We start from the raw sequence: 48,745 nt of genomic DNA on the forward strand, positions 1-48,745 counted from the left end.
AACCGAACCAGCCCAACCAACCGAACCAACCGAACCAGCCCAACCAACCGAACCAACCCAACCAACCCAATCAGCCGAACCAGCCGCGGCGGCCGGTTCGGGATGATGAGGGCGGGGTGGATGCTTGGCGGCGGCGTGAGGCTGAGTTGTACAGCAACCACCCGGACACGATCGACGGCACCGACCCGGTTCCGAGCAAGCCGACGACCAGTCAGAGCCAAACCCCCGATGCCCACAACATCGGCACGAACAGGCCCAACTGGAAGGACATGCACGACCCGAGCAACGTGTCATGGGACGTACCGCAGGAGCGTGGTCGCCCGCCGCGGCTGCGGATCCGGCAGGGCGACGACCTGTTCGACCGATTCGGGCCGAAGGAGCACCATGCGGAGCGAGAGCTCGACCTCACCCCACCACCGGCGTACGGCGAACCCGGCGTACCCAGAGGCGACCGCGACGCCCGCTACAACCCGGGCGACCCCGGCGGCGGCAAGCAACGTGCGTTGGAGCAAGCGGCCGGTCGGCACCCGCTGCTGACCGTGAAGCGCTGGCTGCGCCTGCTCAACCCGAACTACCACCAGCTCGATGCCAAGGGCAACGTGATGGTGGAGTACCAGTTCAACTGCTCCGCGGTGATGCGGGCGACCGTCGACCTGATCCAGGGCCGGCGGGTCCGCCTGGCCGACGGCGACTTCCAGAAGGACCACGCGAACACGCCCACGCCCGGCGACTACGACGACTCGTACGAGTGGATGGGCGTGCGCGCCCCCGGCTACCGGCTGGACCGGCACCTACCGCCCGGGCACCCGGACCCGGCCGCGCACCTGCAGGCCTTCACCGACAAGGCGTACGCCGAGGTCGAGGCCGGACTACGCGGACGTCCACCGGGTACGGTCGCCGCGATCTGCGTCCGATGGTCGCCCGCCGGCGGGCACTGGTTCAGTGCGTACGTCGACCCGCAGGGGAAGGTCCGTGCACTCGACCCGCAGGACTGCCGCAATCCCATCGACGTGCCGTGGCCGCACAGGTACCCGTCCAAGCTCGAGCGACTCGAGTACACGATCCGCGAACCCAACGGCGACTGGGAAGGCTCACCCGCCGAACCGGAGTCCACGTGGTGACCGTCAGCAAAGGAAGTGCCTGATGCCGAACAACACCGAAGCCGCGGCCCGCGAGCTGCTGGCCGGCTGGCTGGCCCAGCACTCGGTCGCGCCGGACTCCTGGTCGCCCGAAACCATCGCGGACTGGCGTACGACGCCGGTCGAGGAGTGGCTGGCCTTCGTCCCGCCGGGCATCGCGAACCGGGTCTTCCTGGTTGCCGATGGCACCGTTTTCTCGTTCGCGCCCAGCCGGCTGGGAATGGACGAGGCACTCACAGCCGCCCGGGCCGAGCGATCGCGCGGATCCGAGGAGCTGGAGCGATGACCGACATGCTCGACTTCGTCGCCGGAGCGGATCGGATCACCGAGAAGGCGATCGTGATGATGCAGGACCGCGAGGTCGTCGGCCTGTCGAGCTGGCTACTCGACGCCGCGATCACGGCCGAGCGGTCCCAACGCGTGCTCCAACTCGTCACGCCGAGGACAACCCGCGTGACGCACGCGGTCCGCACCCAACTGCTTGCCCCGGGCACCGGCGGCTGCTGGGTTGTCAACGGCAACGATTCTGGTCCGTCGTACGACGGCTTGAGCGGCGAGCCGTTGGTATGGGACGGAAACCTGTTCGTGCCGACCGGAGACGAGGAGAACCCCAAGCCCACCCCGGACTATCTCCAAGAGCAGGACGGCATTCACGCGTCCCTGCAACTCGTGGCGCGAGTGCGGTACCCGGCCGCGGAGGGGACCATCGTCGGCGGTGCGGCCGAGTTCCTGCTCCGGGAACTCGCCGGCGGTCCGCCGGCCGGCTGGGGTACCGAAGAACCGGTCTCCCAGCCATGGGACACCGCCGAGCTGACCCACTTCTGCCGTCGCTGGGTGCCGCGATCGACCATGCTCACCCTGACCGGCCCGGACGGTCGGCACGGAACCCGCCCGGCCAACGGCGTGATCGAGATTGTCAACCGCCCAGCTGGGCTGGAAGAGTCCGTGACGCTGGCGATCGGTTGCCCCGGCCTGGAAGCGCCGTTGCCGCAGGCAATCTTCCCCGTGGTCCGCCAGTTGGCCGACGAGTTCGACCTGGTGTCGATGTTCGTCCTCGGCGCCGGTACGGCCGCGGACACCTGCACGCTGCCTCGTTTCACCGGCATCCAGGATCCGATTGCGCTCGTGATCGGCGCCGACGGCCGGGCGGCGATGGGGCCTGAGGCGGACAAGGCGATCGCGGCCGGCGCCGCCACGTCGATCGGGCACGACGCCGGCCTGTGGTTCCCGATCGGCACCGGCTACAGCGAGCCCGACTGGCAGACGTTCGCCCTGACCATGCGCCGCATCACGATCGCCACCGCCCACCACTCGGCCAACCCCGCCCCACCCCCCAAGACCTTCACGATGCCGACCTGAGGGCCGACCTGAGGGCCGACCTGAGAGCCAAACCTGAGGGCCAACCTGAGCGCCACCCGAAGGCCAACCCGAAAAGCGTCGAGGAGTGAACGGTTCGGCGCTGGGGATCGTTAGAACTGAGTGAAGATTCGATCAGGGGGCCGGTCCGGGTTTAGACGGTAGCCGCTAGCTGCGTTAGATTTGATCAAATCTTACCGGGCTACCAGGGAGTGTGAGCGCTATATGCAGGATCTGACCAGGCAGGTGTGGTCGGTCCTAGCGGCTGGCGTCCCGAGGTCTTGTCCGGTGTTCGAGCCGACAGCCCCTGCCTCTCTCCAGGTTGGGCAGTGCTGAGCAAGGTACTCGGCGCGGTAGGTGTGGTCCTGCTGATCGCCGGGGTGGTGCTCGCCGTTCGGCCGGTGCACGTCGACAGCCAGGCGTGCGGATCGGTCTTCCAGCCCGAGAAGGGCATCACGCCGATGCAGTGTGACGCCCGCCTGGACACCCGCAGCGACGTCGTCACCGGCCTCGGCGCCGGCGGTGTCGTCATCCTGCTGGCCGGCGTCGCCACCAAGGCGATCCGCGACCGCCGCAGCCACGTCAGCTCCTGACCACCAGCCGCGTCAGCTCCCAACCAGCACCGCGTCAGCTCCCAACACCATCCGCCTCACGCCGTCCGGACGATCGCGCCGAGGACCTCGTTGAAGGCCTCCGTCGACGACGGGTGCGTGTAGATCGACTGCCGCAGCTCCGTCGCGGTGATCCGGTGCCGCATCGCCAGCGCGACCGTGTTGATCAGCTCCTGCGCATCGACGCTGAGCAGGGCCGCGCCGAGGATCTCGTCGGTCTCCGCGTCGATCACGAACTTCATCACGCCACGCGTCTCCTCGACGATGTAGGCCCGCGGCATCGCGACGATATCGGCGACGTTCTCCATCCCGACCTTGATCCGGTACCCGGCCGCCAGCGCGGCCTTCTCGGTCAGCCCGATCGTCGCCAGCGGCGGCGACATGAACAGCGTGCGCGGTACGGCGACCCGATCGGCAGTGGACCGTTTCCCGTCCCCGAGCAGCTGATCCAGCACGATCCGGCTGTCGTCCAGCGAGATGTACGTGAACTGCGGGCCGCCGTTGACGTCGCCGAGCGCGAAGATGTGCGGCTGGCTGGTCCGCAGGTACTCGTCCACCTCGACGGCCCCGCGTTCCGTCGTACGAACGCCTGCGTTCTCCAACTGCAGTTCGGCGGTGACCGGCGTACGCCCGGTTGCGGCCAGGATCGCGTCGACGGTGAGTGTGTGTTCGCGTCCGTTCTTCCGGTAGACAACCGTGTCCTCGTCACGGATCTCCTGGACCTGGGCGCCGGTGACGATGTCGACGCCCTCGCCGGTCAGGATGTCGGTCGCGGCGGCCGCGATGTCGTCGTCCTCCTGACCGAGGATCCGCGCCGACGACTCGAACACGGTGACCTGGGTTCCGAAACGCCGGTAGATCGAGGCGAACTCGATGCCGAGGTACCCGCCGCCGATCACGGCCAGCCGGCCGGGCAGGTGAGTGGTGTGGACCAGATCGACGTTCGTCACCGTGCGCGGGCTCTCCCGCAGGCCGGGGATGTCCGGGAAGACCGGCTCCGACCCGGTGTCGATCAGGATCGTCTCTGCGGTAATCAGGATGTCGTCGACGGCAACGGTGTGGGCGTCGACGAACTGCGCCGTACCGGTGAGCACCGTGATGGTCTCCGCGCCGTTCAACGCCTCGAAGTTGCCCGCCCGGAAGGTCGTGGTCAGCGCCTTCACTTCACCGATCGCGTGCTCGAACCACTCCTGCGGCGAGTCGTCCGGCCGGCGCTTGCCGGAGTGGTGCACGAGCATCTTGGTGGGGACGCAGCCGACGTTCGGGCAGGTACCGCCGTACATCTGGTCCGAGCGCTCGATCAGGATCACGCGCCGGCCGGCCCGGCCGAGCGCGGCGGCGGCGACCTTGCCGCCCTTGCCGAACCCGATCACGACCACGTCCGCCTGCAGGGTAGAAGTCATGCTTTGAGTCTGATCACTAGGATTGAGCCGTACCAGCTGTTCTTGGCTCATCTTCCTGCGCAGGCGTCTCATGGATACCATCACCCGGCTGATCGAACTGGCTCGCCTGCGGGCGACCGTGGACAAGCGCTGCCTGCTCGCCGGCGCGACCGAGATGAAGGTCGAGCCGTTGGGCGATGCCGAAGCCGCGTTCCACTTCGTCCTCGACGGCGACTGCACCCTGGATCTGCCGGGGCGGCAGGTCCACCTGAAAGGCGGCGACGCGGTCCTGCTGCCGAGCAGCCAGGCCCACACGATTCGTACGGCGGGATCCGGGCGGCTGCGCGCGTCGGTCGAGACCCCGGGCGACGCGTTCGACACGATCCGCAGCCCGTCCGGTGAACCGGCCACCGACATCTTCTGCGGCCACTACACAGTCGGCTCGTCCGCCGGCCGACTCCTGTTGAGCAGCCTTCCCGACCCGCTGGTCGTCTCCTTCGACGCGGCCGACGACTCGGTCCGCATCCTCAGCGAGCTGATGCGCCTGGAGGCCCGGGCCGATGGACCGGGTACAGCGGCTGTCCTCGACTCACTGTCCGGCGCTCTCCTGGCGATGGTGCTGCGCCGTGGCGGCCTGCCCGGCGTCGCACCCTGGACCGCGATCGAGGACCGCCGGATCGCAGCGGCCGTCGCGGCCGTCCTGCAAGATCCCGCCGCCACCTGGTCGGTCGAACGGCTGGCCGAGGTCGCATCGATGTCCCGGGCAACGTTCGTACGCCATTTCGGTCGGCACACCGGGGCGACCGCCGCCGCCTTCGTGACCTCGCTGCGGATGATGGTGGCCGCCGACCTGCTCACCGATCCGGACCAGACCGTGGCGACCGTCGCCGCGCGGGTTGGCTACCAGTCGGAATCCGCCTTCTCCCGGGCGTTCCGCGAGGCGACCGGAATCACCCCGGGCAGGTACCGGCGCGAGAACTCTTGACCTTCACACTGTGTCAACCGGAAGGCTGAAGTCATGTTCACCATCGGAGACTTCGCGGCATTCGGCCAGGTATCGGCCCGGATGCTTCGGCACTACGACGCGATCGGGCTGCTCCGACCGGCTGTCGTCGATGCGGTGACCGGCTACCGGTTCTACTCGGCCGACCAGTTCAGTCGGCTGAACCGGATCATCGCGCTGAAGGATCTCGGCTTCACGCTGCAGCAGGTGCACGAGATCGTCGACGCCAAACCGAGCGCCGAGGAACTGCGCGGCATGCTGCGGATGCGGCAGGCGCAGCTCGAGGACGAGTTGTCCCGGAGCGCGGCCCGGCTGACCAGTGTCGAGGCGAGGCTCCGCCTGATCGAGAAGGAAGGTCACATGCCTACTGATGACGTCGTCCTGAAACGCATCGCCCCGACCCGGGTCGCCGAGCTGTCGGCGATCTCGGCGAGTTACGACGGTGAGGACATCGGTCCGGTCCTGCAACCGCTGTTCGGCCAGCTGTTCGAGCGCCTCGGCATGGCGGGGATCAGCCCGTCCGGTTCACCGGTCGCGTACTACGAGAACGCCGAAGGTGAGGCGGTCCGCGTCCATGCCGCCGTACCCGTCGAGGCCGGCTCGAAGGCCGCCGACCTCGACTTCCTCGACCTACCGGAGTTCCCGCAGGCCGCGACCATCGTCCATCAGGGCGACATGATGGAAGCCGAACGCAGCATGCAGACGCTGGCACGCTGGATCGAGGACAACGGCTACCGCAGTCAGGGGTATGCCCGGGAGGTCACTCTCGAGTTCGACCCGGACAACCCTGACAACTGGGTGCACGAGTTCCAGATCCAGGTCACACGCCCAGACTGACCGTCGCGAACGAGTGCGGCGGCAGCGTGACGCGCAGTCCGCGGGGCTCAGGTTCCAGTCCGGTAAGGGGAATCGGAGCCACCGCGGACTGATCCGTCGTCGTGTTGTACGACTGCGGTTTCGATGCCGTCAGCAACCGTCCGACCGGCTCACGGACAGTGCCGCCGCGCAGATCCAGTACGACGTCCAGTGGCGCGACCGGATCCAGATTGCTGATCGACACCAACGCCCGCCCGTCCTTCACCGAGGCCGACGCCGACACCAGCTCCATCGACTTGCCATCCAGTTCGTACGGCGTCGGCCGCTCAACGACATGCGTCGGCACCGACACCGCATCGTGGTGCCCCTTGTTCATCTCGAACACGTGGTACGTCGGAGTTCGCACGAGACCGCCGTCCTCATCTGTGAGCAGCATCGCCTGCAACACGTTGATCGTCTGCGCGATGTTCGCCATCACCAGCCGTTCGGCATGCCGGTGAAACACATCGAAGTGCAGGCTTGCCACCAGCGCGTCCCGCATCGCGTTCTGCTGATACAGGAACCCGGGGTTCGTGCCCGGCTCGACATCCCACCAGGTGCCCCATTCGTCCAGCACCAGGCCGACCTTGCGCTCGGGGTCGTACGCGTCCATCACCGCGGAGTGGCCGCGGATCACCCGCTCGATGTCCTGCGCCTTGATGATGGTCCGGTAGTAGTCGTCGATGCCGAAGTCGGTGGCCGCGCCCTTGTGTTCCCAGGTCCCAGCCACTGTGTAGTAGTGGAACGAGATCGCCTGGAAGATGTTCTTCGGATCGCGTCCACAGCCCAGGCAGCTGATCGCCTTCATCAGCGCCTCGGTCCAGGCGAGGTCGTCGTCGGCCGCACCGGCGGCGATCTTGTACAGCTTGTTGTCGCCGTGGTCCCGGCAGAACGTCGCGTACCTGCGGGCCAGATCGGCGTACGCCTCGGCCCGCATGTTGCCGCCGCAGCCCCAGCTCTCGTTGCCGATGCCCCAGAACGGGACCTTCCACGGCTCGTCGCGGCCGTTCGCCTTGCGCTGCCGGACCATCGGGCTGTCGCCGTCGCGGGTCAGGTACTCGACCCATTCACTCATTTCCTGCACGGTCCCGCTGCCCACGTTGCCGTTGACGTAGGGATCCGCGCCGAGCAGATCGCACAACGCCATGAACTCGTGCGTGCCGAAGTGGTTGTTCTCCTCGACATTGCCCCAGTGCGTGTTGATCATCGACGGGCGATCCGCCTTCGGCCCGATCCCGTCCTTCCAGTGGTACTCGTCCGCGAAACAGCCACCCGGCCAGCGCAGGTTCGGGATGTTCAGCGCCCGCAGCGCCTCGACCACGTCAAGCCGGATACCGCCCTCGTTCGGCAGCTCGGAGTCCTCGCCGACGTAGAAACCGCCGTAGATGCACCTGCCGAGATGCTCCGCGAAGTGCCCATAGAGATGCCGGCTGATGGTCGGACCCGGTACGTCGAGATCGATCACGACCCGGGCGGACGCTTGTGTGTTCAAGGCTCAGCTCCTTCGGTCTCTTACAGTGGTCGGCGTGAAGAAGACATCCAGCGTCGTCACCATGGCCGATGTGGCGCGGTCGGCGGGGGTGTCCACTATGACCGTTTCGAACGTGATCAACGGTCGACCGCGCGTGGGCGCCGCGACGCGGGAGCGGGTGCTGACCGCGATCACCGACCTCGGGTACCAGGTCAATCTGGCCGCCCGGCACCTGCGCGCGGGCAAGACCGGAGTCGTCGGTCTCGCGGTTCCGGAGCTCGAGCGCCCGTACTTCGCCCAGCTGGCCGGCCGGCTCGCGGATCGGTTCGAGACGCACGGGCTCCGGATCGTGATGGAGCGCACCGGCGCCAGTCGCGAGGGCGAGCTGGACGCGGTCGCCTTCTCCCGGCTGCGGATGTACGACGGGCTGGTGCTGAGCGTGGTCGACAGTGATCCGGCCGAACTGACCCAGCTCCGCAACGACGCGCCCGTGGTGATGATCGGCGAGCGGGCGCTGCCGTCGAAGTACGACCACGTGATGATGGACAACGTCGACGGCGCCCGGCAGGCGACCGCGCACCTGCTCGCCACCGGCGCCCGGCGGATCGCGATGCTCGGCGGCAACCCCGACTGGACCGCGAACATGCCCGCGCTGCGGGCCGAAGGGTACGAACTCGCGCACACGGAGGCCGGCGTACCGATCGATCCGGAGCTGACCGTCCGCTGCCGGTTCGGCCTGCAGGACGGGTACGACGCGATCCGGTCGCTGCTCGACCGTGGGATCGCTTTCGATGCCGTGTTCGCGCTCACCGATGTGGTTGCCTTGGGCGCCCTTCGGGCCCTGGCGGATGCGGCGCTGCGAGTGCCGGAACACGTTCAGGTGATCGGCTTCGACGATATCGACGAGGCGCCGTACCTGGTCCCGGCGCTGTCCACCATCAACCCGGGCCACGAGGAGATGGCGGACGCGATCGTCGCGCTGCTGATCGCCCAGATCAACGGCGGCCCGACCGGCGAGCCACAGGAACTGATCACGCCGGCGCGGCTGATCCAGCGCGGCACCACCAAACCACTCGACTGATTCCACGACGTACCTCGTCACCCGGGGAAGTTCATGGCGAAGGTATATCGATAAATCTGAGCTAGCAAGACCTTGACCGGAAGGCGATGCGGACCTCCAGCACTCATCAAGGCCGCCTCACGGCGCCGCCCGAGGGCAGGCTGAGCGTAAGGGCGGCGCCGCGAGGCGGGTTACTGAGTGCTGGAGGTCCGCAGTCCCGTGAGCTAGTCCGCGATCAGCTTGGCGATCTCGGTCAGCTGGCTGTCGCTGAGCGGGCCGAACGCCATTGCCCCGGCGTTCTCCTCCGCCTGCGCGACCGTGCGGAAGCCGGGGATCGGGACCGTCCGCGGGCTCCGCGCCCACAGCCACGCGAGCGCGCCTTGCGCCAGCGTCCGGCCGTCACTCTCGAGGACATCACGGACCGCCGATACCTTGTCCCACCACTCCGGAGCAGGTGTGCCGCCCTCCGCGAAGAACCGGAGCCAGGACGGCGGCAGTGTGCGGATGTCCGCGCCGGTCGCCGGCCGGGAGGCGTCGCGACGACCGAGGATCCCCATGCCGAGGGGAGTGCGGTTGACGCTTGCGAGGTCGGCGCGCTCGCACAAGGCGAACATCTCCGGAGCGTCGTGCAGGACGCTCGCCTCGTGCTGGACGGCCGAACAGTGCTTGCCTTCGGCGAACAGCTCGGCGCTGTGCACGGTGTCCGTGCTCCAGGCGTAGCTGCGGATCAGCCCTTCCCGGACCAGGTCCTCGCACGCCTCCCGCAACGGCTGGGCGATCTCGTCGGTCGTGTCGAAGTGCAACTGATACAGGTCGAGATAATCGGTCCCGAGCCGGTCGAGCGAGGCCCGAACTGCCTTGTGCACATACTCCGGTGAGCCGTCCTGCTCCTGCATGACCCGAGCGGTCTCGTCGAAGGTGTTGCCCCACTTGCTCGCGATCACGACCTGATCGCGACGGCCCTCGAGTGCCTTGCCCAGTACGCGTTCGCTGTGGCCGGCCCCGTACACATCGGCGGTGTCGAAGAACGTCACGCCGAGGTCGATCGCCCGCCGGATCGCCTGTACCGACTCCTTGTCGTCGACCTCACCCCAGCCCAGCGGCTTCCCCGCCTCATCACTGAACGGACCGCCGATCGCCCAGCACCCGAACCCCAGCGGGCTGACCTCGATCCCGACTCGTCCTAATCTGCGCTTCTCCATGCGTCGAGCCAATCATCGGCCAACTCATCCGTCCAATGAATCTTTCGCCATGAGTTGATGCACTGGGCGAATGAACCTCATTCGATCCCGGTGACTGTCCCGCCGTCGTCGGTGACGTAGAGCCCCTTCGACAGATCGAGTACGACGAGCCGGTTGCCGAACGGATCCTCGACCACCGCACAGCGCCCGACCGGGATGTCGAACGGCGCACTGACGAGCCGGCCGCCGCGGTCCACGATCTGCTCCGCGGCCGCATCGGCCGAGTCCACCAGCCAGCTCGGGGCGTACTCGAGATCCGTGGCCAGCACGATCTCCGTGTCGCTGGCCGGCAGCCGGAGTCCGGCCTGTCCGATCTCGTCGTTCCGCCAGATCAGCTCGTGTCCCAGGGCGTCCCGGTAGAAGGCGAGCCCGCCGTCGAGATCCGGCACGCGCACTGTGACGGCATCCACCGCGCGAAGAAGTCCGGTCATGAGGCAGCCGCTCGTGCGGCGAGGGCCCGGTTCATGGCTTCGAACTGGGGCTTGATGGTGTTGTTCAGCATCGAGCGGGTGAAGGGGATCGCGGCGCCACGGAACACTTCCTCCTGGATCAGGCGAGTGCGGCCGTTCGGCAGTTGCTCGAGGCGGAAGGAGTGTTCGCCGTCGAAGATCGCGCCCGGCGGGATCTTGCCGATCCAGCGGAGCTCCTTGTTCGGCTCGACGGCCAGGAGTTCGGGGGTGAACTTGGTCTCGCCGCCCTTGGTGTCGCGGAGGACATTGGTGATGGTGTTGCCTTTGATGAGTTCACCGGTCGACGAGATGATGAACGGGTTCCACTCCGGGTAGGACTGTCGATCCGCCAGAACTTTCCAGACCTGCTCGGGACTCGCGTTGATGTCGAGCTCGGTGTGCAGGACGAACGGGCGGGCGACGGTGAAGATCGTGTAGCCGGCGAGTAGGACGACGACGGCGCCTACCGCGGTGAGAATCTTGGTCGACTTCTTCTTCATGACTGCTCCAGATCGGGTCCGAGGGTGCTGAGCACCAGCTCCCTCACGTAGTCGGTGGTGATCGGCTCGCCGGTGACGAGGAGCCGGTAGTACAGAGGCCCGACGAGCTGGTCGACCAGCACGGCGGGGGAGGCATGTCCGGGGACTCGGCCGTCGGTTTGGGCCTGCGCGAGTACGGCGGTGACTGCCGCGTGCCGCTCGCCCCACAGCGCGCGGATGCTCTCGCCGACCCGCGGCTCACGAGCGGCAGCCGCGGCCAGGTCTGCGACCAGGGTGGTCGGGAGAGCGTTGAGCGTGGTGGCGATGCCGGTGACCAGATCGGTGAGATCCCGCCGCGGGTCACCACTCGGCTCGAACGGTACGGCGGACCGCAGCTCGGTGATCATCGCGATCACCAGCTCGGCCTTGGTCGGCCATCGCCGGTACAGCGTCGTCTTCGCGACCTCGGCCCGTTCGGCGACCCGGTCGATCGACATCCCGTCGTACCCCCGCGCGCGCATCTCGCCCATCGCGGCCTCCAGCACCCGGCGCTCGATCCCCGCATCCCGCGGCCGACCGCGTCCAACCATCGCCACCCTCTTTTCGCTACTGCGGTGTCGAAAACAAATTTACGCAACTGCGGTAGCGAAAAGCAACACTGACATTGGTTGTCAGGGTTTGCTGGGACCGTGGTGGAGTGCTCAGCTCGCGGAACCACAAGCTGCTCCTGCCGGCAGCCTTCATCACGTCCCTCGGCAACAACATCCAGCTCCTCGGTGCCGCGCTCCTGCTCGTCCGCGCGCAGGGATCGATGCTGGATGTCGGGTGGCTCTTCATTGCGGTGGCGGTCCCGCAGGCCGTCCTCTCGCCGTACTTCGGTCGGTTGGCGGACCGGTTCGACCGGCGCCGGTTGTGGATCGGCTGCGATCTGATCAGTGCCGTCGCGGCGCTCTGCCTCCCGCTGGGTCTGGCCCTCGGTGCTCCGCAACAAGCCCTCATCTATGCCACCAACTTCGCGCTGGCCGTGGTCGCCGCGCTCTTCATCCCGACCAGCGCGGCCCTGGTCCGAGAGCGTGTCCCCGCCGCTGAGTTGCGCTCTTTCAACGGCCACTACGAGATGGCGCTCCAGTGCGGAATGTTGCTCTCAGCATCGGTAGGCGGCTTCGCGCTGCAGTACTTCGGTTCCACGCCGCTGTTCGTCTTCAACGGCCTGACGTTCGTTGCCTCCGCACTCTTTGTCGCCGCCGTCGGTCCGGCCCGAAGGCGTGTGCAGTTGCCCCTGCCCACGGCACCAGCGGCAACCCCCGCCTCAGGCCTCCGTCCTCTTCCCTTAGGCCCACTCGCGCTGCTCTTCGGGCAAGGGCTCGTGGTGGTGACTGTCTTCAACGCTCTGCTACCGGTGTTGCTCGTCGGCGAATGGCGTCGAGGACCGGCGGTCCTGGGCGTGGTGGATGCGGTCGGCGGCGTGGGTTTCCTGTTGGCCGCGGTCGCCTACCGATGGTCCGCCGTACGGTTCGGTGATCTTCGGCTCGCGGTCGTCGGATTCCTGCTGTGCAACGTGTTGCTGGTCATGCAGCCGCTCTTCGGGGTGAGCGCGTTGATGGGGCTCGTGCTGGTCGGAGCGTTCGTGTTCGGCCAGGCGCGCATCGCCACCAGATCCCTCCTCATGACCTCGGTCGACGAGTCGCGGGTCGGCCACGCCTTCGGGGTTGCCAACGGGTACGGGCTGGCCGCGACGGTTGTCGTCATGTTGGTGACGTCGGTCGTCACCGGCCGCACCGACACGCGCTACGGCTTCGCTACCCTGACCGCGATCAGCGGGCTGGCCGCCGTACTCGCGATCGTCTGGATCCGGCGGTCAACCTTTTCCAGCGGTTCCGCATCTCATCAGCATGGGGCGGGAACAGTCGTTCGATCATCTGGCGGAGCGGTACGACCGGTTGGGGGAGCTGACTGACGACGCGGTCGCCGACTGGCTGCCGACCGTCCTGCCCGATCGCCGCCGTCGCGCCATCGACCTCGGTTGTGGAGCCGGCCGGCACGCGGTCGTCCTCGCCGAGTACTTCGACCACGTCGACGCGATCGACCTCTCCGGCCCGATGATCCGGCTGGCCCGCCGCAAGCGGCCGCGGTCGAACCTCAGCTATCTCGAGGCCGGCATCCTCGACATCGCCGGGCAGTACGACTTCGTCACCAGTTCGGCGACACTTCACCACGTCGCCGACCTACCCGCCGTACTGCGTCATATCCGCTCGCTCGTCGCGGTCGGCGGCCGCGCCGCCCTCGCGGACACCGTCTCACCGCGCCCGGCCAACCCGCGGTGGCGCCTCTACGGCAACGAGATCCGCAAGCTCGGCCGCAACCTGATCCAGCGCAGCCCCGGCGATGCCTGGGAGATCTTCCGCCTGTCGACCGGCGACTGGCTCGACCATCGCGTCAGCGACCGCTACCTCAGCCGCACCACCTTCGAGCAGGCGTACGGCGCTGTCTTCCCCGCCGGCCGCTTCACCCGCGTCGGCAACCAGCACGCGGTGATCTGGTCCCGGCCTGAACCAACAGGACTTATATAAGTACTGTTATGATCGCGCCATGGACGACCCTACCGAGCAGAGTCAGTGGCGGCCGCTACATCAGTTGCTGGCCCGGATGGATGCCGAGATCGGGCAGATCTACATCGATCGGGAGATCAAGGGCCTGAAGCCCAGCTATGTGATGGAGTTGTTGCGGCTGCATGCCAAGGGCCCGATGACGATCACTGAGCTGGCCGAGTCGGTCGGCCGGACACACTCGGCCCTCAGCCAGAAGGTCTCGGCGATGCGCACGGCCGGCCTGGTCCGGACCGTGCCCGGGACCGATGCCCGCAGCAAGAAGGTTGCGCTGACCGCGAAGGCGAAGAAGATCGTCGAGTTGCTCGCCGCCGAGTGGCGCGCCACCGAGGCCGCGATCGCCGAGCTGGAAGCCGAGATCCCGTACGCGATGGCGCAGGTCGTCCAGGACGTGGAGGCAGCCCTGGCACGGAAGAGTTTCCACGATCGGATCGCCGAGAAGCTCGAGCTGGAGCAGTGAGCGTCAAGCACGCGTTCATCGACCTGGAGCCGCTGCGGACCGTTCCGGTGTTCCGGCGGTTGTGGCTCGGACAGGTGCTGTCGGCGTTCGGTGGGCAGTTGGCCTTCGTCGCGGTGATGTTCCAGGTCTGGGACGAGACGAAGAGCACCGCCTGGACCGGCGCAGTCGGCCTGTCCCAAGCGTTGCCGTTGATCCTGCTCGGCCTGTTCGCCGGCGCTCTGGTTGACCGGGTCGAGCGCCGGCGGTTCTACCTGATCACCACTTGCGGGCAGCTGATCACTGCGGCCGTGATGGCAAGTCAACTGGTGATCGGCTCGGTGCCAGTCGTCGTACTGCTCGGGCTCGTTGCCGCGCAAGCCTCGTTCGGCGCTGCCGCCGGACCGGTGGCGCGGACCGTCCTGCCGCAGTTGTTGCCTCGCGAGCTCCTCGCCGCCGGGATCGCGCTCAACCGGGTCGGCTTCCAGGGTGCGATGTTGATCGGCCCCGCGATCGGTGGGCTGGTTGTCGGTGCCTGGGGTACGGGAGCTTGTTACTTGATCGACTGTCTCAGTTTCCTCGCCGCGCTGTACGGCGTACTCGGTCTGCCGCGGATGCGGGTCGCAGCGATCGCCCAACCCGGACTGCACGCTGTGTGGGAAGGGCTCACGTTCGTGGTGTCGACGCCGGTGATCCGGGGTGCGTTGATCACCGATCTGGCGGCGACCGTGCTGTCGATGCCGATCAGTCTGTTCCCGGTGATCAATGCGGAGCGGTTCGGCAACGATCCGCGGACGCTCGGCCTCTTTCTCACCGCGATCGCCGTGGGTGGTGTCACCGCGTCGGTGCTGTCCGGCACGTTCACCCGGTTGCCGCGGCACGGGCTGGTGATGCTGGCCGGGTCGGCGGCCTGGGGGATCGCGCTGGCGTTGTTCGCGTTCTCGCCCGCGCCCTGGCTGGCGTTGGCGTTCCTCGCCGTGGCCGGTGCCGCGGACACCGTTGCCGTCGTCTCCCGAAGCACGATTGTCCAGCTCCACACCCCGAGCGAACTGCTCGGCCGGGTCAGCGCCGCCGAGCAGATAGTCGGCCAGGCCGGCCCCGATCTAGGCAACCTCCGCGGCGGCCTCGTCGCCCAGTTCACCTCCCCAGTGACCGCCCTAGCCTCCGGCGCCCTCCTCTGCGTCGCCGCAGTCGCCGCGGTAGCCGTCACCACCCCAGGCCTTCGGACCTCTGAGGCGCTAACGACAGGAGGTAGTCCGGCGCAGCCTTAGGCTTCCCGCCTGAACATGCCGCCCGCATCGGCCGCCGGACGCACACCTCCTGTCCTTAGGGCTAATTGGGACGGGTGAGCGCGACGGTGCGGAAGCCGGCGTTGCCCATTGACGACTCGGGGGTGTTGGAGGAGCGGGCGGCGTTGCGGTAGCGGTTGCAGTATGAGTCGTGGCAGAGGTACGAGCCGCCGCGTATCACCCGGGCCGCGCCGAGGGACGGGCCTTGCGGGTCGGCGTCGGGGGAGAACTTGTAGTACCGCGGGCCGAACCAGTCACCACACCATTCCCAAACGTTGCCGACCGTCTGCCACATGCCATAGGCGTTCGGGGCGAAGCTGCGGACCGGCGCGGTGGTGAGGTAGCCGTCGTCGAGATCGTTGCGCTGAGGGAACTCGCCCTGCCAGATGTTGCAGCGCCACACCCCGTCGTCGCCGATCAACTCGTCGCCCCACGGATAGCGCACGCCCTCGAGACCACCGCGGGACGCGAACTCCCACTCGGCCTCGGTCGGCAGACGACGGCCGGCCCACCTGCAGTAGGCAACGGCATCGTTCCAGCTCACATGTACGACGGGATGGTCGTCGAGCCCGTCGATATCGGACCGGGACCCGCCCGGATGCCGCCAGTCGGCACCGCGCACCCCGGCCCACCACGGCGTACCCTCGGCCGGCCCCATCACCTCATTCGGCTCAGCCTGCAAGGCGAGGTGGAACACCGCGGAGTAACCGAAGGTCTCCGCCTCGGTCCGATACCCCGTGGCATCGACGAATCGCGCGAAGTCGTGGTTCGTCACCGACGTTGCGTCGATGCTGAACGCGGTCAGCCGCACCTGATGCAGCGGCGTCTCACCATCGCCCTGGTTGCCGTCCCCATAGCTGTCGCCCATCACGAACTCGCCGCCCGGCAGCACAACCTGCTCCACCTCGTGCTGCCCGCGCTCCGACGGCACCGGCGGCGGCGATGAGCTCCCCACCACCGGCCGCGACGGCGCACAACAGGACGGCAGTTCGTCGGTCATACGCCCAGGCTATGACAGGGTCGGCGGGCCCTGTTCGATGCGGCGCATGACTGGGTCCAGGCGGTAGAAGTCGGTGCCGGTGATCAGCTGCCGCTCGTCCCACCAGGTCGCGCCCGCTTCTGCGAGTGGCTCGATCAGCGCGCGGGACTTGGCGGGGTCAGCGGAACTGATGCCGCCGACAATGACGTCGTACGGCGTGGTGCTGTCGTCTCGTTGATCGTGGAGGAAGGCAACGAGTTCGCGCAGTTCCTCGACCGGCGGGGCCTCGCCGTGATTGGCGTTCTGGAAGAGCGGTACGGCGCCGTCCCAGCGCGCGGCCCGGCGCATCGGAGCCTTGCGGGGCCAGTACCCGGCGATCCACACCAGCGGCCGTGGCTGCTGAACAGTTGCCGGCAGCAACGTCACGTCGTCGACCCGGTAGTGCGGTCCGTCGTGGTTGACCGTCGTACCGGACCAGTACGCCGCCAGCAGGTCGAGGCCCTCGTCGAGCTTCTGGGCCAGCACCTTCGGATCCGTCTCGTCACCGAAGCTGCCGAACTCGTCCTCGATCGGCCCGCCCAGCCCGGCGCCGAAGATCACCCGTCCGCCGCTGAGGCCATCCAGCGTCGCAACCTGTCGGGCGAGCTGCTCCGGCCGTCGCCGCGCCAACGGCGTCACCAGCGGTCCGAGCTTGATCCGTGACGTCGCCATCGCGGCCGCGGTCATCAGCATCCACGGATCGCCGAACGCCTGCCCGCGCCGGCGCTCCTTGCTGTGGACGACGTGGTCCCAGAGGAACAGCCCGTCCCACCCCGCCTGCTCAGCCGCGACCGCCACCCGCGCGACCGTGTGAGCATCCGCGAAGTCCCCGAAGTTCGGCACATTGATCGAGAAGCGCATGCCCGCCATCCTCACGCATCCAGCCGCAGTTCGACGAACGGAATAGTGTCGCCGGGCAGCAGATACCTCTCGACCTCGACGAAGCCGTGCGCCTTGGCGAACCGCAGCCCGTCCTCGTTGCTCGCCAGGATGTGCGTCTCGATCCCGCGTCCGTCACCCGCGTGCGTGAGGCAGCGCTGATAGATCGCCTCTCCGAACCCGCGTTGCCGGTATGCCGGAAGCACGCGAGCGATCACCGTGACTGCGGCGGTCTCCTCGGATGGCGGTCGTACCGTCGAGCAGCCGACCAGTACGTCGCCGTCGTACGCGACCTCGAGGACGTTCCGCGTCGTCCGCTCACGGATGTCGTCCACCGACAGCGGCGCGGTCGGGATGATCTCGTTGTGGACCAGTTGCCAGTCCAGCAGGGTCTGGTCGTCCTGCACGGGCACGATTCGAAGGGCGGGCACCATCCCGGCATAGTAGCGTCGGGCCTTGTGCGGATCCTCTTCATCGGTAACAGCTTCACGGCGCGTAACAACCTGCCCGGTCTGCTCAAAGGGCTGGCCGGTGCGCGCGGGATCGACCTGAGCCACAAGCTGATCCAGGCCGGTGGCGCATCGCTCCGGCAACACCTCAACGCGGGCCAGGCGCTGGATGCGATCGCGACCGGCGGCTTCGACACCGTCGTACTGCAGGAGCAGAGCACACTGCCGATCAAGAACGCGGCCCGTTTCCAGGAGGGGGCCCGGGATTTCCACGTTGCGATCGCCGAGGCCGGCGCGCGGACCGTGCTCTACCAGACCTGGGCTCGGCGCAACGCTCCCGAGACGCAACAAGCCCTGACCAGCGCGTACGCCGCCAGCGCGGTCGAGCTGGGGGCGACGCTCGTACCGGTCGGATCGGTGTGGGAACGCTTCCTCGCGGAGCACGACGCACCGGTGCTTCATGACGACGACAACAGCCACCCCGCACTGGCCGGCAGTTACCTCGCGGCGTGCGTGTTCCTGATTGCGTTGCTGACCGAGGACCCGGTCGGGATCGACGTACCGGTGAAGGGCCTGGACGTGGATACCGCGGCTCTTCTCCAGCAAGCGGCGTGGGACATCTGCGAAGAGTTGGCGAGCGGGAAATAGACCGCCCGACCTCCGGAAAAGTCACGGCAACATGTTGCCTAAACCGTGCCGTGCTTGTCAGGATGGTCCGGTGACGACCAATGATCAGGGACCGGCCGCGCCGGTGGCGGCGACCGTCCTGCGGCCGCTCCGGCTGCGGGACGTTCGACTCGAAGGCAGCTTTCTCGGCGATCTGCAGGCGACCAACGGCACGGTGTCGATTCCGAAGGGCGCCGAGCATCTCGACGAGCAGTGGGACAACTTCCGCAACGTGGCCAAGGGCGTGACGGACGTGGAGTACCACGGGCCGAACTACGAGGACGGTGAGGCGTACAAGTGGCTCGAAGCGGTCGCGTGGGAGGCGGCGCGCGGCGATGATCCGCGGCTCCTCGACTGGCTGGAGTCCCGGACGGAATTGATCGCCGCGGCGCAGGACGAGGACGGCTACCTCGGCACGTTCGTCCAGTCCGGGCGGCGGGATCAGCGCTACGGACAGCTCGACTTCGACCACGAGATCTTCAACATGGGCGCGATGATCCAGTCCGCGGTCGCGCAGTACCGGGCCACCGGACGAACCGAGCTGCTCGACGTCGCCCGACGGGCAGCGGATCACCTGCACCGGACCTTCGGCACCGGGCCGGATCAGCGCGAGGGCTTCTGCGGTCATCCGGTCGCGGAGCTCGGGCTGGTGGAGCTCTACCGGACCACGGGCGAGCAGCGGTACCTCGATCAGGCCAAGTACTTCGTCGACGCGCACGGCCGCTCGATCCTTGCTCCCGGCAACCCCGGGCGTGCGGCCTACCTGTCTGACCGGATTCCAGTTCGCGAGACCACGGCCCCCGAGGGGCACGCTGTACGGGCGATCTATCTTGCCGCGGGCGCGACCGATGTCGCGATCGAGACGGGTGATTCCGAGCTGCTCGACGCGCTCGAGACGCAGTGGAAGAACATGGTCGACACCAAGATGTACGTGAACGGCGGCCTCGGCAGCCGCTGGGACGGGGAGTCGTTCGGTAGCCCGTACGAGCTGCCGAGTGACGTCGCGTACGGCGAGACCTGCGCCGCGGTCGCGAGCGTGCAGTGGAGCTGGCGGTTGCTGCTGGCAACCGGCAAGGCGCGGTACGCCGACCTGATCGAGTGGCAGCTGTACAACGGCGTACTGCCTGGTGTTTCACTCGATCGGTCGAAGTACTTCTATGTCAACGCGCTCCAGGTTCGCGCGGGCTCCGACGAGTCCGACAAACGGGCCCCGAGCAACGGTCGGCAGCCGTGGTTCGGCACGAGTTGTTGCCCGACCAACCTGATGCGGACGTTCGCCTCGCTGCAGCACTACGTCGCGACCAGCACGAGCGACGGTCTGCAGATCCACCAGTACGCGGCCGGCACGATCGCGAGCGATGAGCTGAAAGTGAGCGTCGCGACGAACTATCCGGTCAGCGGTCGCGTTGTGATCACGGTGGAGGAAGCGGCCGAGACGACCGTTGCCCTGCGCATCCCCGCGTGGGCGCACGGCGCCGAAGTCACAGTGGGAGCCGAGGTGGTTCCTGGTGAGCCCAGCACCTACCTGAAGCTCAATCGTGCTTGGCAGGCCGGCGACCGGATCGTGCTCAACCTCCCGATGACACCTCGCCTCGTGCACGGGCATCCGCGCGTCGACGGCATCCGCGGCTCGGTCGCCATCTGCCGAGGTCCCTTGCTGTACGCCGTCGAGCAGATCGACCAGCCGGACGGTGTCCAGGTCGACGACCTGATCATCACCAGTCCCCGACTCGATGAGGTTGCGGGCGACGGCGTACCACTCGTCACGGCTCGCGGCGCCACGTGGCAACCGCAGGAGGAGTTGTACGCCGATGAGCCGGCCCGACCGAGTGGCGTCGTACCGATCACTGCGTTGCCGTACTACCAGTGGGCCAACCGGGAGGTCGGGCCGATGAAGGTCTGGATTCCTTATCAGCCGGCGGTTTCATCCGTGGACGCGCGGACGACGAGCTGACAGGGCACCTGCTCGAGTCCTGAGTGCGGCCGTCCTTCGATTGCGTCGAGCAACCGTTGGGCGGCCACCCGGCCGACGTCCATGAGCCGGAGGTCGACGGACGAGAGCGGGGGTCGGGCGCCTTCCGCGATCAGCTCCCAGTTGTCCGTGCCGGTGATCGCGACGTCCTCCGGGATGCGCCGGCCCAGCTCACGCAGGGCGTCCGCACCGCCGCGGGCGAGCAGGTCACTGCCGTAGTGGATCGCGTCGATCTCCGGGTTGCCGCGGTACAGGATGTGGGTTGCCTGCCGGCCCCACGCCTCGGTCCAGCCGCCGTACATCGCTGCGCCGGTCAGCTCGAGCCCGGCCGCGGCTAGTGCCGAGGTGAGGCCGTCGTGGCGTCGCCGGGCCGGCTCGAAGCGTTCAGGGCCGGTGACGTGGGCGATGCGGGTCCGTCCGACCCGGAGGAGGTGTTCCGCGGCCAGGCGGCCGGAGGCGGTGTCGTCGACGACGACCGAACAATCGGTGTCGTCGGCCGACGGCGTCAACGCGTAGACCACGGGGACGTCCCCGGCGCCGGCCAGTGGTGGCCGGCGGTTGAAGTTGCGGCCGGTGACGATGAATCCGTCGACCCGGCGACCGAGCAGGACGTCGACGTAGTGCCGTTCGCGAATCGGGTCGCCGCGGCTGTCGCAGAGGAACACCGAGATCCGGCCGGCTCCCAGCGCGTCCTCGGCGCCCAGCATGACCGGCACGCTGAAGCGCTCGAAGCTGTCGGTGGTGATCATGCCGACGGTGTAGCTGCGCCGCTCGAACACGCTGCGGGCCAAGGCGTTCGGCCGGAAGTCGATCTCCTCCGCCGCCTGGCGGATCCGGTCCCGCGTCGCCTGACTGATCTGGCCGGTGCCGTTCAGTGCCTTCGACACCGTGCCGGGGGACACCCCGGCCCGGGCCGCGACATCACGCACCGTCGCCCGCCGCTCCTGGCTCACCCGATCCCCCTCCGTCCGTGTTTCCGGAAACACCATACCCCGCTGGTACGACGGAATTCCTGCTGCCTCAGGTGTTGACACTTGACCGGTCTGATCAGATCCTCCTACAGTCAGGAAACATGTTGCCGGATTGTTTCGGTGACCCACATCGCCCGAGGAGGGCTCATGTCAGCAACGATCGGCCGCCGCCGGCTGCTGCAGCTCGGCGGCGCGGCCACGCTCGCCGGCCTGGCCGGATGCAGCGGCAAATCCCTGGGGGACAGCGGCGGTTCCGGTGGCGGAGCCAAGCAGTTGCAGTTCATGTTCTGGGGCTCGACCGCCGAGCAGAAGGCGATCGGGAACATGCTCAAGGCCTTCGAGCAGGAGAAGTCCGGCGTCACGGTCAAGCCGGTATTCACTCCGGCCGACTACGACACCAAACTGAACGCCCTCGTCGCGAGCAACCGCCAGCCCGACCTCTGCTACATGCAGAGCCCGATGGGCTACCGCCTCGCCGAGCAGGGCAAGCTCGTCAACCTCTACCCGTACTTCGATAAGTATCCAGACCTCGCCAACCGTCTGCCCGGCACCTACTTCTGGTGGGACAAGGGCAAGACCTACGGCACGCAGAGCGCCAACGAGATCATGGCCCTCTGGTACAGCAAGGCGGCATTGAAGGACGCGGGCGTCGACACCCCGCCGGCCGAGGCGAGCAAGGCCTGGTCGTGGGACACGTTCGTACAGAACGCCTACAAGCTCACCCTCGACCAGAACGGCAAGCACCCGGACGAGGACGGCTTCGACCCCAAGCGCATCCGCCAGTACGGCGTCTCCGCAGGACTCGGTCCGACGGTCTACCAGCCGCTCCTGCTCAGCCGGGGCATCGACTTCACCGACGAGACCGGGCGCAAATCCATGCTGGACTCGCCCGAGGCGATCGGTGTGTTCCAGGACCTGGCCGACCTGATGTTCAAGCACCGGGTCGCCCCGACCCCGGCCCAGCTCGGCAACAACGCGCCCAGTACGACGGTGCAGCTGAAGACCCGCCGGGTTGCGATGGTCATCGACGGGCAATGGACCCTGCTGGATCTGAGCCAGGGCAAACTCGACTTCGGGATGGGCGTGCTGCCGTCGTACGGCAAGCCGATGACGATCACGCTCGGCGGTGCGACCGCGATCTTCTCCTCGACCAAGCACGAGCAGGAGGCGGTCGAGCTGTACCTTTTCCACGACAACCCGACCAAGGTCGACCTGTTCAGCTCGGGGCTGTGGATGCCGTTGGAGAAGCGGTACTACACCGACCCGAAGGACATCGACGTCTGGACCAAGAACGACGCGCACCCGGCGGAGTACAAGACCGCCGCGATCGACTACACGGTCAACAACTCGGCGCCGTACTTCTACCAGAAGCTGCGCAACATCGAGGCGATCGACAAGGTGCTGACGCCCGCGATCCAGGTGATCCAGCAGGGCAAGACCCCGGCCGCCGACGTACTCAAGCCGCTCGCCGCCAAGCTGAACGGCGGTCTGCTGCAGGGCACGTACCCGACCAACGGCAGCTGATGCGGGCGGAACGGCGCTGGGGATGGTTGCTGGCGGCACCGGCGATCCTCGGGTTCGCGATCTTCACGATCGGGCCGATGGTCGCGTCGCTGATCTTCAGCCTGACCGACTGGAAGATCGGGGCACCGGCCCGGTTCGTTGGCCTCGGCAACTACGACAAGCTGGCGCACGACCACCTGTTCTGGAAGTCGTTGAACGTCACCACTTATTACACGCTCGGCGTCGTACCGTTGACACTCCTGGTCGGGTTCGCGGTCGCGGTCCTGGTGAACCAGGGTATGCGGGGCCGGTCGGTGTGGCGGACGCTGTACTACCTGCCGACGTTGGTGCCGGCGGTGGCGAGTTCGGTGCTGTGGATCTGGATCTTCAACCCGGACTTCGGTCTGCTGAACAGCCTGCTCCGGCAGGGCGGTCTGCCTACCTCGAGCTGGATCTACGGTGAGAAGAGCGCCGTACCGTCGCTGATCCTGATGAGCACCTGGGGATTCGGCAACACGATGGTGATCTTCCTGGCCGGGTTGCAGGGCGTGCCGCGGCAGCTGTACGAGGCGGTTGCGATCGATGGTGGCGGGACGTTGGCGCGGTTCCGCCATGTCACGTTGCCGTTCATGACGCCGGTGATCTTCTACAACCTGGTGACGGGTGTGATCGGCACGTTCCAGGTGTTCAACCAGGCGTACATCATGACGCAGGGCGGGCCGAACAACGCGACCGAGTTCTACATCTACTACCTCTACACGAAGGCGTTCACCGACAGCGAGATCGGGTACGCGAGCGCACTCGCCTGGGTGTTGTTCGTCGTGGTCCTGGTCATCACCGTGCTGCTGTTCCGAAACGCGCGCCGATGGGTGTACTACGAGATGGGAGCGGCCCGGTGACTCGTCGCGATGGGAGCGGGTTGGTACTTCGCCGCGATGGCAGCGGTTCGGTGGTTCGCCGCGATGGCAGTGGTTCGGTGGTTCGCCGTACGGCGGTGTGGGTCGTGCTGGCCGTGGGCGGGCTGGTGATGCTGATGCCGTTCGCCTGGCTGGTGCGCAGCGCGCTGATGGACGACAACCAGATCTTCGTGTCACCACCGGAGTGGATCCCGAAACCCTTTGCCTGGGGCAACTTCAGCGGGGCGCTGGGGTCACGGCCGTTCGCGCGCTACTTCCTGAACACGATGATCATCGAGGTGCTCGTCGTCACCGGGACGGTGCTGACGTGTGCGTTGGCGGCGTTCAGCTTCTCCCGGCTACGGTGGCGCGGCCGCAACCTGATCTTCGGGTTGCTGCTGACTGGGGTGATGCTGCCGTACGCCGTCACGCTTATCCCCACGTTCGTGATGTGGGGGTCGGTCGGGGCGCTGGATACGTTCGTACCGCTGACGCTGCCTGCCTGGTTTGCCGGTGCGGGGGGCGGGGTGTTCAACATCTTCCTGTTCCGGCAGTTCTTCCTGACCATCCCGTACGAGCTCGACGAGGCGGCGTACATCGACGGCGCGACTCCGTGGAAGGTCTTCTGGGGCGTGATCATGCCGCTGTCGAAACCGGTCATCGTGGTCGTGGTGATCTTCACGTTCATCGGCGTCTGGAACGACTTCCTCGGCCCACTCCTCTACCTCACCGACGACAGCAAGTTCACCCTCGCGCTGGGGCTGGCCGGCTTCCAGTCCAGCTACACAGCCCAATGGGGCTTCCTGATGGCGGCGTCGTTGGTAGTCATCCTCCCCATCATCCTCATCTTCTTCGTCCTCCAGCGCTACTTCGTAGAAGGAATAACCCTCACCGGCGTAAAGGGCTAGAGCACACCGCCCCGAAAGGACACCGCCTTCGGCGGCGACAGCTCCTTAGCCGCCTTCGGCGGATCGCGGGTGGTGGATCCGCGCCTATGTACCCCGCCGGGCAACTGGCGCACGCGGAGGACCTACCACCTGCTCGTCATTTGCGACCTACCAGCCCAGGAACGGCTATTGGCTCGCGGGAACCGAGGATCAGGCGGATACGCCGACGCGGTTGGCGAAAGAGCGCAACCCAGTAAAGCCACCGGTGTCGGGCTGCTGGAGCAAGTTCCGAGTGATCACCTGGATATGGCTGCGGTGACGTACTTCGTCGGGGGCGGCTTGCTCGGCGGCAAGCAATGCCCGGTAGCAGTGCTCGGATCGGCCCCATTGATGATAGGAGCGGGCGATATCCGTCCAGTACTGTCCGCGGCGCTCAACAGTGGTGATCGTAGCTGGATTTATTTGGCGGGCGATGTCGATCGCGGTGCCTGGATCGCCGAGAACGCGAGCGATGCTGATGCGGTAGAGGTCGACCCCGACACGATCGAATGTAGGGTTCCGTCGATTCGTTCCGGGCAGGATATGGCGTGCCGCGTCAGCTGCCTCGTCGATCAGCGTTCGGGCCGAGTCTCGGTCACCCGCCATCGCGGTGGTGTAGGCGGCCGTCGACATCAAGGAACCGTAGACCGACAGGTGATCCGATCCTCGCCGGAGATCGGGCTGGAGAGCCGCAGCCGTGTCGGTGACGAGCTGGTTGGCCGTCGCCGTGCGGCCGGCTCGTCGAAGAACCATGGCCCACGCTCTGCGGGCAAATGCCTGAGTGAGGATGTCGTCGCAGGAATATGCCGCCTGGAGGGCGCGGTCGGCGGTGGTCCAGGCGAGGTGATCATGTCCGACCTTGATCATCAATTCCGTTGCCAGTGTATAGAGCTCGGCGAGTTGGGTAGCCGTCCGATCGCTGGGCCGGCTGGCATGAGCTGCCATCGCAGGAGGCAACAGGCGAGGAAGAATCCCGGTGACTTCGGAGTACCGGCCGTCCCTGAAGAGTGCTTGGGCGGCCGCCACATCTCGCCCTAGTCGATTCAGAACCGCAGTTGTCGGTGCATTCGCAGGCGGTTGAAGAACCGTCGATTCCAGCGCCTGGAGGGGGTCGGCGCTAGCGGAGTCGCCGAACACAGCAGACCCAGCCAAACCGCCAATTCCGGCGAGCAGTGTGCGTCGACGCATCGGGTCGATCTCCTCGTCCATCCGCAGGATGGATCTGAGACTAGCGTCGGGTCGTGGATTCGCCACGCTCCGTGGGCTCGTGTCGGCCAAGCCAAGTAGATGTGCAGGAATTCCCAACGCATCAGCCAGACTGCGCAACACATGCAGATCTCGCAGCGGCTGACGGCCGGTTTCGAGCCGGGACACGGTGGACGGCGAGTAGCCGCAACGGGCACCGAGCTGCGCCAGGGTGAGGTGGTGCGCTTCGCGAACTCTGCGAATGATCATGCCGAGATCGCCCGAAGCGAGCGCCGCTCGAACGGGGGCGGTGCCCCAGATTGGGTCCGTGATGTCGTCCATCACTGTGTCCCTTGCTCGAGCATGGGTTATCAGAGTAACCGGGCGCATACGTTCGGTGCGACCCATTTGCGTCCTTTGCAAGTGGGTGCCATGGTCCGCAACACTTCTGGCCGGAGCGCAAGTCGATCGAGATCCTGAACCCAGGCGGCGGAGATCCCCAACCCCTCGCCGTCCTGGGAGACGACGATGAATTCCATCGAGATGAACGCTGCAGAGTTGTCGGCTGCCGGGCTCCTCCATTCCGAAGACGGCGTCAAGATCAGCCGATACGCCATCTTCATTCCGTACGACGAACGAGGTGTGTGTCGCCCGGTCACGATCCATGCGAACGCCGTGGTCGAGGCGTTCACAGTGATCCATGGTGGGTCGGTGATCGGCGGCGGGGCTACCGTCGAGACGCAGGTGATCGTGGGCAAGCCCGAGTTCGGCTACGCCGTCGGTCACAGCTACGCCGGCAGCGGTGCAACAACGACAATCGGCGAAGGGTCAGTTGTCCGATCGGGTGCGGTGATCTACGCAGCAGTGGACATAGGGGCAGAGGTCCTGGTCGGCCACCACACGCTCTTGCGTAGCGCGGTCAAGGTCGGCGCCAACAGTCAACTTGGCCACAACCTGACTGTGGAGAGGGCGACGTGGATCGGGCGAGAGGTGCGCTGCTCGCCGGGCTCACATATTACGTCCTCGACACGTGTCGAGGACCGGGTCTTCCTCGGCGCGGGAGTCCGGACCATTAATGACAAGACGCTCACTTGGCGCCATCCGTACCGCACTCCAGAACTCCTGCCCCCGCGGTTCGAAGAAGGTGCCCGGGTCGGCACAGGTTGCGTCGTCCTGGGCGGTGTCACCGTCGGTCGCGACGCGTTGGTCGGGGCCTCATCGCTCGTCACCCGCGACATCCCGCCTGGCGTTGTCGCCTACGGTCACCCAGCTCGCGTCGTCGGTCAGGTCACGCAGTGAGCGGGGCAGGCGAGGCCCTGACACTGTGGCTCCAGCCGTTGCGTCACGCACTCGACCCGACTGGCGAGGTTGACTGGCCGCGACTCGGTGACCTCGCCTCCTGCCTTGACGGCGCCCTGGACGCATATCCTGTTGGGCCTGACATGCCGCCGGGGTCGGAGCGAAGCCAACGACTCCTCTGTGTACGGCGCCATTTGGTGTCGCGAGGGTTTGGTGACGGCTCGGCCCTGTGGCAGCTGCTCGCGCAATTCGTCTGCGGATATCGCGACATCGATCTGCGTGACGCCACAGGTCTGGGGCACGGCAGACTCATCGCCTGCCACGCCAGACCTTCGACCCGGCGGCGGTGGGTTCCGCGACTCCTGATCGGTGAACTCGCCGGGATCGCGATCACTGAGCCACACGGAGGTTCCCGTGTGATCGAAACCCGTACGAGCGCAGTCCTGTCCGCTGATGGGTACCTGCTGGTCAGCGGACGGAAGTGCTGGATCAGCAGGCTGAATGAGGCGGCAGTTTTTGTCGTCTTCTTCCGCGATCCTGACGGTCGGCTGGCAGCGGCTCCGGTCGATGCTGAGGACCTCGGTCTGCGGCGTACAGAGCTTCCGCCGTCGGGGCTTGCCGGATGGTCCTGGGGTGTCCTTGACCTCGACGGAGTGCGGGTGCATCCCGATGACATTCTGGTAGGCGACGGGATGCTGCTCCTACGCAACCACTTCGCCACGTACCGACCGTGGGTCGCGGCGACTGCGCTTGGCGGTGCAGCAGCAGTGTTTGACAGTGTCACCACGATTCTCGCCACCCGGAACATCGACCGGATTCGTGACAACGCTCTGATTACCATCGGCCGTACACATGCTCAACTCGCTACCGCACTATTGGGTTGTGCGGTAGCTGAGCATCTCGCGTCGGCCGGCGACTGCAGCGCCGAGATATGGGGCGCTGCAACCAAAGCACACGGTGTCGACATCGCTCATCAGGCAACAGTCGAGCTCGCGCTTCTCGCAGGCGCAGCCGGATTCCGGGCCGACTCACAGATTGCGAAGACACGCCGTGACTTGGCAGGGCTGCTGTTTGCAGACGGTATCCATGACAGCCTCTACCGCAGCGCGGGCAAACACTACACAAACGCTTCGCTCATCGAGCTAGCCGCACCAAAGGAGCTGCCGGACGTCGAGACACCTGGGCGGATCAGCGCGGCAGGGTGAGCGATCAGGAGAGGGGGATGCCGTCCTCGCAGAGTGTCGTGGTTCCTTTGTGGGCAGCGTCGACTGCAGCGGAAATACGGTTCGCCAGGAGCGGCTTTGCGAGCTTTCTGACGTTCTCGAGTGAGTAGAAGCCAGCTGAGAGGATCTCGCCTTCGGCCGGTATGAAGCCGGCCAGGTCGTCGCCCTCATTGAACACGCCGCCGTCGAATACGAACATCACACCTTCTGGGCGGGAATCCTGCGGCCGAACGTAGTCGACCACCAAGAGGCGGCCCGCTGGTCGGTTGATGCCGAGTTCCTCGGCCACCTCCCGGGTCGCGGTGTGCCATGGCGATTCGTCGGCTTCGACGGCACCGCCCGGGATCTCCCAATTCGGCTTGTACGAAGGCTCGACCAACAGGACCTGATCCGCTCGATCACGAAACAACACGCCAGCTGCCATTCGCTTACGAACCAGTCCAGCGACGTACTGTTCTACCGGCAGAACCTCGGTCGTGTGCGAAGACGAAGATCCGGTCACCCGGGCACCTTAGCCCAGCATTTGGGTCGCCCTCCCCTTTGCCGCCGTCTGCAGGTGATCGGTCGCCGCCGGAGGCGGGGTCGTTTTTACTTGGCGTCGTGGAAGACGAGGCCTAGGGTGTGGCGTTGGCCGGTGCGGATGGGGGAGACGCCGTGGCGGACGGGGGAGGCTGACCAACCCCGGGTGGAGCGGACGGGGCGGTCTCGGGTGGTGAAGACCAGGCCGTGGCCTTGCGGGATGAGGGTTGCGGTGCCTCGGGACTGGGCTCTGGGGCGTTGTTCGACCAGGAGGAATTCGCCGCCGGTGTGGTCTACGCCGGGGTCGTTCAGGTTGATCACGACCTGGAGTGGGAAGACCTTGTCGCCGTACAAGTCGCGGTGCAGTGCGTTCCAGTCACCAGCGCCGTACCGCAAGAGGATCGGCGTCGGGCGCGTCTGGCCGGCGCGGTGGCAGATGTCGAGCCACTCGTCGAGGGTGTCGGGCCACTCCGCCTCGCGGCCGAGTTTGGCGTACCAATCGCGTGCTATCGGCAACAGCCGTGGGTACAGCGCTTGCCGCAACGCCTCGACCTCCGCAGGGAACGGCCGGTCGAAGTACCGGTACTGACCCTCGCCGAATCGATGCCGTGCCATGTCGATCGTGGCGCGGAAACGGCTGACGTCGTCGTACAGAGCGGCGATGCCGGCCGCCTCCGCAGGCGTCAGCAAGCGAGGCAGTAGCGCGCTCCCGAGATCGTTCACCTCGTCGGCGACAGCATCCCAGTCCGCCTTGGCCACACGTTGCGCGTATCTGTCCATACCTAGGGAACGCGCAGAGCCCCAGACATGTGAGTCCACCAGGCGAGACGGCAGAGTCAAAGTCTACTAACTCACTAAACTTAAATGACAAACCGGAGCAGAAGGGGCCGAACCGTGACCGCACCGAACTGGTCGTTCGAGACCAGGCAGATCCATGCCGGGCAGACGTCCGACCTGACCACCAAGGCCAGGGCGTTGCCGATCTACCAGACCACGTCGTACACGTTCGACAGCACCGACCATGCGGCGAGCCTGTTCGGGCTGAAGGAATTCGGCAACATCTACACCCGGATCCAGAACCCGACCCAGGACGCGGTCGAGCAGCGGATCGCGAGCCTGGAAGGCGGCACGGCCGCGCTGCTGGTGGCGTCGGGTCAGGCCGCGGAGACGCTCGCACTGCTCAACATCGCCGAGGCCGGCGACCACATCGTCAGCAGCCCTAGCCTGTACGGCGGCACCTACAACCTGTTCCACTACACGTTCCCGAAGCTCGGGATCGAGGTCTCGTTCGTCGAGGACCCGAACGACCTGGAGTCCTGGCGGACCGCGGTCCGGCCGAACACGAAGGCCTTCTTCGCCGAGACCATCGCCAACCCGAAGAGCGAGATCCTCGACATCGAGGCCGTCGCCGGGATCGCGCACGACGCCGGCGTTCCGCTGGTTGTCGACAATACTGTCGCGACGCCGTACTTGATCCGGCCGATCGAGTACGGCGCGGACATCGTGGTGCACTCGGCGACGAAGTACCTGGGCGGGCACGGTACGGCGATCGCCGGCGTGATCGTGGACTCGGGGAAGTTCGACTACGCCGCGGACCCGGAGCGCTTCCCCGGCTTCAACACACCCGACCCGAGCTACCACGGTCTCACCTACGCCCGCGATCTCGGCGTCGGCTCCGACCTCGGCAACCTCGCGTACATCCTGAAGGCGCGAGTCCAGTGGCTGCGCGACCTCGGTCCGGCCGTCTCGCCGTTCAACGCGTTCCTGATCGCCCAGGGACTCGAGACGCTGTCGCTGCGGATCGAGCGGCATGTCGACAATGCGATCAAAACCGCGCAGTGGTTGGAGAATCGCGATGAAGTCGAGAGCGTCGCGTACGCGAGCCTCCCGTCGTCACCGTGGCACCAGCTCGCCGAGAAGTACTCGCCGCGCGGCGCCGGTGCAGTGGTCGCGTTCGAGATCAAGGGCGGTGTGGAAGCGGGCAAGCGTTTCGTCGACGCGCTCCAATTGCACAGCCACGTGGCGAACATCGGCGACGTACGCTCGCTGGTGATCCACCCCGCGTCGACCACGCACAGCCAGCTGTCCGCCGAGGACCAGCTCGCGTCCGGTGTCACCCCCGGGCTGGTCCGGCTCGCGGTCGGCATCGAGCACATCGACGACATTCTCGCCGACCTCGAGGCCGGATTCGCCGCCGCCAAGTCCGCGTGAAACATTCTGTTGCGATCGGCAACCTAAGCCTCGAGAGCGGTACGACGCTGCCCGGCGTCCGGATCGCCTACGAGACCTGGGGCCGGCTGAACGTTGCCCGGGACAACGCCGTACTGATCTGTCATGCGCTCACCGGTGATGCGCATGTGGTCGGTCCGACCGGTCCCGGGCAGCCGACGCCCGGGTGGTGGGACGGGCTGACCCGCCACCTCGATCCGGCCGACTGGTACGTCGTCGCCGCCAACGTGCTCGGTGGTTGCCAAGGGACCACCGGGCCGTCCAGCGACGCACCGGACGGACGTCCCTGGGGCAGCAGGTTTCCCGCGATCACCGTCCGGGACCAGGTCGCCGCCGAAGCCGCGCTGACCGATGCCTTGGGCATCGATCAGTGGGCGGCCGTCATCGGCGGCTCGATGGGCGGTATGCGCGCGCTCGAATGGCCGCTGATGTACCCGGACCGCGTCGGTACGGCGATAATCCTCGCCTCAACCGGCTACGCCACGGCCGACCAGATCGCCTGGTGCGCACCGCAACTCGCGGCGATCACGGAGGACCCCGACTGGCAGGGCGGCGACTACTACGACACCGGCCGTTCCCCGGTCGCCGGCCTCGGCATCGCCCGCCGGATCGCCCACGTTACCTACCGCTCGGCGTACGAGCTGGCCACCCGCTTCGGCCGCGATGCCCAACCGGGCGAGGATCCGGCCACGGGCGGCCGGTACGCCGTCGAGTCCTATCTCGACCACCATGCCACCAAGCTCACGAACCGCTTCGACCCAGGTTCGTACGTCGTCCTGACCCGGGCGATGAACAGCCACGACATCACCCGCGGCCGCGGCGACCTGGCCTCCACCTTGGCCGGGCTGAAGGCTCGCCTGGTCGTGGCGGCCGTCGACTCCGACCGCCTCTATCCACCAGCCCTCTCGGACGAGCTTGTCGCCGCCTACCCAGCGGCGGACGGCGTCCACACGATCACCTCGCCGTACGGTCACGACGGCTTCCTGATCGAACTCGATCAGGTCGGCGACCTCATCGCCCGGACCCTCAAGGTCAGCACGACCGCACAACCTTGAAGCACTACCGCGCGACCTTGAAGCACTACCGCACAACCCTGAAGCGGAAGTTCATCCCCTCGGTCGTGAGGAGCTCGAGCTTGGTCGGGTCGACGCCCGGACTGTCGTAGAAACGCGTGCCCTCGCCGAGCAGCACCGGGACGATGTGCAGGACGATCTCGTCCACCACGCCCGCCTCCAGGCTCAACCGCGGAACCGCGCCGCCCGTGACGACGAGGTTCTTGCCGTCCGCAGCCTCCAACCCGTCGGCGACGACCTCGCGGATGTCGCCCGACACATAGGTGAACTCCGGGACCGGGTTGCTCACCGGATCCTTGCGCGTGTAGATCAGGACGGGTCCGGTCCAAGCACCGCCGTACGGCCGGTTCTCGCCGACGGCGTCGACCAGCCGCCCGCCGCACATGAACGCGCCCGTGGTCCGGATGACGTCGGCCGCGAGTTCGGACGGCGGTGTCGAGCCGAAACTCCAGTCCAGCTTGTCGTCGCGGTCCCCGATGAAGCCATCGAGGGACATCGTCATGTGCCACACGACCTTGCCAGTCATCGTGCGCTCCTTTCCTCACCCACACCCTGTCGCGGGGCGAACCTATGTGTCTAATGCCAATCTGGGTGCAGAAGGATAGATACCATCGATACATGCTCGATCTCGTCCGGCTGCGAGTGCTGGCCGCGGTCGCCGCGCACGGTTCGGTGACCGCGGCGGCCGAGGCCCTGCACTACACGCAGCCCACCGTCAGTCACCACCTCGCCCGGCTGGAGGCCGCGACCGGCGCGAAGCTGATCCAGCGCGTGGGCCGTGGCATCCGGCTCACCCCGGAAGGTGAGGTGCTGGCTCGCCGGGCGGCCGAGATCATCGGCCGGGTCGACGCGGCCGACGCGGAGCTCGCCTCGTTGGTCGGTCTGCAGTCCGGCCGGGTCCGGGTCGGCGCGTTCAGCTCGGCGTTGAGTGTGCTGGTGCCACCGGCCGCGGCGGAGCTCCGTCGCAAGCATCCGAACCTCGAGCTCGAGCTGTCCGACGTCCATCCGGTCGTCGCGGCCCGGCAACTCCGCGAGGGCGAGATCGACCTTGCGATCGTGTTCCGGTACGACGACGACGTCCCGGACGACGGTCTCCGGTACATCCATCTCTTCGACGACCCGGTTCACCTGCTGAGCCGTCGTACCGGAGAGACCCTGACCGACCACCGCGACTCGCCATGGATCGCGGGCTGCGTGAACTGCCGGGAGGAGCTCCTCCAGCACTGCGCGGATGCCGGATTCACGCCGAACATCGCGTTCACCAGCGACGACATCATCGTGGAGCAGGCCTTCGTCGCGGCCGGTCTCGGCGTCACGACCATGCCCGGGCTGGCGCTGCGATCGCATCAACTGGAGGGCGTCGAGGCCACCGAACTGTCCATCGCGGGCCGGGTCTACCTCGCGACGTACGGCGAACCGCCGGATCCGCCCGCAACCACCGCGTTCATTGCGGCCCTGCAACAAGTGGATTGAGAACCGCGGTCGTGGGCACCGGGAGCGCATGCGGGAGTGCGTCGAGTCACGGCATCGCCGGATCTGGCGAACAGCTGTAGGGCTGCTGGCCGTACTCGGCATGGCCGCAGCGTTGGTGTTCATCGGTTGGTCGACGGATCTGGTCGTCTTCGGTCTCGCGGCCTTCGTGGCCGGGTCTGCTTCCTTCAGTCTGGGGATGGCGGGCGAGCGGCCGGTTCGCGAGGTGGTTCAGGACGTTCCTCGCTGGGCCGGCATCGGCGGTCTGGTCGCGCTCGCGATCGCCGGGTACGGCGTAGCGGTCGGGCTGGACACGTTCGCCCTGCTCGGGGTGATTGTTGCCTCATCACCTCAAGTCGTTGCCTGGCTCAGACCTGCCGAGGTCAGTGAGCCGGCCAAGGCCCGCGTTCAACGGGCGACCCAGCCACTCGTCAAGGTGCCGCCTCCGGCACCGATCGACCTGCCGGCGGTACCGTCGTACCAGTCCGCCGTACGGCAGACGGTGAGTGAACTGACCGACGAAGAGCTCTGCCTGGCCTGGCGGCGCAGCTTCACTCAGTTGCGGTGGGCAACGGGACCGGAACGTCGACAGGTGATGGCCGACGTACGCCGTGCGTACCTCGACGAACTCGAACAACGGCACCCGGAGGAGTTCGCCGCCTGGATCGGCTCCGCCCGGGCCGCGGGTGACCCGGCCAAGTTCTTCAACCATCACCCCAACTGAATCCCCTCACACGACAGGCGGGAGAGCCGCAAAGTGGCGAGTACGGACGCCGACCGCAGCACACGCACGTTCTTCGGGCAGCCGCCGGTGCTCGCGAACCTCTTCGGGGTCGAGCTGTGGGAGCGATTCTCGTTCTACGGCATGCAAGGCATCCTGCTGATCTACCTCTACTACACGGCAGATCGCGGCGGCCTGGGCATCGACGAGGGCACCGCCACCAGCATCGTCGGCGCGTACGGCGGTCTCGTCTACTTGTCGACGATCCTCGGCGCCTGGCTCGCGGACCGCCTGCTCGGTGCCGAGCGGACCCTCTTCTACGCGGCCGTCGTCGTGATGCTCGGCCACATCGCGCTGGGCGTGATCCCTGGCCTGGTCGGCGTCGCGGTCGGGCTGGTGCTGATCGGCTTCGGCAGCGGCGGGGTGAAGGCGAACGCGACCTCCCTGGTCGGCACGCTGTACAAGGAGAACGACGATCGCCGCGACGGCGGCTTCTCGCTGTTCTACCTCGGCATCAACCTCGGCGCGCTCGCCGGACCACTCCTCACCGGCCTGCTGCAGAAGAACGCGGGCTTCCACTACGGCTTCGGCCTGGCCGCCGTCGGCATGTTCCTCGGTCTCGTTCAGTACGGCGCCGGCCGCCACCGACTGACCGGCGCTGCGCGCGAGGTGCCGAACCCGTTGCCGCCCGAGTCGCTCCGACGTGTTGCCGTCGGCACCGGTATCGGACTGATCGTCGTCGTGGCGATCCTCGTGTCAGGCATCCTGCCCGCGTCCCGGTTCGCCACCGCGGTCGCGGTCATCAGTGCAGTTGCCGCGGTCATCTATTTCGTGGTGATCCTCAGCAGCAAGCAACTGAGCGACATCGAACGGCGCCGGGTGTTCGCGTTCATCCCGCTGTTCATCGCGAGTGCGGCGTTCTGGTCGCTGTACCAGCAGCAGTTCACCGTCGTGACGATCTACTCCGACCAGCGCCTGAACCGGAACATCTTCGGCTGGGAGATGCCGGTGTCGTTCGTGCAGTCGATCAACCCGGTGATGATCATCGTGCTGTCCGGCGTCTTCGCGGCGATCTGGACGAAGCTGGGTTCGCGCCAGCCGTCCACGCCGGTCAAGTTCAGCGCGGGGCTGGCGATCATGGGGATCGCGTTCCTGCTGTTCCTCACCATGGCCGGCGGCGGTCCGAACAGCGCACCGCTCCTCGGCCTGGCCGGCATCCTGCTCGTCTTCACGATCGCTGAGCTGCTGCTCTCGCCGGTGGGTCTCTCCTTGTCGACAAAGCTCGCACCGGCAGCGTTTCGGACCCAGATGGTCGCGCTGTTCTTCCTGTCGATCGCCCTCGGTACGGCGATGTCCGGCGTACTCGCCAAGCTCTACACGACGGACCACGAGACGGCGTACTTCGGCATCATCGGTGGCGTCGCCATCGTCCTCGGCGCTCTCCTCGCGCTGGCGGTCCGCCCGATCCGCAACCTGATGAGTGGCGTGAACTGACCGCGCGGGACCGGCTTCGGGTGGCCGCTCAGTCCTCGGCGAGGCGTTCGAGGAGGTGGATCAGGGTGGATTGCTCGTCGGGGGTAAGGCGGGTGAGTTGGGTTGCCATGGCTTCGCGGCGGTTTTGGCGGAGTGTGGTGAGGATCTGCGTGCCCGCCGGAGTAAGTGTCACGAGGGTGGCGCGGCGGTCGTGTGGGTCCGGCTGACGGGCGACCAATCCGGCCGACTCGAGGTCGTCGACGACGGAGGTGGCCGAGCGGGGGACGATGCCTAGCTTGGCGGCGAGCTCACTGAGCCGGAGCGGTTGGTCGGCGGCGCCGAGAGTACGCAACACCCGGAACTGCCCGTGGGTGACGGTGTCGCCCAACCCTTCCCTGGACGCCCGCCGCTGCCGACGAACGATGCCATCAAGCAGCGCCGCCAGCTGTTCCGTGTTCTCACCCGCACCATCCACGCCCCGAGCCTAGTGCCGCCCACCCCGAGACGACCCTCCTCACGCGCCTGCCGCCCATGGTGGGGGAATAGCTGGGGATCTTGTGAGGTTAGCTCATAGTGAGGTAAACTCAGTATATCTTGTTCCCCGATCGAAAGGATCTGCATGTCACAGATCTCTGGACTTCCGGGTGGGGGAGGCGGTGGCGGGCGTGCGATGCGCTCGCTGCTCAAGGACTCCTCCGTCCGGCATCACAAACTGTCAGCGGGCACGCTGCGTCGCATTCTCAGCTTTGCCCGTCCGTATCGCGGCTATCTGGCCGCCTTCCTCGTCCTCGTCGCCCTCGACGCCGGCACCGGCGCCGTCACCCCGCTGCTCTTCCGCGCGATCATCGACCGCGGCATCGTCCCGGGTAACTCCCGACTCGTCGTGTGGCTGGCCCTCGTCGTCGGACTGCTGGCGATTGTCAACAGTGCGGTCACGCTCGGCGAGCGGTGGTTCTCCGCACGCATCGGTGAGGGGCTCGTCTACGACCTGCGTACCGCCGTGTTCGATCACGTGCAGCAGATGCCGGTCGCGTTCTTCAGCCGGACCCAGACCGGCGCGCTGATCCAGCGCCTGAACGGTGACGTCCTCGGCGCCCAGCAAGCTTTCACCTCGACCCTGTCCAACGTGGTCAGCAACGTCCTCAGCGTCACCCTCGTGCTCGGCGCGATGTTCGTGATGTCCTGGCAGATCACGCTGCTCGCGCTGGTCGTGCTCCCGCTGTTCGTCGTCCCCGCCCGGCTGATGGCCGGGAAGTTGCGCGAGGCAACAGCCGAGACGTACAAGCTGAACGCTACGATGGCCCAGACCATGGCCGAGCGCTTCAATGTCGCCGGCGCCGTCCTGGCCAAGGTGTTCGGCCGCACGCAGGACTCGTCCCGGGACTTCGCCGGCAAGGCCGCGCGGGTCCGCGACATCGGTGTCACCACTGCCATGTACGCAAGCATCTTCCGCGTCTCCCTCACCCTGGTCGCAGCGCTCGCTGTCGCCCTGGTGTACGGCGTCGGCGGCGTGTTCGCGGTCGCCGGGACCCTCGGCATCGGTACGGTCGTCGCCCTGACGGCGTACCTGAACCGGCTGTACGGCCCGCTCACCGCACTCTCGAACCTCCAGGTCGACGTGATGACCACCCTGGTCAGCTTCGAGCGCGTGCTCGAGGTCCTCGACCTCCCGCCGATGGTTGCCGATCGCAAGGACGCGAAGGAGCTCCCGGCAACAGTCGAGCCGTCCATCGAGTTCGATCACGTGTCGTTCCACTATCCGTCCGCCGATGAGGTGTCACTGGCCTCGCTCGAGTCGGTCGCGACCCTGTCCGCCGAGACCGGCGAGGACGTCCTCAAGGACGTCAGCTTCACCGTCGAACCCGGCCAGATGGTCGCCGTCGTCGGCCCCTCCGGCGCCGGCAAGACAACGCTCTCGTCCCTGGTTTCCAGGATGTACGACGTCACCGGCGGAGCTGTCCTGGTCGGCGGCTACGATGTCCGCGAGGTCACCCAGCGCTCGCTGCGCGACGTGATCGGCGTGGTCACGCAGGACTCGCACATGTACCACGACACGATTCGCGCCAACCTGCAGCTCGCCCGCCCGGAAGCGACCGACGACGAACTCCACGAGGCCCTCGAAGCCGCGCAGATCTCGACCCTGGTCAACAGCCTGCCCGACGGCCTCGACACGGTGGTCGGCGACCGCGGCTACCGCCTCTCCGGCGGCGAACGTCAGCGTCTGGCGATCGCTCGCCTCCTCCTCAAGTCCCCGTCGATCGTCATCCTCGACGAGGCCACCGCGCACCTCGACTCCGAATCCGAAGCCGCCGTACAGGCCGCGCTGGCCAACGCTCTGGTCGGCCGGACGTCACTCGTGATCGCGCACCGGCTGTCCACCGTCCGCAACGCCGACGTCATCCTCGTCCTCGACGAGGGCCGCATCCGTGAACGCGGTACCCACGAAGAACTCCTGGCCAGCAACGGCCTGTACGCCGACCTCTACGCGACCCAGTTCGCCAAGGCCGCCTAGGCAGACTCGAGCCGGAGCGCACGGAGCTCCGGCGTGGCCGGGCCACCATGACCTCGGACCAGCAAGGTCAGCCCGGACCAGCCCGGCGGGATCCACAGTATGTCGGGGTCCCCGCCGGAGAAGGTCGGTCGATCGCCGAGCCACACCCGTCCGACACACTCGCCGGACGCCCAGCCGGTGACCCGGACCTGGCTCCCTTCCGGCCGGAGGACAAAGCCTTTCTCGGACGCCGGAAGGTGTACGTCGAGCCACGCTTCCTCACCCGGTTGCAACGTCAGCGGCAGTTCGATCGCCGACCCGGAAGGGCCCTGCGACGCGAACGCGGTCAGCAGCTCATCGTCCTGTACGGCGCAAGTCCAACCCAGCACCGGCTTCAGCGCAAGCAACTCGGCGCGGAGACGCTCACCACTCGGGTGATGCGGAACCGTCAGCGAGATCTGCGTCGTACCTGCCGGCAACATCACCCACGGGTCCTCGCTACCGACCGCGATCGGTTCGCCGTTGTCCATTGTCACCGCGATGGGTTCGTGGATCCCGTTCAGATAAACGGCTGCTGGCGTATCCGTGTCGACACGGCGCGTGTACGTGATCGGCGTACCGATGCGCGTGCTGCTCCACCCGGCGAGGACACGTGTCGGCGCCGGATCGCCGGCCCAGTGGCCTTCGACCGTCCATAGCGCGGAGATGTCTTGGGCCGAGACGACGGTCCACACTGTGCCGAGACCGCGGAGTGCGCCGAGGCGGAGTGCGGGCAGACGGGCGTCGTCGAAGTTGGCGTGGCCCCAGATCTCCACGGTGGCGTGGAGGTCGCCGTTGAGGCCGCGGGTGTCGATCCGTTGGGTGGCGCCGAATCCGGCCAGCGTTTGGACTCGTCCGCCGATCGACAGGTCCACGACGTCGGCCGCTCCCACGAGCAGCAGTTCGTCGGTCAGCTTCGCGGTGGTCGTGTAGCTGCCACGACCGCGATAGACGCCGAGAGACTCCAATGTCGGCGGGAGTTCATGCGTCCCGGCCGGAGTCGACGGTGCTACGGAGGTGCGTCGTCTGACGATGCCATCCACGGCGGCGGGTACGTCCGGCTCGGAAACCTCCGGCGGAGGCTCCACGGTGACCACGACGCCTTCGACGATGCGCGACGATCCGACCGGGATCTCCTCCGTGGTGTTGCCGATGACAACGGTCACCGGCACGGACGAGCAGAACAGGAGGTCCTGCTTCGAGTCCATCAGATCCGCCGACGCGAACCGGAGCGTCGTATTCGCGAGCGGTAGGTCGAGCAGCATCAACGGACACGAGTCCGCCGCCACCGCAAACGACACACCCTCGACGATCGCGCGCCCGTCCTCGGCGCCGAGGTTCGGTACGGCGACCAGTCGCCCACCGCCCGCCAACTCCAGCACCGAATGCGACGAGCTCGTCGGGAAGTCGGCAACCACCTCCACCGGCTCACCGGGTGTAGCCGACGCCAGCCGCGGTCCAAGCGCCTCGAGGACCCACGCCAGCACCTGAGCCTCGGCGTACTCCGGCCGCTCGACACCCGTCGACGAGACGTAACCATTGAAGTCGTACCCGTGGCTCATGAAGTTGCCCGGCTGACCCCAGTTCCCACTCGACGGGGTGTAGCCGAAGTTCCACCCGGACGACTGCAGGTACGGCGCGGTCAACGACGCACCGCTGGCGAGCAACCTTCGCAGGGTCCGGTGCCGCCGGTTCGTCTCCGTGATCAGCAACGGCAGTCCGCGATCCGCGAGCAGGGCCGCATACCGGCGTACTTCTTCCTCAATGAATGGCGAATCGTCGTTCGGATAGAAGTTGCACGCCGGTACGACGCCCTCGACGTTGCCCGTGGCACCCAGGAGATCCCCTTGCCCGGCGCAAGCGATCAGCGGTACGTCGATACCGTGCGCATGCGCCTGGTCTCGTAACGCGGTGATGTACCCGGATCGGTCCGTGCAGTCGAAGAAGTCCAGTTCGTTCTCCAACTGAACCATGACGACTGCGCCGCCTGCGCCGTACTGGCGGGCCGCGAGCAACGGCAGCACCTGATCGAACCACGCCGTCACAGCCGCAATGAACTGCGGCTCGTTCTGCCGAACCCCGAGCGATGGGTCCAGCCCGAGCCAGGCCGGCAACGCACCGCCGTCCCACTCGGAGCAGATGTAGGGCCCTGGCCTGGCGATGACGTGCAGTCCCACCTCGTGGGCCAGGTCCAGGAACGCACCCACATCGCGCCGACCGTCGAACGACCAGCGGCCGGGGGAGAGCTCGTGAAAGTTCCACGGCAGGTACACGTCGACACAGGTGTAGCCGGACCGCCGGACCTGCTCGAGCCGCGCACGCCACTGCTCCCGGGGTAGCCGGAAGTAGAACAGTGACGCACACAGCACGACCTGTGGCTCACCGTCGATGACAATGCCGTCCCGACCCAACGAAACAGAACTCACAGCGCTCCCACCGTCGCCTGAAGTTGTCGCTGTACAACGTAGTAGATGAGCTTCAGCCGAGGTCGCGGATGTGCAGGACTGCGCCGTTGTCGAGGTCTCGGTCCAGCAGTGACCAGATGACGCGGGCAACATTCTCCGCCTTGGTCAGCAGGCCCTGTTGGTCCATTTCCCGGAAGCGGGCGGACTCCGGCACCTGGTCGTCGGTGACGGAACGCAACTCGGCCTGCATGTCCGTGTCGACCGCGCCGGGTGACACAGAGATCACTCGGCAGCCGGGATTTCGGCGTTGCTGTTCCAGGCCGGTCGTGCGGACCCATTGGTCGATCGCGGCCTTGCCGGCGCAGTAACTGGATTCGCCCTCGTGTGGTCGCTGTGCGGCACCGGACGACATCATGATCAGGTGCTGCTCGCAGTCCCGCCCGGAGGCTGCGGTCAGGAACGCGTGACCGAGAACCTGAGCAGCGGCCGAGTTGAGCAGAACGTTGCGGGTGTACAACTCGGTGTCGACGCGGTCGGCCGGGCCGAGTGGTGTGAGCGTGCCGGCGTTGTGGACGAAGACGACCAGGTCCGGCGACAGTTCATCCATCCGTTGCTTGAAGTCTTTCTCGACGACCGACCACGAGGCCGGATCGGCGAGATCGACGGCGACATGGTGCGCGCCCGGCGCACCGCCGCGGCGAGAGATGTCCACGAGTTCGGCTTCGAACGGCATCGTCGTCGCCAGCGCGGCCCCGATTCCGGCCGATGCGCCAGAGATCCAGACCAGAATCCTGCCGAACGAATTCACTGCCTCCACCCGCCCCAGGGCAGACCAGATTCCAGCATCATGCAGTTCCCCCTGCAATGCCAATGAGTCCCCTCGGTTAAGCAGCGTACGTCGGAATCCGCCCAGATCGAACCCCTGTCAGCGATTCTGAGATTCGCCGGCCAGTCCGTTGCCCCGGGCGCGCAAACGCTTGACCTGCCAGCGAACTCACAGCCAACACTCGGTCAGGCAAGCCGTCCGGAGAAACGAGTAGGCCCCCACCGGTGCCGTCGGCAACTGCTCACGTTCGGAGCGTCGCTCCGAGTCAGCAGCTGTCGATAGCATCGGTGGGTGAATGCCACGGAATGGAACTTCGAGTGGGACCCGACCCTGTACGCCGGAAGCGCGGAGCATTATGCGGTGGGCCGGATGGCCTACCCGGTTGCGTTGGCGGAGGCGGTGCGAGATGAGCTCGGGTTGGACGGGACCGGGCGGTTGCTCGACGTGGGCTGTGGTCCCGGGGCGCTGACGCTGCTGTTCGCGCCGTACGTCGAGGAAGTGGTCGGCGTCGACGCGGACGGCGACATGCTCAAGACCGCTGCTCGCCGGGCAGAACAAGCCGGAATCGACAACACGAGCTGGCGGCAGCTACGGGCGGAGGAGTTGCCGGCTGACCTCGGGACCTTCCGGGTGGTCATGTTCGCGCAGTCATTCCATTGGATGGATCGGTCGCTCGTCGCCGATCGGGTTCGTGGCATGCTGACGCCGGATGGCGCGTGGGTACATATCGGCGCCACGACGCACCGAGGACTGGACGGTACGAACGATCTTCCGCATCCACGCCCGCCCTGGAACGCCATCGACGAACTCGTGGCCCGCTACCTCGGCCCGGTCCGGCGGGCCGGCCAGGGAGTGGCCCCGAGCGGCACCCGTCCAGGCGAAGAGGACGTCATGCGTGCCGCCGGCTACTCCGGTCCGACCCGAATCGTTGTCGGTGGCAACGAGATCGAGGAACGCACCGTCGACGACATCGTTGCCTCGGTCTTCTCGCTCTCCAGCTCGACCCCGCACCTGTTCGGCGCGGAACTGTCCGCGTTCGAGACGGATCTCCGCGCTCTCCTCACCGAAGCCGCCGACGACAACCGCTTCTCCGAACAACGCCGGGAAATAGAAGCCGTCATCTGGCGCGACGTCCGGTGACGTCGCCGAGCGGCCGCGGGCATGGGAGCCTGCGGCCGCTCAGCGGTTCTTTCGAGGGGTGACGTCCAGTCGTGATTACTGGATGTCGTCGTCCTGACCGTCCAGGCCGTCGAGCCGGTCCTTCGCGAAGTCCGTACCCTGCTCGATCTTGTCGCCGTGCTCGCCGCCGGTCTTCTCGTTGGCGAACTCACCGGCCTTGTCGACGCCCTCGCTGACCTTGTCGCCGTGCTCGTCGACAGCTTCGGTCGCCTTGTCCTTCAGGTTGTCGAACATACCCATCGTGTTTCCCCGTTCGTTCGATGGTTGCCTGAACTACCTATCGCTTCTGTCGTACCCGATCACGGCGATCCCACACAAGGACTGAGGACCCTTGTTCTCGAGGAATCACTCGGCAAACGGATTCCGATCCGCGCTGATGGCCGGAAGCAACGATTCCGCAAGCTTGCTGTAAAGGTGACGCTGGATCATCGGACCGAAGCTGATCCGGGCCACCCCTTGCGCGGTGTAATCGGCGAGGGAGTTGGCCCCCTGCCCGTAGCCGACGTTCACCGGGCCGGAGATCTCCTTCACCAGCGTGCCGATCAGGTCGAGATCGCCGACGCCGATCGGGTACACACAATCGGCGCCCGCGGCCAGATAGCGGGCGGCGCGGTCGAGCGCCGTCTGGAGCTGCTCCTCCGGCGTGCCGGCCTTGCGCACGAAGGCGTCGATGCGGGCATTGATGACCAGTTCGGTGCCGGCCGCGGCACGGATCGCGGCGAGGAAGTCGGCTTGTTCGGCCGGATCGATCATCGTGGCGGTGGCCGGGTCTGAGTCCTCGAGGTTCAGGCCAACGGCGCCGGTCGCGAGGAAGCGCTCGACGAGTTCGGCCGGTGCGAGTCGGTAGCCACGTTCGAAGTCGATCGTGACAGGAACCGACACAGCACGGACGATCTGGGCGGTCGCCGCCAGGACGTCGTCGACCGGGGCCTCTTCGCCGTCGCCGTACCCGAGGATTGTCGACGTTGCGAAGCTGCTGGTCGCGACCGCGGGGAAGCCCGCCTGCTCGACCATCCGGGCCGAGGCCGCGTCCCAGGCGTTGGGTAGGACGAGCGGTGTGCCGGGCACGTGCAACGCCCGGAGTGTGCTTGCTGACATGGGTTTCTCCGTCTTAGCGAGATTGAATGATGGGAAGGCCGAACGCCGGGAACAAGGCAGGCTGGTGGAAGCCCATGACGGAGGCGATGCCACCCTTGGCCAGGGTCAGGACCTTGATCGAATGGGCGTGGTAGAGCTTGTCGTCGCCGCGGATGTACAGCGCGAACGCGGGCTGCCCGTTCGCCGATGTCTCGACCAGGATCCGCCGGTCCGGCCCGTCCAGGAGCTTGGAGTCCAGAAGCCGCAGTACGTCGCCACGCCCGCTGAACCAGGTGGGAATCGGCGGCATCTCCCACCGGGCGTCCGCGGTGAACAGCCCTTCCAGCGCGACGAGATCCTTGCTCTCCATGGCCGCCGAGAACTGATCGAGTACGGCCCGCCGGAGCGGTTCGTCCGGTTCGCTGACGTCCTCTTCGCTCGGTCGGAGCCTGGCCAGCTCGGCGCGGGCTCGCTGCAACGAACTGTTGACCGCGGCGGTCGTTGTGTCGAGCAACGTCGCGACCTCGGCGGCCGGCCAGGTCAACACCTCGCGAAGGATCAGGACGGCGCGTTGCCGCGGGGGAAGATGTTGCATCGCGGCAACCATCGCGAGCCGCAGACTCTGTCGATCGCCGACAACTGTCGCTGGGTCAGCGCCGAGCATCTGATCGGGAAACGGTTCCAGCCAAGGGACTTCGAGCGCTCGCGGATGGATTTCGTCCGGATCGTTGCCCGGAGCACCGAGCGCGGACGGAATCACCCGACGGCTGCTGTGCTGCAGGAGGTTGAGGCACACGTTGGTCGCGATCCGGTAGAGCCAGGTCCGAACGGTCGAGCGCTGTTCGAAGTCCGCGTGCCCACGCCAGGCACGCAGGTACGTCTCCTGGACGGCGTCCTCCGCGTCATGCAGCGAGCCGAGCATCCGGTAGCAGTGCGCCACCAACCCACCTCGATGCAACGCGAACTCGTCCTCGAGGTTCATCCAACTCCCTCCGCCACCTTGGTCACTACCGGTCCCTGGGTACGGCGTCGCGCGGTGATGCCGAGCCCGGACAGCGCCCCGAGCAACGACAGTACGCCGCAACCCGCCAGCGCCCGGGTGAAACCATGACCGGCGTACCCGCCGGCGGAGACGAAGACGGATCCGAGTACGGCGACGCCGGCGACGCCACCGAGTTGGCGGGTCATGCTGTAGACGCCGGAGGCGATTCCGACGGACTCCCGGGGGAGTGCACCGACGCCCGCACTCTGCGCGGCCGGCATCGCCAGCGAGATCCCGCAGCCGCTGATCACGAGCGGCAGGACGAACTCGTAGTACTCGTGGGTGCCGTGGCTGATCAGGCTGAGCCAGAGCATGCCGATTGTCTGCAATGTCAGACCGACCACGACCAGCGGGCGTTCACCGACGCGGTCGACCAGCCGACCCGCGAGCGGACCGACGATGAAGAGGGTCGCGGTCCACGGCAGCAGCTTCAGACCGGCCATGAACGGGCCGGAACCGAGCACCACCTGCATGTACTGCGAGAGGAAGAACACCGCGCTGAACAACGCGGCGCTGAGGAAGAAGCCGGCCGAGTTCGCCGCGCTGAAGGTCGGGATCCGGAAGAACGGCAGCGGGATCATCGGGTGCTCGGTCCGCTGTTCCCAGGCGGCGAAGGCACCGAGCAGTACGACGCCGGCAATCAGGGATCCGAGGACCTCGGCGCTCGACCAGCCCTTGCTCTGGCCGTTCACCACGCCCCAGACGAGTCCGAGTACGGCGAGGCTGATCAGGATCGCGCCGGTCAGGTCGAGTCGGCGGACCGGGCCGGTGCTCTCGGGGATCTTCCGCAGTACGAAGGGGATCGCGACCAGGCCGACCGGGACGTTGATCCAGAAAATCCATTGCCAGGCGAGGCCTTCGGTGACGGCACCGCCGATCATCGGGCCGGCCAGGACCGCCAGGCCGGTGAGGCCGCTGAACACGCCGGTCGCCCAGCCCCGGCGTTCGGGTGGGAAAGCTGCTCCGAGCAGGCCCATTGCAAGTGGCATCACGACCGCCGCGCCGACGCCTTGGACGGCCCGGGCCGCGATCAGGAGCGGGAGCGTGTTGGCCATCGCGCAAGCCACCGAGGCTGCGGTGAAGAGGCCGAGGCCGGCGGCGAACGTACGCCGTCGACCCCACCGGTCGCCGATTGCGGCGGCCGTCATCAGGAGCATCGCGAAACTGAGTGCATAGGCGTTCACCGTCCACTCGAGTTGCTCGGCCGAGGCGCCGAGATCCGCCCGGATGGTCGTCAGCGCCGCCGCGACTACCAGTACATCCAGTGCCACCATGACCGAGCCGATCGAGGCCAGGCCCAAAACCCATCGTTGTTCACTTGTCGTCCGCACAGGTCCTCCAGAAATTCGCTGTCACCCGTACAGACAGCGGCCGACCGGCAAACTCATCGGTCCGATGACACCTGATTTCCGGTGGGTTACCGACGACGCATGCGGCGTTGGGCGGCTGCGGCGGCGCCGCTGGTGAGGATGAGGAGGAGCGTGGCCAAGGACCAGCGGCGGAGAACCTGGACGGTGTGGTCCTCGGGCTTGGGTACGGCGGCTGCCCGGGGAGCGAGGGTGAAGTCGACGGGAGCGCTAGGTGGGCGCGATGGGACCGGCGTCGGAGTTGGGGTCGGGGTCGGCTGGACATCGGGAGGCGGAGGAACCACGAGCGAAGGAGTCGGCGTGGGGGTGGGTGAAGACCGCCGGCTCGGCGACGGAGTGGGCGTGGGAGTTGGAGTAGGTCTTGGCCTCAGGGTCGGAGTCGGAGTCGGAGTCGGCCGCGAGCTGGGCCTGGAGGACGGCGACGGAGTAGGCGATGGGCTTGGTGTCGGCTTACGAGTGGGCGTCGGAGAGGGTGTGGGCGGTGGCGGTGGCGGGGCAGCCTGACGGAGGCAGCCGGCCGCGTCGCTGTCGGCCAGAGCCCGCCCCGACGTCACCTCGCGAGACGAGCCGTCGAAGCCGATCCGGTATAGCTGACTCGCCCGTCCATGTCCCGTGTGGACGGCGTACAGCCCCGACGATCCCACCACGACCGAGCTGTACGAGTCCTGCCAAGGGATCCCGGGCACGCTGGCGATCACCCGTACCGCGCCGGTCCGCGGCGACAGGCTCACAACCTTCGCCACATGCCCGTACGTTGCCACCCCGTACAGCACCCCGGACACCGGATCCGCCCCGAAGTCCTCGACCGACAACCCGAGCACCGGCAGGTGCACGACCTGCACGACTTGCCGGTACGTCGAACTCCGCGGGTCGATGTCCACTGTGTAGAGCCGATGCAGATCCCGCACATACAGCCGCGACCCCACCACCGCGCCAGCCGTCGGATCCGCGATGCCCCCGACCCCGCGCCGTATCTCGCCCAACGACGTGACCCGACCGGCCCGGGTGACCGTGACGAGCAACGGATGCCGGAGCAGCCAGCCGTGCTTGTCCCGGGTCGCGATCCCGTAGACGAGGTCCTGATCCCGTGCATACCCGGCCGCCTGGATCTGGTAGTCGAGCCGCCCGACCTCGGTCGTCGTACCGGATGGCAGGTCGACCCGTACCAACCGCGACAACGAGTGGTAGCTCGTCGATTGGAAGTCCAGGTACGAGCACTCCGCGGCGGCGGTCGACGGCTCGGCCAGAACCACACCGACCAAGGCGGAGGCGGACGCAAGCGCGGCAACCACCGCGGTGCTAACAAAGGCCCGTCGGACGTCAGCCACTGTCGCTCAATCGGGCCAGCGCCGACAGGAACGCGTCCGGACCCACATCGGCGCCACCGCTGAACGGGTTCTGCAACTGGTAGATCGCGAACAGGAGCAGGCCGATCGCTCCGGACAGCATCGACACGATGAAGGCGTACGAGTACAACCCCGGCCCGCCGAACATGAACATCAGCGCCACCGACATGACACTGCCGATCAGGATCGCGAACCACACCACCGCGCTGACCCCGCTACCGCTCGACGTCAGCCGGACCTGCCGCGCCTGGTACACGTTCCAGACCTGGTTGGCCGCTTCGACCCGGCGATCCTCCTGCCGTTCGCTCGTAGTCTTCGCCTGCTCGACCGTCCGCTGCAGCTCGGCCAGCACCGTCCAGCCCTCGCTGCCGACCTCCCGTCCCGACCGCATCGCCGGCCACTCGCGCTCCGACACCTCGGTCGCGTACGAACGCGTCAGCGTCTGGATCTTGCCCCGATCCGCCGCGGCCAACGAGTTCCCCGCCCACTGCACCGCGACCAGCGCGTTGGCTTCGTCGTACGTCGTCTTGTCCGCCGTGTCCATGCCGTCGAACAACGAGATCAGCACGAACGCCGCGATCACCACGTTGACGCCGCCGACGACCGTGAAGACCTGCCCGGCGACCTCGTTGTTGGAGGCAAGTCCCTCCCGTTGCCGCCACCTGCGCAGCACGACCGCGAGGATCGCGGTCACGATCATCACGCTACCGACCCACAGCAGCCCGCTCAGGAAGAGGCTCATAGCTGCCTCACCGCCGCCGGCAACGTGAACCGCACGTTCTCCCGGGTCACTTCATGCTCGACCACCTCGACCGGCCCAAGGGCTGCGATCCGCGAGATCACCTCGTCGACCAGCACCGGTGGTGCCGACGCACCCGCGGTCAGTCCGACCACCTCCACCCCGTCGAGCCACTCCACCAGGACGTCGGAGGCCCGGTCGACCAGGTACGCCGTCGTACCGTTGCGCTCGGCAAGTTCCACCAGCCGCCGCGAGTTCGACGAGTTGGCCGACCCGACCACGATCACCAGCTTCGACCTGGACCGGGACGAGGACGTCTGGGCCAGCGGCTGGGTCGACACCCCAGAACCCGAGGACCGCACCGACATCGACGAGCTCTGGCAGA

The 48,745-nt window shown here is 67.0% G+C and carries 49 protein-coding genes; 25 read left to right on the top strand and 24 right to left on the bottom strand.

Going from position 1 to position 48,745, the window contains the following annotated elements; genetic code table 11:
- The 4 genes from AB0L70_RS39445 to AB0L70_RS39460 form a co-directional block, all read left to right on the top strand.
- The coding region (locus tag AB0L70_RS39445) for a toxin glutamine deamidase domain-containing protein (RefSeq protein WP_363692019.1) at positions 1-1,121 on the top strand (1,121 nt) is incomplete at its 5' end.
- Between the two features lie 22 nt (positions 1,122-1,143).
- A complete protein-coding gene (locus AB0L70_RS39450) occupies positions 1,144-1,425 on the top strand; it encodes a hypothetical protein (protein WP_363692020.1) in 282 nt (93 codons plus the stop codon).
- Complete coding sequence (locus tag AB0L70_RS39455) at positions 1,422-2,498, top strand: DUF6177 family protein (protein ID WP_363692021.1); 1,077 nt, start codon at positions 1,422-1,424, stop codon at positions 2,496-2,498. Before AB0L70_RS39450 ends, AB0L70_RS39455 begins: the two co-directional genes overlap by 4 nt.
- Before the next feature lie 326 nt (positions 2,499-2,824).
- Positions 2,825-3,088 carry a hypothetical protein gene (locus AB0L70_RS39460; protein ID WP_363692022.1) on the top strand — a complete coding sequence of 88 codons (264 nt, stop codon included), beginning with the start codon at positions 2,825-2,827 and terminating at the stop codon, positions 3,086-3,088.
- A 56-nt stretch (positions 3,089-3,144) separates the two neighbouring features.
- Here the strand turns inward: AB0L70_RS39460 and AB0L70_RS39465 are convergent, their stop codons facing one another.
- Positions 3,145-4,509 (bottom strand): FAD-dependent oxidoreductase, encoded by a 1,365-nt coding sequence (locus AB0L70_RS39465; protein WP_363692023.1) that lies wholly within the window; start codon positions 4,507-4,509, stop codon positions 3,145-3,147.
- A 70-nt stretch (positions 4,510-4,579) separates the two neighbouring features.
- Between AB0L70_RS39465 and AB0L70_RS39470 the strand changes: the two genes are divergently transcribed.
- Positions 4,580-5,473 (top strand): AraC family transcriptional regulator, encoded by an 894-nt coding sequence (locus AB0L70_RS39470; protein ID WP_363692024.1) that lies wholly within the window; start codon positions 4,580-4,582, stop codon positions 5,471-5,473.
- A gap of 33 nt (positions 5,474-5,506) precedes the next feature.
- On the top strand, positions 5,507-6,328 hold the full coding sequence (locus AB0L70_RS39475) for a MerR family transcriptional regulator (RefSeq protein ID WP_363692025.1): 822 nt from the start codon (positions 5,507-5,509) through the stop codon (positions 6,326-6,328).
- Here AB0L70_RS39475 and AB0L70_RS39480 read toward each other — a convergent pair.
- Positions 6,312-7,838 (bottom strand): alpha-L-arabinofuranosidase C-terminal domain-containing protein, encoded by a 1,527-nt coding sequence (locus AB0L70_RS39480; protein WP_363692026.1) that lies wholly within the window; start codon positions 7,836-7,838, stop codon positions 6,312-6,314. The two genes, AB0L70_RS39475 and AB0L70_RS39480, sit on opposite strands and share 17 nt — an antisense overlap.
- 34 nt (positions 7,839-7,872) lie before the next feature.
- Between AB0L70_RS39480 and AB0L70_RS39485 the strand changes: the two genes are divergently transcribed.
- Positions 7,873-8,898 carry a LacI family DNA-binding transcriptional regulator gene (locus tag AB0L70_RS39485; RefSeq protein WP_363692027.1) on the top strand — a complete coding sequence of 342 codons (1,026 nt, stop codon included), beginning with the start codon at positions 7,873-7,875 and terminating at the stop codon, positions 8,896-8,898.
- A gap of 203 nt (positions 8,899-9,101) precedes the next feature.
- Here AB0L70_RS39485 and AB0L70_RS39490 read toward each other — a convergent pair whose 3' ends face one another.
- From AB0L70_RS39490 to AB0L70_RS39505, 4 genes are all read right to left on the bottom strand, one after another.
- Positions 9,102-10,079, bottom strand: a complete 978-nt coding sequence (locus AB0L70_RS39490) for an aldo/keto reductase (RefSeq protein ID WP_363692028.1) — start codon at positions 10,077-10,079, stop codon at positions 9,102-9,104.
- Positions 10,080-10,156: 77 nt separating this feature from the next.
- The gene (locus tag AB0L70_RS39495; protein WP_363692029.1) at positions 10,157-10,549 is read right to left on the bottom strand and encodes a VOC family protein; all 393 of its coding nucleotides are present in this window, start codon (positions 10,547-10,549) and stop codon (positions 10,157-10,159) included.
- Positions 10,546-11,067: an SRPBCC domain-containing protein gene (locus AB0L70_RS39500; protein WP_363692030.1), complete on the bottom strand. Its 522-nt coding sequence runs from the start codon at positions 11,065-11,067 to the stop codon at positions 10,546-10,548. The genes AB0L70_RS39495 and AB0L70_RS39500 overlap by 4 nt, the downstream gene beginning before the upstream one ends.
- Entirely contained in the window at positions 11,064-11,636 is a 573-nt protein-coding gene (locus AB0L70_RS39505) for a TetR/AcrR family transcriptional regulator (RefSeq protein ID WP_363692031.1), read from the bottom strand. Before AB0L70_RS39505 ends, AB0L70_RS39500 begins: the two co-directional genes overlap by 4 nt.
- A 107-nt stretch (positions 11,637-11,743) precedes the next feature.
- Here AB0L70_RS39505 and AB0L70_RS39510 point away from each other — a divergent pair, with 107 nt between their 5' ends.
- Genes AB0L70_RS39510 through AB0L70_RS39525 form a run of 4 tightly spaced genes read left to right on the top strand, consistent with a single transcriptional unit; the run spans position 11,744 to position 15,359 of the window.
- A complete protein-coding gene (locus tag AB0L70_RS39510) occupies positions 11,744-13,003 on the top strand; it encodes an MFS transporter (RefSeq protein WP_363692032.1) in 1,260 nt (419 codons plus the stop codon).
- Positions 12,939-13,616, top strand: coding sequence for a class I SAM-dependent methyltransferase (locus AB0L70_RS39515; protein ID WP_363692033.1), 678 nt, complete (start codon positions 12,939-12,941; stop codon positions 13,614-13,616). Before AB0L70_RS39510 ends, AB0L70_RS39515 begins: the two co-directional genes overlap by 65 nt.
- Before the next feature lie 19 nt (positions 13,617-13,635).
- Positions 13,636-14,112, top strand: a complete 477-nt coding sequence (locus AB0L70_RS39520) for a MarR family transcriptional regulator (protein ID WP_363692034.1) — start codon at positions 13,636-13,638, stop codon at positions 14,110-14,112.
- Positions 14,109-15,359, top strand: a complete 1,251-nt coding sequence (locus tag AB0L70_RS39525) for an MFS transporter (protein WP_363692036.1) — start codon at positions 14,109-14,111, stop codon at positions 15,357-15,359. Before AB0L70_RS39520 ends, AB0L70_RS39525 begins: the two co-directional genes overlap by 4 nt.
- A gap of 61 nt (positions 15,360-15,420) precedes the next feature.
- Here the strand turns inward: AB0L70_RS39525 and AB0L70_RS39530 are convergent, their stop codons facing one another.
- From AB0L70_RS39530 to AB0L70_RS39540, 3 genes are read right to left on the bottom strand one after another with little or no spacing between them, the layout of a single operon-like run.
- Complete coding sequence (locus AB0L70_RS39530; protein WP_363692037.1) at positions 15,421-16,377, bottom strand: formylglycine-generating enzyme family protein; 957 nt, start codon at positions 16,375-16,377, stop codon at positions 15,421-15,423.
- A gap of 9 nt (positions 16,378-16,386) precedes the next feature.
- On the bottom strand, positions 16,387-17,256 hold the full coding sequence (locus tag AB0L70_RS39535; RefSeq protein ID WP_363692038.1) for an LLM class flavin-dependent oxidoreductase: 870 nt from the start codon (positions 17,254-17,256) through the stop codon (positions 16,387-16,389).
- A gap of 11 nt (positions 17,257-17,267) precedes the next feature.
- Positions 17,268-17,708: a GNAT family N-acetyltransferase gene (locus tag AB0L70_RS39540; RefSeq protein WP_363692039.1), complete on the bottom strand. Its 441-nt coding sequence runs from the start codon at positions 17,706-17,708 to the stop codon at positions 17,268-17,270.
- 24 nt (positions 17,709-17,732) lie between these two features.
- Between AB0L70_RS39540 and AB0L70_RS39545 the strand changes: the two genes are divergently transcribed.
- Together AB0L70_RS39545 and AB0L70_RS39550 are read left to right on the top strand one after the other, a co-directional pair.
- A complete protein-coding gene (locus AB0L70_RS39545; protein ID WP_363692040.1) occupies positions 17,733-18,371 on the top strand; it encodes a hypothetical protein in 639 nt (212 codons plus the stop codon).
- Between the two features lie 70 nt (positions 18,372-18,441).
- The gene (locus tag AB0L70_RS39550) at positions 18,442-20,343 is read left to right on the top strand and encodes a beta-L-arabinofuranosidase domain-containing protein (RefSeq protein WP_363692042.1); all 1,902 of its coding nucleotides are present in this window, start codon (positions 18,442-18,444) and stop codon (positions 20,341-20,343) included.
- On the opposite strand, the gene AB0L70_RS39555 is transcribed toward AB0L70_RS39550, so the two are convergent.
- Entirely contained in the window at positions 20,301-21,314 is a 1,014-nt protein-coding gene (locus AB0L70_RS39555; protein ID WP_363692043.1) for a LacI family DNA-binding transcriptional regulator, read from the bottom strand. The genes AB0L70_RS39550 and AB0L70_RS39555 overlap by 43 nt on opposite strands.
- Before the next feature lie 165 nt (positions 21,315-21,479).
- Between AB0L70_RS39555 and AB0L70_RS39560 the strand changes: the two genes are divergently transcribed.
- From AB0L70_RS39560 to AB0L70_RS39570, 3 genes are read left to right on the top strand one after another with little or no spacing between them, the layout of a single operon-like run.
- A complete protein-coding gene (locus tag AB0L70_RS39560; protein WP_363692044.1) occupies positions 21,480-22,856 on the top strand; it encodes a sugar ABC transporter substrate-binding protein in 1,377 nt (458 codons plus the stop codon).
- The gene (locus AB0L70_RS39565) at positions 22,856-23,734 is read left to right on the top strand and encodes a sugar ABC transporter permease (RefSeq protein WP_363692045.1); all 879 of its coding nucleotides are present in this window, start codon (positions 22,856-22,858) and stop codon (positions 23,732-23,734) included. Before AB0L70_RS39560 ends, AB0L70_RS39565 begins: the two co-directional genes overlap by 1 nt.
- Positions 23,731-24,639, top strand: a complete 909-nt coding sequence (locus AB0L70_RS39570) for a carbohydrate ABC transporter permease (protein ID WP_363692046.1) — start codon at positions 23,731-23,733, stop codon at positions 24,637-24,639. Before AB0L70_RS39565 ends, AB0L70_RS39570 begins: the two co-directional genes overlap by 4 nt.
- A 189-nt stretch (positions 24,640-24,828) precedes the next feature.
- Here AB0L70_RS39570 and AB0L70_RS39575 read toward each other — a convergent pair whose 3' ends face one another.
- Complete coding sequence (locus AB0L70_RS39575; RefSeq protein WP_363692047.1) at positions 24,829-26,184, bottom strand: helix-turn-helix transcriptional regulator; 1,356 nt, start codon at positions 26,182-26,184, stop codon at positions 24,829-24,831.
- 186 nt (positions 26,185-26,370) lie between these two features.
- Here AB0L70_RS39575 and AB0L70_RS39580 point away from each other — a divergent pair, with 186 nt between their 5' ends.
- Together AB0L70_RS39580 and AB0L70_RS39585 are read left to right on the top strand one after the other, a co-directional pair.
- Complete coding sequence (locus tag AB0L70_RS39580; RefSeq protein ID WP_363692048.1) at positions 26,371-27,141, top strand: DapH/DapD/GlmU-related protein; 771 nt, start codon at positions 26,371-26,373, stop codon at positions 27,139-27,141.
- Positions 27,142-27,284: 143 nt separating this feature from the next.
- Positions 27,285-28,346, top strand: coding sequence for an acyl-CoA dehydrogenase family protein (locus tag AB0L70_RS39585; protein ID WP_363692068.1), 1,062 nt, complete (start codon positions 27,285-27,287; stop codon positions 28,344-28,346).
- A 4-nt stretch (positions 28,347-28,350) separates the two neighbouring features.
- On the opposite strand, the gene AB0L70_RS39590 is transcribed toward AB0L70_RS39585, so the two are convergent.
- Together AB0L70_RS39590 and AB0L70_RS39595 are read right to left on the bottom strand one after the other, a co-directional pair.
- Entirely contained in the window at positions 28,351-28,866 is a 516-nt protein-coding gene (locus AB0L70_RS39590) for an NUDIX hydrolase (protein ID WP_363692049.1), read from the bottom strand.
- Positions 28,867-28,952: 86 nt separating this feature from the next.
- The gene (locus AB0L70_RS39595; RefSeq protein WP_363692050.1) at positions 28,953-29,642 is read right to left on the bottom strand and encodes a 2OG-Fe(II) oxygenase; all 690 of its coding nucleotides are present in this window, start codon (positions 29,640-29,642) and stop codon (positions 28,953-28,955) included.
- Between the two features lie 135 nt (positions 29,643-29,777).
- On the opposite strand from AB0L70_RS39595, the gene AB0L70_RS39600 reads away from it, so the two are divergent.
- A complete protein-coding gene (locus AB0L70_RS39600; protein ID WP_363692051.1) occupies positions 29,778-31,094 on the top strand; it encodes a bifunctional o-acetylhomoserine/o-acetylserine sulfhydrylase in 1,317 nt (438 codons plus the stop codon).
- Positions 31,091-32,167, top strand: coding sequence for a homoserine O-acetyltransferase (locus tag AB0L70_RS39605; RefSeq protein WP_363692052.1), 1,077 nt, complete (start codon positions 31,091-31,093; stop codon positions 32,165-32,167). Before AB0L70_RS39600 ends, AB0L70_RS39605 begins: the two co-directional genes overlap by 4 nt.
- 25 nt (positions 32,168-32,192) lie before the next feature.
- Here AB0L70_RS39605 and AB0L70_RS39610 read toward each other — a convergent pair whose 3' ends face one another.
- On the bottom strand, positions 32,193-32,711 hold the full coding sequence (locus AB0L70_RS39610; protein WP_363692053.1) for a dihydrofolate reductase family protein: 519 nt from the start codon (positions 32,709-32,711) through the stop codon (positions 32,193-32,195).
- Between the two features lie 92 nt (positions 32,712-32,803).
- Here AB0L70_RS39610 and AB0L70_RS39615 point away from each other — a divergent pair, with 92 nt between their 5' ends.
- From AB0L70_RS39615 to AB0L70_RS39625, 3 genes are read left to right on the top strand one after another with little or no spacing between them, the layout of a single operon-like run.
- Positions 32,804-33,658: a LysR family transcriptional regulator gene (locus tag AB0L70_RS39615; protein ID WP_363692054.1), complete on the top strand. Its 855-nt coding sequence runs from the start codon at positions 32,804-32,806 to the stop codon at positions 33,656-33,658.
- A 28-nt stretch (positions 33,659-33,686) separates the two neighbouring features.
- Complete coding sequence (locus AB0L70_RS39620) at positions 33,687-34,379, top strand: hypothetical protein (protein WP_363692055.1); 693 nt, start codon at positions 33,687-33,689, stop codon at positions 34,377-34,379.
- 33 nt (positions 34,380-34,412) lie between these two features.
- On the top strand, positions 34,413-35,870 hold the full coding sequence (locus AB0L70_RS39625; RefSeq protein WP_363692056.1) for a peptide MFS transporter: 1,458 nt from the start codon (positions 34,413-34,415) through the stop codon (positions 35,868-35,870).
- 28 nt (positions 35,871-35,898) lie between these two features.
- Here the strand turns inward: AB0L70_RS39625 and AB0L70_RS39630 are convergent, their stop codons facing one another.
- Positions 35,899-36,324 (bottom strand): MarR family transcriptional regulator, encoded by a 426-nt coding sequence (locus tag AB0L70_RS39630; RefSeq protein ID WP_363692057.1) that lies wholly within the window; start codon positions 36,322-36,324, stop codon positions 35,899-35,901.
- Between the two features lie 144 nt (positions 36,325-36,468).
- On the opposite strand from AB0L70_RS39630, the gene AB0L70_RS39635 reads away from it, so the two are divergent.
- Positions 36,469-38,361, top strand: coding sequence for an ABC transporter ATP-binding protein (locus AB0L70_RS39635; protein ID WP_363692058.1), 1,893 nt, complete (start codon positions 36,469-36,471; stop codon positions 38,359-38,361).
- Here the strand turns inward: AB0L70_RS39635 and AB0L70_RS39640 are convergent.
- Positions 38,358-40,805: a beta-galactosidase gene (locus AB0L70_RS39640; RefSeq protein ID WP_363692059.1), complete on the bottom strand. Its 2,448-nt coding sequence runs from the start codon at positions 40,803-40,805 to the stop codon at positions 38,358-38,360. The two genes, AB0L70_RS39635 and AB0L70_RS39640, sit on opposite strands and share 4 nt — an antisense overlap.
- 52 nt (positions 40,806-40,857) lie before the next feature.
- A complete protein-coding gene (locus tag AB0L70_RS39645) occupies positions 40,858-41,601 on the bottom strand; it encodes an SDR family NAD(P)-dependent oxidoreductase (RefSeq protein ID WP_363692060.1) in 744 nt (247 codons plus the stop codon).
- Positions 41,602-41,901: 300 nt separating this feature from the next.
- Here AB0L70_RS39645 and AB0L70_RS39650 point away from each other — a divergent pair, with 300 nt between their 5' ends.
- Positions 41,902-42,750, top strand: coding sequence for a class I SAM-dependent methyltransferase (locus AB0L70_RS39650; protein ID WP_363692061.1), 849 nt, complete (start codon positions 41,902-41,904; stop codon positions 42,748-42,750).
- A 75-nt stretch (positions 42,751-42,825) separates the two neighbouring features.
- On the opposite strand, the gene AB0L70_RS39655 is transcribed toward AB0L70_RS39650, so the two are convergent.
- The 7 genes from AB0L70_RS39655 to AB0L70_RS39685 form a co-directional block, all read right to left on the bottom strand.
- Complete coding sequence (locus AB0L70_RS39655; protein WP_363692062.1) at positions 42,826-43,029, bottom strand: antitoxin; 204 nt, start codon at positions 43,027-43,029, stop codon at positions 42,826-42,828.
- Positions 43,030-43,134: 105 nt separating this feature from the next.
- The gene (locus AB0L70_RS39660; RefSeq protein ID WP_363692063.1) at positions 43,135-43,887 is read right to left on the bottom strand and encodes an isocitrate lyase/phosphoenolpyruvate mutase family protein; all 753 of its coding nucleotides are present in this window, start codon (positions 43,885-43,887) and stop codon (positions 43,135-43,137) included.
- A gap of 13 nt (positions 43,888-43,900) precedes the next feature.
- On the bottom strand, positions 43,901-44,848 hold the full coding sequence (locus tag AB0L70_RS39665) for a sigma-70 family RNA polymerase sigma factor (RefSeq protein ID WP_363692064.1): 948 nt from the start codon (positions 44,846-44,848) through the stop codon (positions 43,901-43,903).
- On the bottom strand, positions 44,845-46,239 hold the full coding sequence (locus AB0L70_RS39670; RefSeq protein ID WP_363692065.1) for an MFS transporter: 1,395 nt from the start codon (positions 46,237-46,239) through the stop codon (positions 44,845-44,847). The genes AB0L70_RS39665 and AB0L70_RS39670 overlap by 4 nt, the downstream gene beginning before the upstream one ends.
- Positions 46,240-46,325: 86 nt before the next feature.
- Complete coding sequence (locus AB0L70_RS39675; RefSeq protein WP_363692066.1) at positions 46,326-47,603, bottom strand: hypothetical protein; 1,278 nt, start codon at positions 47,601-47,603, stop codon at positions 46,326-46,328.
- Positions 47,596-48,363, bottom strand: coding sequence for a hypothetical protein (locus tag AB0L70_RS39680; RefSeq protein ID WP_363692067.1), 768 nt, complete (start codon positions 48,361-48,363; stop codon positions 47,596-47,598). Before AB0L70_RS39680 ends, AB0L70_RS39675 begins: the two co-directional genes overlap by 8 nt.
- Positions 48,360-48,728 (bottom strand): hypothetical protein, encoded by a 369-nt coding sequence (locus AB0L70_RS39685; RefSeq protein ID WP_363692069.1) that lies wholly within the window; start codon positions 48,726-48,728, stop codon positions 48,360-48,362. Before AB0L70_RS39685 ends, AB0L70_RS39680 begins: the two co-directional genes overlap by 4 nt.
- Positions 48,729-48,745: the final 17 nt, after the last annotated feature.

Source organism: Kribbella sp. NPDC051952 (genome assembly GCF_040680855.1).
Classification (GTDB): Bacteria; Actinomycetota; Actinomycetes; order Propionibacteriales; family Kribbellaceae; genus Kribbella.

What these genes read in the sequence shown, in the direction of transcription:
- AB0L70_RS39450 (WP_363692020.1), top strand. Translation starts at nt 1,144, where the DNA reads ATGCCGAACAACACCGAAGCCGCGGCCCGCGAGCTGCTGGCCGGCTGG.
- AB0L70_RS39455 (WP_363692021.1), top strand. Translation starts at nt 1,422, where the DNA reads ATGACCGACATGCTCGACTTCGTCGCCGGAGCGGATCGGATCACCGAG.
- AB0L70_RS39465 (WP_363692023.1), bottom strand. Translation starts at nt 4,509, where the DNA reads ATGACTTCTACCCTGCAGGCGGACGTGGTCGTGATCGGGTTCGGCAAG.
- AB0L70_RS39470 (WP_363692024.1), top strand. Translation starts at nt 4,580, where the DNA reads ATGGATACCATCACCCGGCTGATCGAACTGGCTCGCCTGCGGGCGACC.
- AB0L70_RS39475 (WP_363692025.1), top strand. Translation starts at nt 5,507, where the DNA reads ATGTTCACCATCGGAGACTTCGCGGCATTCGGCCAGGTATCGGCCCGG.
- AB0L70_RS39490 (WP_363692028.1), bottom strand. Translation starts at nt 10,079, where the DNA reads ATGGAGAAGCGCAGATTAGGACGAGTCGGGATCGAGGTCAGCCCGCTG.
- AB0L70_RS39495 (WP_363692029.1), bottom strand. Translation starts at nt 10,549, where the DNA reads ATGACCGGACTTCTTCGCGCGGTGGATGCCGTCACAGTGCGCGTGCCG.
- AB0L70_RS39500 (WP_363692030.1), bottom strand. Translation starts at nt 11,067, where the DNA reads ATGAAGAAGAAGTCGACCAAGATTCTCACCGCGGTAGGCGCCGTCGTC.
- AB0L70_RS39505 (WP_363692031.1), bottom strand. Translation starts at nt 11,636, where the DNA reads ATGGTTGGACGCGGTCGGCCGCGGGATGCGGGGATCGAGCGCCGGGTG.
- AB0L70_RS39515 (WP_363692033.1), top strand. Translation starts at nt 12,939, where the DNA reads ATGGGGCGGGAACAGTCGTTCGATCATCTGGCGGAGCGGTACGACCGG.
- AB0L70_RS39520 (WP_363692034.1), top strand. Translation starts at nt 13,636, where the DNA reads ATGGACGACCCTACCGAGCAGAGTCAGTGGCGGCCGCTACATCAGTTG.
- AB0L70_RS39530 (WP_363692037.1), bottom strand. Translation starts at nt 16,377, where the DNA reads ATGACCGACGAACTGCCGTCCTGTTGTGCGCCGTCGCGGCCGGTGGTG.
- AB0L70_RS39535 (WP_363692038.1), bottom strand. Translation starts at nt 17,256, where the DNA reads ATGCGCTTCTCGATCAATGTGCCGAACTTCGGGGACTTCGCGGATGCT.
- AB0L70_RS39540 (WP_363692039.1), bottom strand. Translation starts at nt 17,708, where the DNA reads ATGGTGCCCGCCCTTCGAATCGTGCCCGTGCAGGACGACCAGACCCTG.
- AB0L70_RS39560 (WP_363692044.1), top strand. Translation starts at nt 21,480, where the DNA reads ATGTCAGCAACGATCGGCCGCCGCCGGCTGCTGCAGCTCGGCGGCGCG.
- AB0L70_RS39565 (WP_363692045.1), top strand. Translation starts at nt 22,856, where the DNA reads ATGCGGGCGGAACGGCGCTGGGGATGGTTGCTGGCGGCACCGGCGATC.
- AB0L70_RS39575 (WP_363692047.1), bottom strand. Translation starts at nt 26,184, where the DNA reads ATGGACGACATCACGGACCCAATCTGGGGCACCGCCCCCGTTCGAGCG.
- AB0L70_RS39580 (WP_363692048.1), top strand. Translation starts at nt 26,371, where the DNA reads ATGAATTCCATCGAGATGAACGCTGCAGAGTTGTCGGCTGCCGGGCTC.
- AB0L70_RS39585 (WP_363692068.1), top strand. Translation starts at nt 27,285, where the DNA reads ATGCCGCCGGGGTCGGAGCGAAGCCAACGACTCCTCTGTGTACGGCGC.
- AB0L70_RS39610 (WP_363692053.1), bottom strand. Translation starts at nt 32,711, where the DNA reads ATGACTGGCAAGGTCGTGTGGCACATGACGATGTCCCTCGATGGCTTC.
- AB0L70_RS39615 (WP_363692054.1), top strand. Translation starts at nt 32,804, where the DNA reads ATGCTCGATCTCGTCCGGCTGCGAGTGCTGGCCGCGGTCGCCGCGCAC.
- AB0L70_RS39620 (WP_363692055.1), top strand. Translation starts at nt 33,687, where the DNA reads ATGCGGGAGTGCGTCGAGTCACGGCATCGCCGGATCTGGCGAACAGCT.
- AB0L70_RS39635 (WP_363692058.1), top strand. Translation starts at nt 36,469, where the DNA reads ATGTCACAGATCTCTGGACTTCCGGGTGGGGGAGGCGGTGGCGGGCGT.
- AB0L70_RS39655 (WP_363692062.1), bottom strand. Translation starts at nt 43,029, where the DNA reads ATGGGTATGTTCGACAACCTGAAGGACAAGGCGACCGAAGCTGTCGAC.
- AB0L70_RS39660 (WP_363692063.1), bottom strand. Translation starts at nt 43,887, where the DNA reads ATGTCAGCAAGCACACTCCGGGCGTTGCACGTGCCCGGCACACCGCTC.
- AB0L70_RS39665 (WP_363692064.1), bottom strand. Translation starts at nt 44,848, where the DNA reads ATGAACCTCGAGGACGAGTTCGCGTTGCATCGAGGTGGGTTGGTGGCG.
- AB0L70_RS39680 (WP_363692067.1), bottom strand. Translation starts at nt 48,363, where the DNA reads ATGAGCCTCTTCCTGAGCGGGCTGCTGTGGGTCGGTAGCGTGATGATC.
- AB0L70_RS39685 (WP_363692069.1), bottom strand. Translation starts at nt 48,728, where the DNA reads ATGTCGGTGCGGTCCTCGGGTTCTGGGGTGTCGACCCAGCCGCTGGCC.